The organism is Bacteroides sp. (genome assembly GCF_052357945.1).
Lineage (GTDB): Bacteria > Bacteroidota > Bacteroidia > Bacteroidales > Bacteroidaceae > Bacteroides.
On sequence record NZ_DAWCXD010000022.1, the window covers coordinates 1 to 49,273 of the forward strand.

Annotated in this window: 36 protein-coding genes, 1 tRNA gene and 1 pseudogene; 25 read left to right on the forward strand and 13 right to left on the reverse strand. The window is 41.5% G+C overall.

Translation table 11 applies throughout. The annotated features are described in order from the left end of the window. Positions 1-701: 701 nt before the first annotated feature. Positions 702-2,159 (reverse strand): aminoacyl-histidine dipeptidase, encoded by a 1,458-nt coding sequence (locus ACT8YW_RS06780; RefSeq protein ID WP_004315815.1) that lies wholly within the window; start codon positions 2,157-2,159, stop codon positions 702-704. 121 nt (positions 2,160-2,280) lie between these two features. After that, complete coding sequence (locus ACT8YW_RS06785; RefSeq protein WP_004315816.1) at positions 2,281-3,267, reverse strand: lysylphosphatidylglycerol synthase transmembrane domain-containing protein; 987 nt, start codon at positions 3,265-3,267, stop codon at positions 2,281-2,283. A 116-nt stretch (positions 3,268-3,383) separates the two neighbouring features. Here ACT8YW_RS06785 and rsmA point away from each other — a divergent pair, with 116 nt between their 5' ends. The 3 genes from rsmA to ACT8YW_RS06800 all read left to right on the forward strand — a co-directional run bounded on the left by rsmA (position 3,384) and on the right by ACT8YW_RS06800 (position 7,525). Continuing rightward, a complete protein-coding gene (gene rsmA / locus ACT8YW_RS06790) occupies positions 3,384-4,184 on the forward strand; it encodes a 16S rRNA (adenine(1518)-N(6)/adenine(1519)-N(6))-dimethyltransferase RsmA (RefSeq protein WP_004312093.1) in 801 nt (266 codons plus the stop codon). Positions 4,185-4,245: 61 nt separating this feature from the next. Continuing rightward, on the forward strand, positions 4,246-5,586 hold the full coding sequence (mgtE, locus tag ACT8YW_RS06795; protein WP_004312092.1) for a magnesium transporter: 1,341 nt from the start codon (positions 4,246-4,248) through the stop codon (positions 5,584-5,586). A gap of 85 nt (positions 5,587-5,671) precedes the next feature. Continuing rightward, positions 5,672-7,525: a DUF349 domain-containing protein gene (locus tag ACT8YW_RS06800; protein WP_444104446.1), complete on the forward strand. Its 1,854-nt coding sequence runs from the start codon at positions 5,672-5,674 to the stop codon at positions 7,523-7,525. A 339-nt stretch (positions 7,526-7,864) separates the two neighbouring features. Here the strand turns inward: ACT8YW_RS06800 and ACT8YW_RS06805 are convergent. Continuing rightward, positions 7,865-7,935: transfer RNA gene (locus ACT8YW_RS06805), tRNA-Gln, on the reverse strand. 264 nt (positions 7,936-8,199) lie between these two features. On the opposite strand from ACT8YW_RS06805, the gene rsfS reads away from it, so the two are divergent. The 3 genes from rsfS to ACT8YW_RS06820 are packed head-to-tail and all read left to right on the forward strand — an operon-like array spanning position 8,200 to position 11,587. Continuing rightward, positions 8,200-8,559, forward strand: coding sequence for a ribosome silencing factor (gene rsfS, locus ACT8YW_RS06810; RefSeq protein WP_004310984.1), 360 nt, complete (start codon positions 8,200-8,202; stop codon positions 8,557-8,559). Positions 8,560-8,568: 9 nt separating this feature from the next. Next, entirely contained in the window at positions 8,569-10,722 is a 2,154-nt protein-coding gene (gene ftsH / locus ACT8YW_RS06815; RefSeq protein WP_032848672.1) for an ATP-dependent zinc metalloprotease FtsH, read from the forward strand. A gap of 16 nt (positions 10,723-10,738) precedes the next feature. Then, the gene (locus tag ACT8YW_RS06820; RefSeq protein WP_444104447.1) at positions 10,739-11,587 is read left to right on the forward strand and encodes a phosphatidate cytidylyltransferase; all 849 of its coding nucleotides are present in this window, start codon (positions 10,739-10,741) and stop codon (positions 11,585-11,587) included. A 106-nt stretch (positions 11,588-11,693) separates the two neighbouring features. Here the strand turns inward: ACT8YW_RS06820 and ACT8YW_RS06825 are convergent, their stop codons facing one another. From ACT8YW_RS06825 to surE, 3 genes are all read right to left on the reverse strand, one after another. Continuing rightward, complete coding sequence (locus ACT8YW_RS06825) at positions 11,694-12,485, reverse strand: NigD1/NigD2 family lipoprotein (RefSeq protein WP_004310987.1); 792 nt, start codon at positions 12,483-12,485, stop codon at positions 11,694-11,696. Between the two features lie 94 nt (positions 12,486-12,579). Beyond that, complete coding sequence (lpxB, locus tag ACT8YW_RS06830; RefSeq protein ID WP_444104448.1) at positions 12,580-13,716, reverse strand: lipid-A-disaccharide synthase; 1,137 nt, start codon at positions 13,714-13,716, stop codon at positions 12,580-12,582. A gap of 92 nt (positions 13,717-13,808) precedes the next feature. After that, positions 13,809-14,576: a 5'/3'-nucleotidase SurE gene (gene surE / locus ACT8YW_RS06835; protein WP_444104449.1), complete on the reverse strand. Its 768-nt coding sequence runs from the start codon at positions 14,574-14,576 to the stop codon at positions 13,809-13,811. Positions 14,577-14,931: 355 nt separating this feature from the next. Between surE and ACT8YW_RS06840 the strand changes: the two genes are divergently transcribed. The 5 genes from ACT8YW_RS06840 to ACT8YW_RS06860 all read left to right on the forward strand — a co-directional run bounded on the left by ACT8YW_RS06840 (position 14,932) and on the right by ACT8YW_RS06860 (position 21,132). Beyond that, complete coding sequence (locus tag ACT8YW_RS06840; protein ID WP_004301394.1) at positions 14,932-15,696, forward strand: ParA family protein; 765 nt, start codon at positions 14,932-14,934, stop codon at positions 15,694-15,696. 15 nt (positions 15,697-15,711) lie between these two features. Continuing rightward, a complete protein-coding gene (locus ACT8YW_RS06845) occupies positions 15,712-16,602 on the forward strand; it encodes a ParB/RepB/Spo0J family partition protein (protein ID WP_004301392.1) in 891 nt (296 codons plus the stop codon). Beyond that, positions 16,603-17,490: a DUF5683 domain-containing protein gene (locus tag ACT8YW_RS06850; protein WP_369867904.1), complete on the forward strand. Its 888-nt coding sequence runs from the start codon at positions 16,603-16,605 to the stop codon at positions 17,488-17,490. 33 nt (positions 17,491-17,523) lie between these two features. After that, entirely contained in the window at positions 17,524-18,819 is a 1,296-nt protein-coding gene (locus ACT8YW_RS06855) for a transglycosylase SLT domain-containing protein (protein WP_444104450.1), read from the forward strand. Between the two features lie 72 nt (positions 18,820-18,891). Continuing rightward, entirely contained in the window at positions 18,892-21,132 is a 2,241-nt protein-coding gene (locus tag ACT8YW_RS06860; protein WP_009039031.1) for a RelA/SpoT family protein, read from the forward strand. Positions 21,133-21,168: 36 nt separating this feature from the next. On the opposite strand, the gene ACT8YW_RS06865 is transcribed toward ACT8YW_RS06860, so the two are convergent. Together ACT8YW_RS06865 and ACT8YW_RS06870 are read right to left on the reverse strand one after the other, a co-directional pair. After that, positions 21,169-21,513 carry a MerR family transcriptional regulator gene (locus tag ACT8YW_RS06865; RefSeq protein ID WP_004301384.1) on the reverse strand — a complete coding sequence of 115 codons (345 nt, stop codon included), beginning with the start codon at positions 21,511-21,513 and terminating at the stop codon, positions 21,169-21,171. Positions 21,514-21,533: 20 nt separating this feature from the next. Next, entirely contained in the window at positions 21,534-22,502 is a 969-nt protein-coding gene (locus ACT8YW_RS06870) for a M23 family metallopeptidase (protein WP_004305395.1), read from the reverse strand. Positions 22,503-22,673: 171 nt separating this feature from the next. On the opposite strand from ACT8YW_RS06870, the gene alaS reads away from it, so the two are divergent. The 6 genes from alaS (at position 22,674) to ACT8YW_RS06900 (ending at position 34,300) form a co-directional block, all read left to right on the forward strand. Further along, positions 22,674-25,292 carry an alanine--tRNA ligase gene (gene alaS, locus ACT8YW_RS06875; RefSeq protein WP_444104451.1) on the forward strand — a complete coding sequence of 873 codons (2,619 nt, stop codon included), beginning with the start codon at positions 22,674-22,676 and terminating at the stop codon, positions 25,290-25,292. A 520-nt stretch (positions 25,293-25,812) separates the two neighbouring features. Beyond that, positions 25,813-28,050 (forward strand): GH92 family glycosyl hydrolase, encoded by a 2,238-nt coding sequence (locus ACT8YW_RS06880; RefSeq protein WP_444104462.1) that lies wholly within the window; start codon positions 25,813-25,815, stop codon positions 28,048-28,050. 27 nt (positions 28,051-28,077) lie between these two features. Next, positions 28,078-28,635 (forward strand): RNA polymerase sigma-70 factor, encoded by a 558-nt coding sequence (locus ACT8YW_RS06885; protein WP_444104452.1) that lies wholly within the window; start codon positions 28,078-28,080, stop codon positions 28,633-28,635. 34 nt (positions 28,636-28,669) lie between these two features. After that, a complete protein-coding gene (locus ACT8YW_RS06890) occupies positions 28,670-29,677 on the forward strand; it encodes a FecR family protein (RefSeq protein ID WP_444104453.1) in 1,008 nt (335 codons plus the stop codon). Positions 29,678-29,721: 44 nt separating this feature from the next. After that, on the forward strand, positions 29,722-32,025 hold the full coding sequence (locus tag ACT8YW_RS06895) for a GH92 family glycosyl hydrolase (protein WP_444104454.1): 2,304 nt from the start codon (positions 29,722-29,724) through the stop codon (positions 32,023-32,025). 4 nt (positions 32,026-32,029) lie between these two features. After that, positions 32,030-34,300 carry a GH92 family glycosyl hydrolase gene (locus ACT8YW_RS06900; protein ID WP_444104455.1) on the forward strand — a complete coding sequence of 757 codons (2,271 nt, stop codon included), beginning with the start codon at positions 32,030-32,032 and terminating at the stop codon, positions 34,298-34,300. A gap of 786 nt (positions 34,301-35,086) precedes the next feature. On the opposite strand, the gene ACT8YW_RS06905 is transcribed toward ACT8YW_RS06900, so the two are convergent. Genes ACT8YW_RS06905 through ACT8YW_RS06915 form a run of 3 tightly spaced genes read right to left on the reverse strand, consistent with a single transcriptional unit; the run spans position 35,087 to position 35,869 of the window. Next, entirely contained in the window at positions 35,087-35,356 is a 270-nt protein-coding gene (locus ACT8YW_RS06905; protein WP_225451047.1) for a DUF1735 domain-containing protein, read from the reverse strand. 29 nt (positions 35,357-35,385) lie between these two features. Further along, entirely contained in the window at positions 35,386-35,592 is a 207-nt protein-coding gene (locus ACT8YW_RS06910; protein WP_225451046.1) for a hypothetical protein, read from the reverse strand. After that, positions 35,558-35,869, reverse strand: coding sequence for a glycoside hydrolase family 18 (locus ACT8YW_RS06915; protein WP_225451045.1), 312 nt, complete (start codon positions 35,867-35,869; stop codon positions 35,558-35,560). The genes ACT8YW_RS06910 and ACT8YW_RS06915 overlap by 35 nt, the downstream gene beginning before the upstream one ends. Positions 35,870-36,198: 329 nt before the next feature. On the opposite strand from ACT8YW_RS06915, the gene ACT8YW_RS06920 reads away from it, so the two are divergent. From ACT8YW_RS06920 to tnpC, 8 genes are all read left to right on the forward strand, one after another. Further along, positions 36,199-39,552, forward strand: a complete 3,354-nt coding sequence (locus ACT8YW_RS06920) for a SusC/RagA family TonB-linked outer membrane protein (RefSeq protein WP_444104456.1) — start codon at positions 36,199-36,201, stop codon at positions 39,550-39,552. An 11-nt stretch (positions 39,553-39,563) separates the two neighbouring features. Then, positions 39,564-41,138, forward strand: coding sequence for a RagB/SusD family nutrient uptake outer membrane protein (locus tag ACT8YW_RS06925; protein WP_444104457.1), 1,575 nt, complete (start codon positions 39,564-39,566; stop codon positions 41,136-41,138). A gap of 14 nt (positions 41,139-41,152) precedes the next feature. Then, positions 41,153-42,172, forward strand: a complete 1,020-nt coding sequence (locus tag ACT8YW_RS06930) for a glycoside hydrolase family 18 (RefSeq protein WP_444104458.1) — start codon at positions 41,153-41,155, stop codon at positions 42,170-42,172. A 10-nt stretch (positions 42,173-42,182) separates the two neighbouring features. Then, positions 42,183-43,352, forward strand: a complete 1,170-nt coding sequence (locus tag ACT8YW_RS06935; RefSeq protein WP_444104459.1) for a DUF1735 and LamG domain-containing protein — start codon at positions 42,183-42,185, stop codon at positions 43,350-43,352. A 29-nt stretch (positions 43,353-43,381) separates the two neighbouring features. Beyond that, positions 43,382-45,340, forward strand: coding sequence for a BT_3987 domain-containing protein (locus tag ACT8YW_RS06940; RefSeq protein ID WP_225451040.1), 1,959 nt, complete (start codon positions 43,382-43,384; stop codon positions 45,338-45,340). Positions 45,341-45,575: 235 nt separating this feature from the next. Continuing rightward, entirely contained in the window at positions 45,576-45,908 is a 333-nt protein-coding gene (gene tnpA, locus ACT8YW_RS06945) for an IS66 family insertion sequence element accessory protein TnpA (RefSeq protein WP_225451039.1), read from the forward strand. Next, positions 45,892-46,260 (forward strand): IS66 family insertion sequence element accessory protein TnpB, encoded by a 369-nt coding sequence (tnpB, locus tag ACT8YW_RS06950; protein ID WP_225451038.1) that lies wholly within the window; start codon positions 45,892-45,894, stop codon positions 46,258-46,260. Before tnpA ends, tnpB begins: the two co-directional genes overlap by 17 nt. A 73-nt stretch (positions 46,261-46,333) precedes the next feature. Then, the gene (gene tnpC, locus ACT8YW_RS06955; RefSeq protein ID WP_444104460.1) at positions 46,334-47,923 is read left to right on the forward strand and encodes an IS66 family transposase; all 1,590 of its coding nucleotides are present in this window, start codon (positions 46,334-46,336) and stop codon (positions 47,921-47,923) included. A 128-nt stretch (positions 47,924-48,051) separates the two neighbouring features. Here the strand turns inward: tnpC and ACT8YW_RS06960 are convergent. Continuing rightward, positions 48,052-48,444: pseudogene (locus tag ACT8YW_RS06960) on the reverse strand (AAA family ATPase); the annotation flags it as partial. Positions 48,445-48,521: 77 nt separating this feature from the next. Continuing rightward, positions 48,522-49,273, reverse strand: a 752-nt coding sequence (locus tag ACT8YW_RS06965) for an ATP-binding domain-containing protein (protein WP_444104461.1), incomplete at its 5' end; no start/stop codon positions are given.

The following is a 49,273-nucleotide window of genomic DNA, read 5'->3' on the forward strand; positions in this document are numbered from 1 at the left end:
TTATTTAATTGAATAGTTCATTTTTGCACTGTTTTCACCACAGAGGACACGGAGGACACAGAGGTGAAAAGAATCAAAACTGCACCGACATGAGTTAAATGCTCCTTCATTTTATTCCCCGCCTCACCCTATATCTCTTTTATATAGAAAAAGTGGGGATATCGTCTTTAATAACGTATCCCCACTCTAAACCTAGTTAATGTACTCTTTCTCATTTCTCAATTCTGTACCCCCATGAAAGCATTTCATTACGACCTACCTCACTAAGGATTTTTCTAACTAAAGAACTCATTTTCTTTGCCATAATCTTTAAAACTTTAAATTACTAATTCCTGAAAACTAAAAAATAAAACTTACTTGTTTGGTTTAGCATTAATTGTTGAATATCCCCAAACATGTACATCGGCTTCGCCGATCTTTCTAAACAATCTTTTTAAACTTTTCATTTTGTTATCCTCTTAATTACATGTTTTATAACACAAAAATACTGCCTTTGTTTAGACAACACATCTAAAAAAGAAAGAATTTTATGTTTTATAGCATATTTATTGATTTGCATCAATTAATTTATTTGTTATAAGGCAAAATAACAATACATACTGCAACAAATATGACAAAAAGGCACGGATGAAATCTCATCCGTGCCTTCGCTATAAATACCTATTATATAATAGGAGAATATTTACATAATAAAGAATACCTTATTTCAGTGGAGTTTGTTCTAAAGTAGCCACCAGGAAGTCGTAGAACTTCCGTACAGTAGGAATCAAGGCTCTTTCGTCCGGTGAGTGCGGTGAACGCAAAGTCGGGCCAAAAGAAATCATATCCAATCCCGGAATAATAGCACCGATAATACCACATTCCAAGCCTGCGTGGATTACTTTCACTGCAGGTTCAACCCCGAACTGCTGCTTATAAGAGGCCTTCATCGCATGCAAAATCGGAGAATTAACATCAGGCTGCCAACCGGAATATCCACCAGTCATTTCCACCTTCATACCTGCCATAGAGAAACAAGACTCCAAACTGGTAGTCAGATATTCCTTCATGCTATCACTCGAGCTGCGAGCCAGAATCTTAATGGCTGCTTTTCCTTCACCAATCGTTATAATAGCAAGATTGGAAGAAGTCTCTACCGTATCCGGAACAGTAGGAATCATACGGGTCACACCGTTCTGACAAGCAAAGATTGCATCAATCAGATTGTCCTGAATCTCTTCAGGCACTTGACCCGCAGGAAGTTCCACACGTTCAGCCGTAAAGCTGATCGGTGTTTCAATTGCCGAATATTCTTCATTGAACAAGTCTTCGCAGTATTTCACCAAGCCCAATAGTTCTTCTTCATTTTCAGCCGGAATGGTAATAACCGCATGTGCTTCACGTGGGATAGCATTACGCATATTACCACCTTCCCAGCTAGCCAAACGGGCTTCATAGCTGGCAACCGCTTCACGAACGAAACGAACCAGCAACTTATTAGCATTGGCACGTCCTTCATTGATTTCCAATCCCGAATGTCCGCCGCGTAATCCTTTCAATGTAACTTTCACTGCGATATCTCCTGCTTCGGGAGCTACTTCCTTATATTCCAGGGTAGCAGTTACATCCATACCTCCGGCACAACCTATATACAACTCGCCTTCATCTTCCGAGTCCAGATTCAAAAGAATCTCTCCGTTCAGTGTACCCGGTTTCAAGCCGAACGCACCGTACATGCCAGTTTCTTCGTCTTTCGTGATAAGAGCTTCCAAAGGACCGTGTTTCAGGTCTTTTGCTTCCAACACGGCCATAATAGCAGCTACACCCAGTCCGTTGTCTGCACCCAGAGTAGTGCCTTTTGCTTTTACCCAGTCACCGTCTATATAAGTTTCAATCGGATCTTTTTCAAAATCGTGTACAGTATCGTTGTTCTTCTGCGGAACCATATCCATGTGCGCCTGAAGAATCACACCTTTCCGGTTTTCCATACCCGGAGTGGCGGGTTTACGGATAATCACATTACCTGCTTCGTCTACAAAAGACTCCAGCCCCAGCTCTTTTCCGAAACCTAAAAGAAATGCTGTAATCTTTTCCATGTGCCCTGACGGACGGGGAATCTGTGTCAACGAATAAAAATGCTTCCACACGTTCTGTGGAGCTAAAGAAAGAATGGTACTCATAATAAATATTTTAAAACTATTTTAAATCTGATAATTAAACAGTGCCAAGTTATGGAAAAGTTTTCAGATGACAAAGGAGGTTGGCAAAAACATGTAAGAATATACACTTTTAGCTAAAAATTTACGCCCGATGTCTATTGGTGAACGGCAGAGCAGCCAAGCCATACACACCCAATAAAACAACCAAAAAGGTTTGAATACCGTGTACAATCAGGGCAAATATTCCGGCATCCGTCACGTTTACTCCATAAAGCATCATCATAGAAATGATGGCAAAATGCCAGGGTCCCGCTCCGTTAGGGGTAGGCACAATTACGGCAAACGTGCCGCCGACAAACATGACCAATGCCGCAAGGATACCCAAATGTGCCGTAAAGGCAAAGCAGTAGAATGTAAAATAGAAATGGAGAAAGTAACAAGCCCAAATAGCCAGTGTATAAAAAATAAAGAGGGGAATGTTGCGCACGCCTTTTAAAGACATAATTCCTTCCCATATATTCAGTACAAATCCTTTCACCCGTTCATAGAAGAACAACGTTTTTCTTAAATAATAAAGAAGTATCACCACACCAATAAAACAAAACAGAATGATATAAAACCATACCGAAGTCAGCAGGTGTACTAATGAAGGGATTTTCGTTCCGGTCTGCTGAAGAAAAGTGACGAATATCGGTAATTGGAGCAATACAGTGATGCCTGTGATGAGGAGAATAGTCAACGTATCGACCAACCGCTCCGTAACGACTGTTCCCAACGACTTGGCAAACGAGACATTATCATATTTCGCCAACACTCCGCAACGGCTCACCTCCCCGATCCGGGGAACCACCAGACTGGCAGCGTATGAAATGAAGATAGCATTCACGCAATCGCTCTTTTTCGGGAAAGCGTCCAACGGTTCCAATGTCTGTCTCCACCGCCAACCACGAAAGACTTGCGCAAACACTCCGAACAATAACGAGAAGAGCATCCACCACCAATTTGTACCATGTAACAACACATCGCCCGCTTTTGTAAAATCAAAGTCGCGATATACCCAGAATAAGATAAAGCCGCCTAAAACAACCGGTAATATCAGTTTCAGCGTCTTTTTTAATAGTTTCTTCATCCTTAATTCTTCATTAGCTTCGCTGACACATCATTTATTTTTTAATAAATAGTGGTACGTTCTTCATTTAAAAGAATTACCTTTGTCAGCTGCAAAAGTAATTATTTAGTTGGTAAATGAAATTAGTAAAGCCTAAAAAGTTTCTCGGACAACACTTTCTGAAAGATCTGAAAGTTGCGCAAGATATTGCCGATACAGTCGATACCTTCCCCGAACTACCTATTTTAGAGGTGGGGCCGGGTATGGGAGTATTGACCCAGTTTCTAGTAAAGAAAGACCGATTGGTAAAGGTCGTAGAAGTTGACTATGAGTCGGTTGCTTATCTTCGCGAAGCCTATCCGTCACTGGAAGACCACATCATCGAGGATGACTTCTTGAAAATGAATCTTCACCGGTTGTTCGACGGGAAGCCTTTCGTACTGACTGGTAATTACCCGTATAATATTTCCAGCCAAATCTTTTTCAAGATGCTGGACAACAAAGATATCGTCCCCTGTTGCACGGGAATGATTCAAAAAGAGGTAGCCGAACGTATTGCAGCCGGACCGGGCAGCAAGACATACGGTATCCTTAGCGTATTGATACAGGCATGGTATAAAGTGGAATATTTGTTCACTGTCAGCGAACACGTGTTCAATCCGCCTCCCAAAGTGAAAAGTGCCGTTATCCGTATGACACGCAACGAGACTAAAGAGTTGGGATGCGACGAAAAACTGTTCAAGCAAGTAGTGAAAACGACCTTCAACCAGCGACGGAAAACATTGCGTAACTCCATCAAACCTATTTTAGGCAAAGATTGTCCGCTCACGGAGGACATCTTATTTAATAAACGCCCGGAACAACTATCGGTAGCCGAATTTATCGATCTGACCAATAAAGTGGAAGAAGCACTAAAGACAGCCGGCAACGCCCAATAATTGGCGGGCAACAGTGAGCAGAGAACTGGATTTTGTAATTCGTAATTTGTAATTGACAACGATGAACGAGGAATACATTGACAACGTTAAACACCTTATTGAGCAAAAAGACGCCGACAAGGTAAAAGGTCTTCTCATCGACCTCCATCCGGCCGACATCGCCGAATTGTGCAATGACCTGAATGCGGAAGAGGCTAAGTTCGTCTATCGCCTGCTCGATAACGAAATTGCTGCCGACGTGCTTGTCGAAATGGACGAAGATGCTCGTAAAGAGCTGCTCGAAATGCTTCCTTCGGAGACAATCGCCAAACGTTTCGTTGACTACATGGACACGGATGATGCCGTAGACCTGATGCGTGAACTCGATGAAGACAAGCAGGAAGAGGTTCTTTCGCACATCGAGGACATCGAACAGGCAGGAGACATCGTCGACTTGTTGAAATACGACGAAAATACCGCCGGTGGTTTGATGGGTACGGAAATGGTACTCGTCAACGAAAACTGGAGTATGCCCGAATGTCTGAAAGAGATGCGGCAACAGGCGGAAGAGCTGGACGAAATCTATTACGTATATGTCATTGACGATGACGAACGTCTGCGAGGTATCTTCCCGCTCAAAAAGATGATTACTTCCCCTTCTGTATCCAAAGTGAAACACGTGATGCAGAAAGATCCGATTTCGGTACACGTAGATACTCCCATTGACGAGGTAGTACAGGCGATTGAGAAGTATGACTTGGTGGCTATCCCCGTTGTCGACAGTATCGGTCGGCTTGTGGGACAAATCACCGTCGACGACGTCATGGATGAAGTCCGTGAGCAGTCGGAACGTGACTATCAGTTGGCATCCGGTCTTTCACAGGACGTAGAAACAGACGATAATGTATTGAGACAGACCACCGCCCGCCTCCCCTGGTTATTAATCGGTATGATCGGCGGAATCGGCAACTCTATGATATTGGGTAATTTCGACTCCACCTTTGCTGCCCATCCCGAAATGGCACTGTACATCCCGCTAATCGGTGGTACAGGAGGAAATGTCGGAACACAATCTTCGGCAATCATCGTACAGGGTTTGGCAAACAGCTCGCTGGACGCTAAAAATACCTTCAAGCAGATTACCAAGGAATCGGTAGTAGCTTTAATTAATGCCACTATTATCTCCTTATTAGTATACACCTACAACTTTATCAGGTTCGGCGCAACGGCTACGGTCACCTATTCCGTATCCATCAGCCTGTTTGCCGTGGTAATGTTCGCTTCTATTTTCGGGACACTGGTACCGATGACGCTGGAGAAGTTCAAAATCGATCCAGCCATTGCAACAGGTCCGTTTATAGCCATTACAAATGACATCATCGGAATGATGTTGTACATGGGAATAACCGTTTTATTGTCATAAAAACACGATAAACAAAAAAAAATAAGCAAAATAGTATGAAGTAATCGTTTTATTTCATTAATTTGTGACCCAAAACTAATATACAATGATGGACGCTCATGACACTAATCAACCCTTGAACCAAGGGGAATTAGAAGAAGAAAAGAAAACAGTCGAGGTTTCTGAAGCTATTACAGAGACTCCGGCTGAAGATGTTACTGCCGAAGTTCAACCTGAAGCAGCTCCTAAACCTGCCACTAAGGAAGATGTACTAAACCAGCTAAAAGAGCTTGCGCAAGATGCTGAAAATGCGAACAAGCAGGATATTGACAATCTGAAACAATCATTCTACAAGTTACATAATGCCGAGTTGGAAGCTGCTAAGGTACAGTTTACAGACAACGGTGGAAACATTGAAGATTTTGTTGCCGAAGAGGACCCGACGGAAGAAGAATTCAAACGCCTGATGGGGGTTATCAAGGAAAAACGCAGCAAACAGGTTGCCGAGCTGGAACGCCAAAAGGAAGAAAACCTGCAAGTGAAACTTTCCATTATTGAAGAACTGAAAGAATTGGTGGAATCCGGAGATGACGCCAACAAATCTTATATGGAGTTCAAGAAGCTGCAACAGCAATGGAATGATACGAAACTGGTGCCGCAAGGTAAAGTGAATGAACTTTGGAAAAACTATCAATTATATGTAGAGAAGTTCTACGATTTATTGAAACTGAACAATGAATTCCGCGAATATGACTTCAAAAAGAACCTGGAAATCAAAACGCATCTCTGCGAAGCTGCCGAAAAGTTGGCTGACGAGGAAGATGTTGTTTCCGCTTTCCACCAACTTCAGAAGTTGCATCAGGAGTTCCGCGATACAGGTCCGGTAGCCAAAGAACTGCGTGATGAAATCTGGAACCGGTTTAAAGCAGCTTCTACCGCTGTCAACCGCCGCCATCAGCAGCACTTCGAATCGTTGAAAGAAGCCGAACAGCATAATTTGGATCAAAAAACCGTCATCTGCGAAATCGTTGAAGCGATTGAGTATGATGAACTGAAAACATTCTCTGCCTGGGAAAACAAGACCCAGGAAGTGATTGCCTTGCAAAACAAATGGAAAACTATCGGTTTTGCGCCCCAAAAGATGAATGTGAAGATCTTCGAGCGTTTCCGCCATGCCTGCGATGATTTCTTCAAGAAGAAAGGAGAATTCTTCAAGAGCCTGAAAGAAGGAATGAACGAGAATCTGGAAAAGAAGAAAGCGCTCTGCGAAAAAGCGGAAGCCTTGAAAGATAGTACAGACTGGAAAGTAACTGCCGATGCACTGACCAAACTTCAAAAAGAATGGAAGACCATCGGACCTGTTGCCAAGAAACACTCGGATGCTATCTGGAAACGGTTTATCACAGCTTGCGACTACTTCTTCGAACAAAAGAACAAAGCTACTTCTTCACAACGCTCCGTAGAAACAGAGAATATGGAAAAGAAGAAAGCGTTGATCGAGAAGTTATCCGCTATTGATGAAAGCATGGATACCGAAGAAGCAAGTACCTTGGTTCGGGATTTAATGAAAGAGTGGAACTCTATCGGTCATGTGCCGTTCAAAGAAAAAGATAAGTTATACAAGCAGTATCACGGAATCATCGATCAGCTATTCGACCGCTTTAACATCAATGCTTCCAACAAGAAGTTAAGTAACTTCCGTTCGAATATCAGCAATATCCAGGGAAGCGGTACTCAATCTCTGTACAGAGAACGTGAAAAGCTGGTACGTACTTATGAGAATATGAAGAATGAGCTTCAGACTTATGAGAACAATCTGGGCTTCCTGACTTCTACTTCTAAGAAAGGCAGCAGCCTGCTGACTGAATTGAACCGCAAGGTAGATAAGTTGAAAGCAGACTTGGAACTGGTATTACAAAAGATCAAAGTAATCGATGAATCAATAAAAGCAGAAGAATAAGAGTTCTGCCCGATTTAGAAAAATTAGAAACAGGTTTTATACTCACTTGAGCTATAAAACCTGTTTTTCTTTTCTACTAAACAAGACGACAGCCAGTTTAAGGATTTATTCTTTATCAATCAACTTCACGGCTTTTCATAAGATTAGCGTTTTTCGAACTATCAACGTGCATTCGTGTCACCGAATTTGCCACCGAGGAACTGTTTTTTTAAAACTTCCAGTGACCTATTATGTGACCTCTTGATGGTGAGAAGTTTAGAGACACATACTGTTAAACATGCAAAAAAGCCGTTATTACTAGGTAATAACGGCTTTTAGCTTATTTTGTCTTATAATTTGTTGGGCTACCTGGATTCGAACCAGGAATGACAGGACCAGAATCTGTAGTGTTACCATTACACCATAGCCCAATGATTTTCGTTTGCGGGTGCAAAGATACAAATATTTTGGGAATTCAAAACAAATCCGATATTTTTTTTGCAAAAATGTCCAAATAAGCTTTCCAAACAAAAGTATCTCCACTAAAAAACACAAAAATTGAGGGATAACTTTCTTGTATCCAATAAATCAGCGTATATTTGTCAAAAATATCACGTTTATTATCAGAAACAAAGGGTCACCTTTTTTTGTTATAAACAAATAGAGAACATGAATTATTAATCCCAATTACAGGAATGAACGATACTAAAGTATTAATTGAAAAAATAAAAGAAGGAATTCAAGAGAAAAAAGGTAAAAAGATAGTCGTTGCCGATTTAACCAGCATAGAAGATACCATCTGTAAATATTTCGTTATCTGTCAGGGAAATTCTCCCAGTCAAGTGAGTGCAATAGTAGATTCAATCAAGGAATTTACACGCAAAGGTGCGGACAGCAAGCCTTATGCAATCGACGGACTCCGAAATGCAGAATGGGTAGCTATGGACTATGCCGATGTATTGGTACACGTTTTTTTGCCGGAGACAAGAGCTTTTTATAATCTTGAGCACCTCTGGGCAGATGCTAAACTTACTCAAATCCCCGATCTAGACTAATTAATGATTATGGACAATAATAATAGCAATAATAACAATAGCAATAAACCTAACAATAAGGTTAATATGCCGAAGTTCAACCTGAACTGGATGTATATGATTATTGCCCTTATGCTTCTCGGCCTCTGGTGGGGCAGTGATTCAAAAGGAGCAGGAAGCAAAGCTGTAACTTACAGCGAGTTTCAGGACTATGTAAAAAAGGGTTATGTCAGCAAAGTATTGGGTTATGAAGATAAATCAATCGAAGCTTTCCTCAAACCGACTGCCGTAGGGGCTGTTTTTGGAGCCGACTCTACCAAGGTGGGACGCAACCCTGTCATTACAAGTAGAACCCCGTCTACCGATAAACTGGAAGAGTTTTTGCAGGCAGAAAAGGAAGCCGGTCATTTTGACGGTTCATCCGACTATCCGCCCAAATCGGATATTTTCCCCGCAATTCTGATTCAGGTACTCCCGCTTGTCTTGCTGGTTGCGTTATGGATATTCTTCATGCGCCGTATGAGCGGAGGCGGCAGTGGTGGCCCCGGCGGCGTATTTAATGTAGGAAAATCAAAAGCCCAGCTTTTTGAAAAAGGCGGAGCCATCAAGATTACATTTAAAGATGTAGCGGGGCTGGCCGAAGCAAAACAAGAAGTGGAGGAAATCGTAGAGTTCTTAAAGGAACCGCAGAAATATACGGATTTGGGAGGTAAGATACCCAAGGGAGCATTGCTCGTAGGCCCTCCGGGAACCGGTAAAACATTGCTTGCCAAAGCTGTGGCCGGCGAAGCGAATGTGCCTTTCTTCTCATTGGCAGGTTCCGACTTCGTGGAAATGTTTGTGGGTGTAGGTGCATCCCGTGTTCGCGACTTGTTTAAACAGGCTAAAGAAAAAGCTCCTTGTATCGTCTTTATTGATGAGATTGATGCCGTAGGACGTGCCCGTGGCAAGAACCCTGCAATGGGAGGAAATGACGAACGCGAAAACACATTGAACCAGTTGCTGACAGAAATGGACGGTTTCGGTTCCAATAGCGGTGTGATTATCCTTGCTGCTACCAACCGTGTAGACGTACTCGACAAGGCACTGCTCCGTGCAGGACGTTTTGACCGTCAGATACACGTGGATCTGCCCGACTTGAACGAACGTAAAGAAGTATTTGGCGTGCATTTGCGCCCGATTAAAATAGACGATAGTGTAGATGTGGACTTGCTGGCACGTCAGACACCGGGATTCTCGGGTGCAGATATTGCCAATGTCTGCAATGAGGCTGCACTGATCGCTGCCCGCCACGGGAAGAAATTCGTAAGCAAGCAGGACTTCCTGGATGCGGTAGACCGCATCATCGGTGGTCTGGAAAAGAAAACCAAGATTACAACGGAAGCAGAAAGACGCTCCATCGCTTTGCATGAAGCAGGACACGCCTCTATCTCCTGGTTGTTGGAATATGCCAACCCATTGATTAAGGTTACGATTGTTCCTCGCGGTCGTGCATTGGGAGCTGCCTGGTATCTGCCGGAAGAACGTCAGATCACTACCAAGGAGCAGATGCTGGACGAAATGTGTGCTACTTTGGGAGGACGCGCCGCTGAAGATTTATTCCTCGGCCGCATCTCAACTGGTGCCATGAACGACCTGGAAAGGGTGACTAAGCAGGCATACGGCATGATTGCTTATTTAGGTATGAGCGACAAGCTGCCAAACTTATGTTATTACAACAATGATGAATATTCTTTCAACCGTCCATACAGCGAAAAGACAGCCGAATTGATTGACGAAGAAGTCAAGAGAATGGTAAACGAGCAGTATGACCGTGCCAAGAGAATTCTGTCAGAGAATAAAGAAGGACACAACGAACTGACGCAATTACTGATTGACAAAGAAGTAATCTTCGCGGAAGACGTTGAACGTATCTTCGGTAAACGCCCTTGGGCTTCCCGCTCGGAAGAAATCATGGCTGCTAAAGAAAGTCAGGATGCCGCAAGAGCTGAAAGAGAACTTGCCCAAAAGCTGAAAGAAGAAGAAAAAGAAATCAAAGAAGAGGAAGCTGAAAATACCGCAAAGGAAAAACAAGCACCCATAGACACCAAAGTTGCCGCAGAAGGTAAAAAGGTTACTGTGGAGGGCAAAGTTACCGTAGAGGGTAAATCCAATGGGGAAGAACAAGCTAACGGGTCCAACTAATTAAAACGAATAGATTTTGATTAATAATTTCATAAAACGAGCTATTACGGGTGTACTCTTCGTTGCCATCTTGGTAGGGTGCATCCTTTATGACGCATTCAGCTTTGGTATTCTGTTCACCGCTATCAGCGCACTGACCATTTATGAGTTCGGACAGCTGGTAAATATGCGCGCAGAAGGAGTGAAGATAAACAAGACCATTAATATGCTCGGCGGGGCTTACCTATTCCTTGCAGTCATGGGATTCTGCATTGATGCGGCCGATTCGAAGATATTCATCCCGTATGTGCTTTTATTGCTTTACATGATGATTAGCGAGTTGTATCTGAAAAAGGAAAACCCGGTACTTAACTGGGCTTATTCTATGCTTAGCCAACTTTATATCGGACTGCCTTTTGCTTTGCTGAATGTATTGGCATTCCATAACGATCCGGGATCAGAATACAGTAGCGTAAGTTACAATCCTATCCTACCGCTATCCATCTTTATTTTCCTCTGGCTGAATGACACGGGAGCCTATTGCATCGGTTCATTGATCGGCAAACACCGGTTGTTTGAACGTATCTCTCCCAAGAAATCATGGGAAGGTTCTATCGGCGGCGGAGTGGTAGCAATCGGAGTATCTTTTATACTCGCTCACTACTTCCCATTTATGTCAATGACTGAATGGGCAGGACTGGCACTGGTGGTTGTTATATTCGGTACATGGGGCGACCTGACGGAGTCGTTATTGAAACGCCAGTTGCACGTTAAGGATTCGGGAACCATTCTTCCGGGACACGGTGGGATGCTCGACCGCTTTGACAGTTCCCTGATGGCTATACCGGCAGCAGTCGTTTATCTATATGCATTAACATGGTTCTAACGGGGGATTCTTTCTCAATCGATTAGAGCTGAAACAAAATACAAAAGGTCGGGAACTTCTACAGAAGTATCCCGACCTTTTTCACACACAGTAAATCATAGTTAGGTTATCGGATCGAAGAAGTGGAATGAACATCCTTTGCTGCTTCCGGTACACCGACCGGATGATCCAAATCAAGCACAATCACTCTTCCTTCTCCATGTTCTCTTGAGTTTATTGTCACCTTAAACCCTTTGGGTGCTACCCAGGAATCTTTCGGCGTAGGGAAGAACTTTTCCAGATTATAAGAAACTCGTCCCCATCCCCAATAGTCAGTCACATCCTCATACGTATTATAACGCAGTTCCAAATGTATGTAACCATCTTCATCCACATTCAATGTTCCCGGTTCTGACGGTTCGCCCGGCTCTCCCGGTTCCATCTTATTTTGCACAAGGCTGATACGATGTTTCTCCGAACGAGGTAACTCCTGACGGAAAATTACGTTCAGGAACTTTCCTCCCAACCACATATCACCCTGATAAATCAGAATAGGATCATTTCCGAATTCTTCCGCTTCTTCCTCTGTCGACATATCTTCCACTTCTTTTGTCAACAGTTCCTGTATGCCTTCCATCTTCACCTGAACTCCTTTTCCTCCTTCCATGTCATACAAAGGATTGAAAAAAGCCACAACACGTTCACCGTCCACTGGTTTAAACCAAGGAATAGAAGTAGCAACCGGATCAATCACCCCCCAATTATCACCTTCCAAATAATATCCTCCTCCACCGGTTGCACGAACAGTCGCCCAGTCCCAGCTGAAATCTCCAATAGAATAACCATCATCATCACATGATTGCAACATTGGCACTAATGCCAATAATAAGATTCCTAAAAGCCACTTAAATTTTTTCATATCTTTTTCCTTTCTTTATTTTAGTCTTCTGCTTTATAAATAAAAAAGCCGTGCATTTACTGCATCGGCTTTACGTTTATTCAGAAAAAGAAAGTTATTTTTTCAACAAACGCAGCATTTCACGAGCTGCGTGACGGGGAGCACCGGCAGGTCCTAACCGTTCGGCTACATATTCATACCCGGAAAGCATCTCACTTCTATATGCTTCATTTTCAATGATATTTTTCAATTCGCTCTGCATATTCTTCACGGTCATCGTATCTGCCACCAGTTCCTTTACCACTTCACGGTCAGCAATCAAATTAACCAACGAAATAAATCTCACAGTTAAGATATGACGCCGCAAAAAAGAAACCACTTTCCCGATTGGAGTGTAATAACAAACCACTTGAGGAACACGAAACAATGCCGTCTCAAGCGTAGCTGTACCCGAAGTAACTAAAGCTACATCTGCATGCTGCAACAGGCTATAAGTCTGATCGAAAATGATTTTCACTTTCGCCTCTCCTACATATTGTTTATAATACTCGGGAGCAATGGCAGGTGCACCGGCCAAGACAAGCTGATAATCAGGAAAAGCGGAAGCAGCCCTCAACATATCCGGCAGATTATCTTTGATTTCCTGTTTCCGGCTACCGGCAAGAAGAGCGATAATCGGCTTATCTTCCAATTGATTCTCCGCAATAAAGTGCTCCTTATTTTTCGGATGAGCAGCCTGATAGGCTGCCACCTCATCCACGGTAGGGTTTCCTACATAGTGAATGGGGTATTGATGCTTTCCTTCGAAGAATTCCACTTCAAAAGGAAGAATGGAGAAAAGCTCATCTACATCTCGTTTTATATTCTTGATACGGTATTCTTTCCACGCCCATATCTTCGGAGAAATATAATAGTAAACCGGTATCTGTGTCTTTGCATGGACAAACTTGGCAATATCAAGATTGAATCCCGGATAATCTACCAGAATAACAACGTCCGGTTCCCAGGAAACAATGTCTTCTTTGCAACGCTTCATATTTGCAAAGATAGTGCGCAGATGGAGTAATACAGGGATAAATCCCATGTATGCCAACTCCTTATAATGCTTCACCATCGTTCCTCCGACAGCCGCCATCAAGTCACCTCCGAAAAAACGGAAATCAGCCTGCGGGTCTTCTGCCTTTAAGGCAGCCATCAGATGAGAGGCGTGCAAGTCGCCGGAAGCTTCACCGACAATCAGATAATACTTCATTGAGTTGAGAGTTGAGAGTTGAGAGTTGAGAGTTGGTAGGGATAGATGACTAACAGGGCGTCATGCTTTCTTTTTCAACGTTCAAATTTCAACTAATTAAACCATTTATTAAGTTCGTCCATAAAGTGATAAGCCGTCACGTCAACCGTAGTCGGGGTGATAGCAACATAACCATTTGCCAAAGCCCAATGATCGTTCTTCTCGTTTTCAGGTTCATGATCGGTAAATTCACCGGTCAGCCAGAAATAGTTAGGATCATTCAGACGAGGGCAGGCAGCCCATTCATTCGTCCAACGTCCTTTCGCCTGTTCACAGATTTTCACTCCTTTTATATCGGCTGTATCGGGGAAGTTTACATTCAGACAAGTTAAAGGAGGAAGTCCTTTTTCCAAGATCATGGCAGCGATACTCCGGATATAAGGTCCGGCAGCTTCAAAATCAGCATCGGGTGCATGATTGCACAAGGAGAAGCCAATAGAAGGAATTCCATTCAAACAGCCCTCAAACACCACTCCCATCGTACCGGAATAATGCACGTTAGTGGCAGAGTTATCTCCATGATTGATACCGCCGACTATCAGATCCGGAATCCGGTCGAGCACTGTGTTTCGTGCCAATTTGATGCAATCAGTCGGTGTTCCCGAACATTTATAAACAGTCAAGCCCACTTCCTTCTTTACTAACTGGTAATGAACCGGCTGCGTCACCGTCAGCGCACACCCACTACCGGAACGCGGAGCATCAGGTGCCATTACTATAATCTCACCCAAAGGGCGAAGAAACTTCACCAATTCATTAATACCTTTAGCCATCACGCCATCGTCATTCGAAACAAGTATCAACGGCTTCTCTTTTTCCATATATTCAATCCTTTCCTTTTTTATATTCGCACAAAAGTAACAAAAAGAAGCCGTACCACCAAACACCTCCCCGCATCAGATCGAAAAGTCTCTTTCACCCCCACTCCTACCCGTTTACAAATCTTAATCTTCTGCAAGCGAGCAAAAAAAGAAATAAATATCCAATATAAATATGTATATTTGCAAGCTCATAAAGAGAAAGGTAGATGATGAACCTGTCGAAGTTTGGTAACCGTTTCGTCCGACAGTTATTAACAAAACAGGCGACTTATCAACAGAAATTGCAAAGTTTCTCTTTTTTCGTAGGCGCTCTAAGGATTTATCACTTATTTCGCTGCCAATAAATTTAGAGAATATGGGAAAAATTATTGCTTTGGCCAATCAAAAAGGCGGTGTAGGAAAGACAACGACTACGATTAATCTCGCAGCTTCACTTGCTACACTGGAAAAAAAGGTACTCGTAGTAGATGCCGACCCGCAAGCTAATGCCTCTTCCGGTCTGGGAGTAGACATCAAGCAGTCGGAATGCACTATCTATGAATGTATTATTGACAGAGCCAACGTACAGGACGCTATCCTTGATACGGAGATTGATTCTTTGAAAGTAATCTCTTCGCACATCAATCTCGTAGGAGCAGAGATTGAAATGCTAAACCTCCCAAACCGAGAAAAGATATTAAAAGAAGTACTCACGCCTTTGAAGAAAGAATATGACTATATCCTGATAGACTGTTCGCCTTCATTAGGACTGATCACGATCAATGCCCTGACGGCAGCCGACTCCGTGATTATCCCCGTTCAAGCTGAATATTTTGCTCTTGAAGGTATCAGCAAATTGTTGAATACCATCAAAATCATCAAATCGAAACTGAATCCGGCTTTAGAAATCGAAGGTTTCTTACTGACAATGTATGACTCTCGTCTGCGTCAGGCTAATCAGATTTACGACGAAGTGAAACGTCATTTCCAGGAACTGGTGTTCAACACCGTTATTCAACGAAATGTGAAATTGAGCGAGGCTCCCAGCTACGGTGTCCCGACCATCCTTTACGATGCGGAATCTACCGGCGCCAAAAACCACCTGGCTCTTGCTAAAGAGATTATCAACCGAAATAAATAAAAGAAAGAAGAAGATATGGCAACACAAAAAAGAAATGCATTAGGACGTGGTCTCGACGCCTTGCTCTCAATGGATGATGTGAAAACCGAAGGGTCTTCTTCCATTAATGAAATAGAGCTGGCAAAGATTACTGTCAATCCCAACCAGCCCCGCCGTGAGTTTGACGAAACAGCATTGCAGGAATTGGCTGATTCCATTGCGGAAATCGGTATCATCCAACCTATTACCTTACGCAAACTCTCGGACGATGAGTATCAGATCATCGCGGGAGAGCGTCGTTATCGTGCATCACAAAGAGCAGGACTGAAAACGATCCCTGCTTATATACGCACTGCCGACGACGAAAACATGATGGAAATGGCGCTGATTGAAAATATCCAGCGTGAAGACCTGAATGCCGTAGAAATCGCACTTGCCTACCAGCATCTGCTCGATCAGTACGAACTGACACAGGAACGTCTTAGCGAACGTATCGGAAAGAAACGAACGACGATCGCCAACTACCTGCGCTTACTGAAATTGCCGGCTCCGATACAGATGGCCCTGCAAAACAAGCAGTTGGACATGGGACATGCCCGTGCACTGATTTCATTAGGCGACCCTAAACTACAAGTTAAAATATTCGAAGAAATACAAGAACACGGATATTCAGTCCGCAAAGTAGAAGAAATTGTTAAATCATTAAGCGAAGGAGAAGCTGTGAAAAGCGGCACACGGAAAATAACACCCAAACGTGGCAAACTTCCTGAAGAATTCAACTTATTGAAGCAACAACTCTCCGGCTTTTTCAACACCAAGGTACAACTCACCTGCTCTGAAAAGGGAAAAGGCAAGATCAGTATTCCTTTCGGGAACGAGGAGGAACTGGAACGTATCATGGAAATCTTCGATACGCTAAAGAAGTAAATGACAAGAAAAAGTAAGAAATATCAGTTACTAATCAGCGCCCTGCTTCTCTGTTTTTTACAGGTGGCAGGGATTGATGTGTATGCACAATCCACTGTTACTCCGGCACGGAAAGATACAACAATCATACAGCGCGAAGCGCCGAAAGCCCGTGCACGAAGGCATCGTGATCCGATTATACAGGACTCGGTGAAGAAGGATTCTATCCAAATCATACCATCCAAAGAACTTCCGGCCATCGACAGTTTGTCAGCTGCTAAAATACAGATAGCGGACAGCTTGGATGCAGCCAACAAGAAAGAGCTGAAAAAGATAGAGCAACCTGCCTCCATTGTTGTAAAGACCGACACTGTGCCGCCACCTGCTCAAGATATTAACAAGAAAATATTTATACCGAATCCGACCAAAGCAACGTGGCTGGCAGTCGTATTCCCCGGTGGAGGACAGATTTACAACCGTAAATACTGGAAATTACCTATTATATATGGAGGATTTGCTGGTTGTGCTTACGCCTTAAGTTGGAACGGTAAGATGTACAAAGACTATTCGCAAGCCTATCTGGACATTATGGACAGCAATCCGAATACGAAAAGTTACGAAGATTTGTTGCCCCCGAACTCCACTTATAATGAGGAGCAGCTAAAAAACACACTAAAACGAAGAAAAGATATGTTCCGTCGTTATCGGGACCTTAGTATATTTGCCTTTATCGGAGTTTACCTGATCTCTATCATCGACGCTTATGTAGATGCAGAGTTGTCTAACTTCGATATAACCCCCGACTTGAGTATGAAAGTAGAACCGGCTGTAATCGACAATAACAACCAGTTCCGCTCCAGCAGTTTAAAAAGCAAGTCGGTTGGTCTGCAATGCGTATTACGATTTTAAAAACACAATTTAGATTGATCTTATTATTGAAGCATGAAGAAATTAGTTAACTATTGTTCGATTATTTTTCTTTTACTGGTGGCAACGTCGCAGGTAAAAGCGCAAAGTGTAGATGTAGTGATTCGTGAAAATGGAACTGAACGCAAAGAAAGCATCGACCTGCCTAAAAGTATGACATATCCACTTGACAGTCTGTTGAACGACTGGAAAGCCAAAAATTATATTGACTTAGGCAAAGATTGCAGTACAGCTGAAATCAACCCTTTATTCAGCGACTCTGTCTATATCGACCGCTTGTCACGCATTCCGGCTATCATGGAAATGCCTTATAATGATATTATCCGCAAATTCATCGATATGTATGCAGGACGCTTGCGTAATCAGGTTTCTTTCATGTTGAGTGCCTGCAACTTCTATATGCCGATTTTTGAAGAAGCATTGGATGCATACGGACTTCCACTGGAACTTAGATATCTCCCGATTATCGAATCTGCACTGAACCCCTCTGCCGTGTCACGCGCAGGCGCTTCCGGTCTGTGGCAATTTATGATCGGTACAGGTAAGATCTATGGCTTGGAATCAAACAGCCTGGTAGATGAACGACGCGACCCGATTAAAGCAACTTGGGCTGCCGCACGTTATCTCAAAGAAATGTACGATATCTATGGAGACTGGAATCTTGTGATTGCTGCTTATAACTGTGGTCCCGGTACTATCAACAAGGCAATCCGCCGTGCCAATGGCGAAACGGATTACTGGAAAATTTATAATTACCTGCCTAAAGAGACACGTGGTTACGTACCTGCCTTTATCGCCGCTAATTATGTGATGACTTACTATTGTGACCATAATATTTGTCCGATGGAAACAAATATCCCGGCAAGTACCGACACAGTACAAGTGAACAAGAACCTGCACTTCGAACAGATTGCTGATCTTTGCAATGTACCTTTGGATCAAATCAAGAGCTTGAATCCGCAATATAAGAAGCAAATGATTCCGGGTGACAGCAAGCCTTATACTTTAAGACTTCCTATCGATGCTATCAGTACCTTTATAGATAAGCAAGACACAATTTACACACATCGTGCCGACGAATTGTTCCGCAACCGGAAAACCGTTGCTGTTAAGGAAATCACCCCCTCAACCCGCAAAACGACAACAGCCGTTGCCGGTAAAGGCAAACTGACCTACTACACAATAAAAAGTGGAGACACTTTGTCAACCATCGCCGGTAAGTATGGCGTCACAATTAAGGATATACAAAGGTGGAATGGAATGTCCAACACCAAAATTGCAGCAGGAAAACGATTGAAAATATACAAATAAACAGCTTCCTGCTTGCATCGTTCGGAAATTTGCTTATTTTTGCAGAACTAAGCAAGTGAAAGGATAACAATTATGGATAATCTGCCCCCCAAAGAAATAAGTGATGAAGAGATGATCAATCAGGCGTTCCACGAACTACTGAATGATTATCTCAACACTAAACATCGCAAAAAGGTTGAAATCATTACGAAGGCTTTCAACTTCGCTAATCAGGCGCATAAAGGTATCAAACGTCGTTCGGGCGAACCTTATATTATGCACCCGATTGCCGTTGCAAGTATTGTATGTAATGAAATCGGACTTGGCTCTACTTCCATTTGTGCAGCCCTGCTGCATGATGTGGTAGAAGACACTGATTACACAGTAGAAGACATTGAGAATATCTTTGGCCCGAAGATTGCCCAAATTGTAGACGGACTGACCAAGATATCCGGTGGAATTTTCGGTGACCGTGCTTCAGCACAAGCAGAGAACTTCAAGAAGTTACTGCTCACTATGTCGAACGATATCCGGGTAATTCTTATCAAGATAGCCGACCGTTTGCACAACATGCGTACCCTCGGTTCCATGTTGCCCAACAAGCAATATAAGATTGCAGGCGAAACGCTTTACATCTATGCGCCACTCGCTAACCGCCTGGGGCTCTATAAAATAAAAACAGAGCTTGAGAATCTAAGCTTCAAATATGAACATCCCGAAGAATATGCGGAAATAGAAGAGAAGTTGAATGCCACAGCTGCCGAACGCGACAAGGTTTTCAACGACTTCACTGCCCCCATCCGTACACAACTGGATAAGATGGGATTGAAATACCGGATACTTGCCCGTGTAAAATCAATCTATTCCATCTGGAACAAGATGCAGACCAAGCATGTTCCTTTCGAAGAAATATTTGACTTGCTGGCTGTTCGAATCATCTTCGAACCACGCAATGAGGAAGAAGAACTCAACGACTGTTTCGACATTTACGTTTCCATCTCCAAGATATACAAGCCTCATCCGGACCGTCTGCGCGACTGGGTGAGCCATCCTAAAGCAAATGGTTATCAGGCATTGCATGTCACCCTGATGGGTAATAACGGACAATGGATTGAAGTCCAGATTCGCAGTGAACGAATGAATGACGTTGCCGAACAAGGTTTCGCCGCTCACTGGAAATACAAAGAAGGAGGAGGCAGCGAAGATGAAGGAGAGTTGGAAAAATGGTTGAAAACCATTAAGGAGATATTGGATGATCCGCAACCGGATGCCATTGATTTTCTGGATACCATCAAACTTAATTTATTTGCTTCTGAAATATTTGTGTTCACTCCCAAAGGTGAACTGAAGACTATGCCGCAGAATTCTACGGCTCTCGACTTCGCGTTTTCCCTGCATACGGATATTGGTAGCCATTGTATTGGTGCCAAAGTCAACCACAAATTAGTTCCGTTAAGCCATAAATTGCAAAGTGGTGACCAGGTTGAGATCCTGACTTCAAAATCGCAACGTGTACAACCGCAATGGGAAGTTTTTGCAACCACTGCCCGTGCCCGTGCCAAGATAGCAGCCATCCTCCGCAAGGAGCGTAAAGCAAACCAGAAGATAGGTGAAGAAATTCTTAACGAGTTTTTGAAAAAAGAGGAAATCCGCCCTGAAGAAGCCGTTATTGAGAAGCTGCGTAGACTGCATAATGCAAAGAATGAAGAAGAATTGTTGGCTGCCATTGGCAGTAAAGCAATCATTCTGGGAGAAGCGGACAAGAATGAACTGAAAGAAAAGCAAACCAGTAACTGGAAGAAATATCTGACTTTCTCTTTCGGCAACAATAAAGAGAAGCAAGAAGAAAAAGAGCCGCAAGAAAAAGAAAAAATCAATCCGAAGCAAGTGCTCAAACTGACGGAAGAAAGTTTGCAGAAGAAATACATCATGGCCGAATGTTGCCATCCTATTCCCGGTGATGACGTATTGGGATATGTGGATGAAAACGACCGGATCATTATCCACAAACGCCAATGTCCTGTTGCCGCCAAACTGAAGAGCAGTTATGGCAACCGTATATTAGCAACAGAATGGGATACACACAAAGAACTATCTTTCCTGGTATATATATATATAAAAGGTATAGACAGCATGGGACTTTTGAATGAAGTCACCCAGGTTATCTCCAGGCAGCTCAATGTAAATATCCGTAAGCTGACCATCGAAACCGAAGATGGTATCTTTGAAGGAAAAATTCAGTTATGGGTACATGACGTGGATGATGTGAAAACCATCTGTAACAATCTGAAGAAAATACAGAATATCAAACAGGTGAGCCGCGTAGAAGAATAACGTTGATCGACACATTCGTTATCGATCAACGTTATTCTACTCCCGTCCATCCAATTCGCGTTTAATAGCCAAAAGCTCTTCTTTTATCGCTTTCAGCTTATTTACAATCTCATAATTACGAACCGTAGCTTCTTTATTATCCTTCAAACGTTGCCGGGCACCGGGAAGTGTCATGCCTTTTTCTTTTACCAAATGATAGATAAGACCGATCGTTTCTACGTCTTCTTTGCGGTACTGACGTATTCCTCTTCCTGCTGTCTTAGGAGAGATTTGCGGAAATTCCTTTTCCCAAAAACGGAGCAATGACGGATTGACTCCGAACATGTCGGCAACCTCTCCTATTGAATAATATAGCTTCAATTCTTTATCTGTATTAAGCATAACACTCCTGTTTTAAGATTTTAATCGAATACTTTACCATGATTGGCTGCCAACTGAATCATTTTTTCATAATCTTCGGCACTCAAATCCATGAAATAATAATTGACCGGATTCACTACCTGCCCTTTCACGTGCACTTCATAATGCAGATGCGGACCGGTACTTTTTCCTGTACTACCCACTTTTCCGATAATCTCACCACGTACCACTTTCTTTCCGACTTTCGTATTAAATCCCTGCAAGTGAGCATACCGAGTGAGATACCCGAAACCATGATCTATCTCAATGGTATTACCGTATCCGGTTTCCCATCCCACTTTCACCACTGTTCCGTTTCCGGTAGCATATACATCCGTTCCCGGATGAGCAGAGAAGTCCATGCCTGCATGGAACTTTGTCGTACCATAAATAGGGTCAATACGTGTACCATAACCGGATGCTGTCTGACGAAGATCTTTATTCGAAATAGGCTGTATGGCCGGAATACATTTCAGCATCTCATCATGGTTCTTACACATATCAATCACATCATCGAAAGATTTCGACTGGATATAAAGCCTTTTGGAAAGCACATCCAACTTTTGAGTCGTGTTCACCACCAGCTTGGCATTCGCCAAATCCATCAGTTCTTCGTAACGGTTCGTCCCGCCATAACCTGCCTGACGAATAGCCGGAGAAACAGGATCTGCCTGTAAAATCACCCGATACAGATTATCGTCACGTTGCTGAATATCCTGAAGCACCCCCATAGCGTCATCCAAACGCCGGGAAAGCACATTGTACTGCGCCAAAAGACGGCTGTTTTCAATTCTTAATTCCTTCTCCGACGGAGAACCAAAAATCAAAAGCAATACAATAAAGCAACCTGCTCCCAACCCCATTCCATAGAAAAGCCGACGCAGGATACTAAGCGCACGCTGCCGTACGGTAGGGTAAATTCGATCATAAGTCTGGGTCTGTGGATTATAGATGTAGTATACTTTGCGCATCTTTTTGGAAATATTTCGCTTGTTAATACGGCAAAAGTAATAAAAACAAGCTATCTTTGCACAGTTTTTACGAATTTATGAGTTGTGATTTATGATTTATTGGGGATTCCTCCCCTCTCTCATATCCCACAGCCCATAATTCATAATTCATAAATCATAATTCTTCATTATATGTTGACTGCAAAAGAGATCAGAGATTCATTCAAGAATTTCTTTGAGTCGAAAGGACACCACATCGTTCCCTCGGCTCCGATGGTGATTAAAGATGACCCTACCCTGATGTTTACGAACGCGGGTATGAACCAGTTTAAAGATATTATTTTGGGTAACCATCCGGCGAAATACCAAAGAGTCGCGGACTCGCAAAAATGTTTGCGTGTAAGCGGAAAGCATAATGACCTGGAAGAAGTAGGACACGATACGTACCACCACACCATGTTTGAAATGCTTGGTAACTGGTCGTTCGGCGATTACTTCAAGAAAGAAGCGATCAACTGGGCGTGGGAATATCTGGTAGAAGTTTTGAAACTGAATCCGGAACATCTCTATGCAACCGTATTTGAAGGAAGTCCTGAAGAAGGATTGAGCCGTGACGACGAAGCTGCTTCCTATTGGGAACAGTTCTTGCCGAAAGATCACATCATCAACGGTAACAAACACGACAACTTCTGGGAAATGGGTGATACAGGACCTTGCGGACCTTGTTCCGAAATCCATATCGACCTCCGTCCTGCTGAAGAACGTGCCAAGATCTCCGGTCGCGACCTCGTGAACCACGATCACCCGCAGGTAATTGAAATCTGGAACCTCGTGTTCATGCAATACAACCGCAAAGCAGACGGCAATCTTGAGCCGCTTCCTGCCAAGGTTATTGATACCGGTATGGGATTCGAACGTCTTTGTATGGCTCTGCAAGGCAAAACATCCAACTACGACACAGACGTATTCCAGCCAATGCTGAAAGCTATTGCAACAATGTCGGGTACAGAATATGGAAAAGACAAGCAGCAAGATATTGCTATGCGTGTGATTGCCGACCATATCCGTACCATTGCATTCTCAATCACAGATGGCCAGTTGCCGTCTAATGCAAAGGCAGGTTACGTGATCCGCCGTATCCTTCGCCGTGCCGTTCGTTACGGATATACTTTCCTCGGACAGAAACAGGCATTTATGTATAAGTTGCTTCCTGTATTGATTGATAACATGGGAGAGGCTTATCCTGAACTGGTTGCACAAAAGACACTGATTGAAAAAGTAATCAAGGAAGAAGAAGAATCATTCCTCCGCACTTTAGAAACTGGTATCCGTTTATTGGATAAGACAATGGAAGATACCAAAGCCAATGGAAAAACTGAAATCAGCGGTAAAGATGCCTTTACTTTATATGATACATTTGGTTTCCCGCTCGACTTGACAGAGCTGATTCTCCGTGAAAACGGAATGACTGTCAACATTGAAGAGTTCAATGAAGAAATGCAGCAACAGAAACAGCGTGCACGTAATGCTGCCGCCATCGAAACTGGTGACTGGATTGTACTGAAAGAAGGAACAACTGAATTCGTTGGTTACGATTACACTGAATACGAGGCTTCTATCCTTCGTTACCGTCAGATCAAACAAAAGAACCAGACATTGTATCAGATTGTACTCGACTATACTCCGTTCTATGCAGAAAGTGGTGGTCAGGTAGGTGATACAGGTGTATTGGTGAGCGAGTTCGAGACGATTGAAGTGGTCGACACAAAGAAAGAGAATAATCTTCCGATACATATTACCAAAAAGCTACCCGAACATCCGGAAGCTCCGATGATGGCTTGTGTAGATACCGACAAACGTGCTGCCTGTGCAGCCAATCACTCGGCGACCCACTTGCTGGATGCTGCTTTACGTGAAGTATTGGGTGAACACATCGAACAGAAAGGTTCATTGGTTACACCGGATTCATTACGTTTCGACTTCTCTCACTTCCAGAAAGTGACCGATGAAGAAATCCGTAAAGTTGAACATATCGTCAATGCAAGAATCCGCGCTAATATCCCATTGAAAGAATATCGCAATATTCCTATCGAGGAAGCTAAGGAGTTGGGAGCTATCGCTCTCTTTGGTGAAAAGTATGGCGACAGAGTTCGTGTGATCCAATTCGGTACTTCTATCGAGTTCTGCGGTGGTACACACGTAGCTGCAACCGGAAATATCGGTATGGTAAAAATCATCTCCGAAAGTTCTGTTGCTGCCGGCGTTCGCCGTATTGAAGCTTATACCGGAGCACGCGTGGAAGAAATGCTGGATACGATACAAGATACACTTAGCGACTTGAAGGCTCTCTTCAACAATGCTCCTGACTTGAGCATTGCAATCCGCAAATATCTGGATGAAAATGCAGGATTGAAGAAGCAGGTAGAAGACTTCATGAAAGAGAAAGAAGCAGCTTTGAAGGAAAGACTACTGAAAAATGTACAAGAGATCCACGGTATCAAAGTAATCAAGTTCTGTGCCCCACTACCGGCAGAAGTAGTGAAGAATATCGCTTTCCAACTTCGGGGTGAAATCACAGAAAACTTGTTCTTCGTAGCCGGAAGTACAGACAATGGCAAACCGATGCTGACAGTAATGCTTAGCGATAATTTGGTTGCTGGTGGTCTGAAAGCTGGTAATCTGGTAAAAGAGGCTGCCAAACTGATTCAAGGTGGCGGCGGTGGCCAACCTCACTTCGCTACTGCAGGAGGTAAAAATGCTGATGGACTACCGGCAGCAGTTGAAAAAGTACTGGAGCTGGCAGGAATCTAAGAATAAATAAAAGAGGCTGCCTAACAAGCCAAAAAAAGAAATCACCCCTATCAGAGTTTGTTCTGATAGGGGTGAAATCGTTAAAAAGAAACTTATAGACAACCTCTTTTACGTAAAGACTTAAAATTAGACGCGTCTGAATAAATACATAAGAAACTCCCTATTAATGTAGAAAAAAAATAGTGACGGTATATGCACAGGATAGTGACGGTATCGCTGGCATATAGCGTCACTATTTGCATCGGATAGCGTCACTATTTTACAGAAGTGAATTCACCAACAACAATTTCGGCTTGAATCCCCTTTGAATCCTCTATAAAAGCATCGGGAAAGGATACTTCCTACCCTCCCCCAAAACCAAACAAACCCGGTAAGAAATAGAAGTCTATTTGTCTCTTTCTAAAAATATTAGCTTATAATTTAGGCTTGTCACAGTTTTTTTCTACCTTTGTGACCAGATTAATTATTTTTCTTATCCTTCAAATAAATAAAATAAGTAATCACTAATACCTAAAGAATGATGAGAACACCTGCTTATCTATGCCTGCTGTTAACCTGCATGCTCATTTCTTGTACCCCTACGCAAGAAAAACACGAAATAGATTACACATCTTATGTAAATCCATTTATCGGAACAGACTTCACTGGAAACACTTATCCTGGTGCCCAAGCTCCTTTCGGCATGGTGCAACTTAGCCCGGACAACGGACTCCCCGGATGGGACCGTATCTCCGGTTATTTCTATCCGGACAGTACGATTGCCGGTTTCAGCCACACACATCTTTCCGGCACTGGAGCGGGAGATTTGTATGATATTTCTTTCATGCCTGTCACCCTTCCCTACAAAGAAGCGGAAGCTCCACTTGGCATCCACTCTAAATTCTCCCACAAGGATGAAAGTGCTCATGCCGGTTATTATCAAGTACGCCTGACTGATTATAACATCAACGTCGAACTGACTGCCACCGAGCGTTGCGGTATCCAACGTTATACGTTTCCGGAAGCCCAATCTGCTATCTTCTTAAATCTGAAGAAAGCCATGAACTGGGATTTTACCAACGATTCTCATATCGAAGTCGTAGACTCCGTCACCATTCAAGGTTACCGTTTCTCCGACGGCTGGGCACGCGATCAACACATCTATTTCCGCACCCGATTCTCCAAGCCTTTTGAGAAAATGGAACTGGACACAACTGCCATCATCAAAGATAACAAACGTATCGGTACCGCTGTTATCGCCCGCTTTGATTTCAAGACCCAAAAGGATGAACAGATATTAGTAAACACTGCCATTTCCGGCGTCAGTATGGAAGGAGCAGCCAAAAACCTGCAAGCTGAAGTCCCCGAAAATAACTTCGACAAATACTTGGCGGAAACAAAAGCAAACTGGAACCGCCAGCTCGGAAAGATTGAAATAAAAGGTGATAATGAGAACGATAAAGTAAACTTCTACACCGCTCTCTATCACTCAATGATTGCTCCAACTATTTACAGTGATGTAGACGGAGCTTACTACGGTCCCGATAAGAAAGTACACCAAGCCAACGGCTGGGTTAATTATAGCACTTTCTCTCTATGGGATACATACCGTGCCGCCCACCCGCTCTTTACTTATACCGAACCCGAGCGTGTAAACGACATGGTGAAATCCTTCATCGCCTTCTACGAACAGAATGGCCGTCTGCCAGTGTGGAACTTCTACGGAAGTGAAACAGACATGATGATCGGTTATCATGCTGTTCCTGTTATTGTAGACGCCTATCTGAAAGGAATCGGCGACTTCGACGCAAAGAAAGCCTTGGATGCTTGCATAGCAACGGCTAATCTGGATAATTACCGCGGCATTGGACTCTATAAAGAATTAGGATACATACCTTACAACGTAACAGACCACTACAACGCAGAAAACTGGTCGTTATCCAAAACACTGGAATACGCTTTCGATGACTATTGCATTGCCGAAATGGCGAAGAAGATGGGCAAACAAGACATTGCGGACGAATTTTACAAACGTTCTCAAAACTACAAGAATGTATATAACCCCGCCACTTCTTTCATGCAGCCACGTGACGACAAAGGCACCTTTATCAAGGATTTCAAAGCCGATGACTATACGCCACACATTTGCGAAAGTAACGGATGGCAATACTTTTGGTCTGTACAGCATGACATTAACGGACTGATCGACCTTGTAGGAGGTAAAAACCGATTTGCCGAAAAACTGGACAGTATGTTCACCTATCATCCGGCAGCAGATGACGAACTACCTATCTTCAGCACGGGCATGATAGGACAATATGCGCATGGCAATGAACCGAGCCATCACGTTATTTATCTGTTCAATGCTATAGGACACGAAAATCGCACACAAGAATATGTAGCCAAAGTGATGAACGAGCTCTACAAGAACGAACCAGCCGGTCTTTGTGGCAACGAAGATTGCGGGCAGATGTCAGCATGGTATATATTCAGTGCGATGGGATTCTACCCCGTCAATCCCGTCAGTGGAAAATACGAGATAGGTACTCCCCTATTCCCGGAAATGCAATTACATCTGGCGAATGGAAAGACTTTCACCGTACTGGCCCCCAAAGTGAACAAAGAAAATATCTATATCCAATCCATCAAAATAGATGGAAAACCGTATGACAAAACATATCTTACTCACGAGCAAATCATGAGTGGAGCGACTGTCGAATTCGAAATGAGTAATACACCTAAAGCAACTGGAGTCATATCCGAAGAAAATAACCCATAAGCCAAACCAGAACAACCAACTGTGAGAATGAACGAAAACTTCGATATAACCTATAAAGCACTATTTCGCCGGTACTATCCCAGCCTGATTTTCTATGCTACCCGTCTGGTGGGAGAAGAAGATGCAGAAGATGTAGTGCAGGACGTATTTGTAGAATTATGGAAGCGGAAAGACCACATAGAAATAGGCGACCAAATCCAGGCCTTTCTCTATCGTGCCGTTTACACCCGTGCCCTTAACGTCTTGAAACACCGCAGTGTGGAAGACGGTTATTGTGTTGCCATGGAAGAAATCAACCAAAGACGTGCAGAGTTTTACCAACCGGACAACAACGAAGTGATTCGGAGGATCGAAGACAAGGAACTCCGCAAAGAAATTCATGATGCAATTAATGAGCTCCCTGACAAATGCAAAGAGGTTTTCAAACTTAGCTATCTGCATGATATGAAAAACAAGGAAATAGCCGATATTCTCGGAGTTTCACTCCGCACGGTGGAAGCCCATATGTATAAGGCTTTAAAATACTTGCGTGGCCGACTCGATCCTCTTTGGGCGATTCTTTTCTTATTTTTATGGCGATTATAATAAGTGTTTTTGCGTTTTGAATTGTATTACTAATATGAAGGAAAAGAAAATGAGTAATCTGAGTGAAGAAATAATAAACAGATATCTGACAGGACAGTGTTCTGAAGAAGAGCTTATCGAGGTCAATGCCTGGATGAAGGAATCGGAAGAAAATGCCCGCCAGCTCTTTCGTATGGAAGAAATTTATCATTTGGGTAAATTCGACCAGTACACTGATGAACAACGGATACTTCGTGCGGAAAAACAACTCTATAAAAAGCTGGACGAAGAGAAAGGTAAACAGAGCAAAATACTAAGCATGCATCGCTGGATGAAATATGCCGCAGTGATTGCTGTGATGTTGGTCATGGGTGGTGGAGTCGGATATTGGTTCTATCAAAACGGAAACAATCAACAAATGATGGTTGCAGTAGCCAGCGAAGGCATTGTTAAGGAGGTAGTCTTGCCGGATGACAGCAAGGTTTGGCTGAACAATGCAGCAACCTTGAAATATCCACGTGAGTTCTCCGAAAAGGAACGCAATGTCTACCTGGAAGGAGAAGCTTATTTTGAGATCACCAAAAACCGCCATAAGCCATTCACCGTTCAAAGTGACGCAATACGCGTACGCGTATTGGGAACTACGTTCAATTTAAAATCCGATAAGCGTTGCCGGATAGCGGAGGCGACACTTATTGAAGGTGAGATTGAAGTAAAAGGCAATAAGGAAGAGGGGCAGATTATCCTCACTCCGGGACAGCGTGCGGAACTGAACAAAAATAATGGACGACTGACCGTAAAACAAGTGGATGCCAAGCTGGATGCTGTTTGGCACGACAATCTGATTCCATTCCAAAAAGCAGATATCTTCACCATCACCAAAGCGCTGGAGCGTTTCTATGATGTGAAAATCATTCTATCTCCTGACATTCAGACGGGTAAAACTTACTCCGGTGTACTGAAAAGGAAATCGAATATCGAGTCAGTGTTGAAATCATTGCAAAACTCTATACCTATTGATTATAAAATTGTCGGAAACAATATCTTCATTTCTCCCAAATAAGAAGTAAAAGATGAACCGGATAAAACTTAAAAGCTATTAATACCATGAAATTAAAAACATTCCTAATAGTAGGATGTTTAGGAGGTTTATTCACACTTAGCTCCTGCACAGCCCCCACTAATGTAAAAGACTATAGTGCTTACGTCAACCCTTTCATCGGTACCGGTGGACATGGTCATACCTTCCCTGGAGCGGTAGTTCCCCACGGGATGATTCAGCCCAGTCCGGACACCCGGATCGATGGTTGGGATGCTTGTTCCGGTTATTATTATGCCGACTCTACCATCAATGGCTTCTCACACACACACGTCAGCGGTACAGGTTGTTGCGACTATGGAGATGTCTTGCTCATGCCAACTGTGGGTAAGCAACAATATCGTACAACCGATCCCCAAAGCCAGCGACTAGCATACGCTTCCTCTTTCTCACATAAGAATGAAATCGCAGAACCAGGATATTATTCTGTCTTTCTTGATACTTATCAGGTGAAAGCTGAAATTTCATCCACCAAACGAGGAGCAATCCATCGCTATACTTTTCCCGAAAACACCGAATCCGGATTTATCATCGACCTGGATTACAGCCTGCAACGACAGACTAACTCCGAGATGGAAATAGAAGTAATAAGCGATACGGAAATCTGTGGACATAAGAAAACAACTTATTGGGCTTTCGACCAATACATCAACTTCTACGCTAAATTTTCCAAACCATTCTCTTATACGCTCGTTACGGATTCTATCACCATGGACAATGGCAAACGGCTTCCTGTCTGCAAAGCATTATTGCATTTCAACACCAGTAAAGACGAACAGGTTCTTGTTAAAGTAGGTGTGTCCGCTGTTGATATTGCCGGTGCACGGAAGAACGTTGAATCAGAAATTCCCGGATGGGATTTCGAGAAAGTACGTAAAGACGCACGTACGGCATGGAATGAATATCTTTCCAAAATTGATATTACAACTTCCGATAAAGAAGATAAAGCCATCTTCTACACGGCCCTCTATCATACGGGAATCAGTCCAAATCTGTTCACTGATGCAGACGGACGTTATTTAGGAATGGATCTTGAAGTGCATCAAGGAGACACCCTTAATCCGACATACACTGTCTTTTCTTTATGGGATACTTTCCGTGCGCTACATCCGCTAATGACTATCATTGATCCTGATCTGAATAATCACTTTATCAATTCGTTAATTAAGAAACATCAGGAAGGTGGGATATACCCCATGTGGGACTTGGCTTCCAATTACACCGGCACTATGATTGGTTATCATGCTGTTCCGGTCATCGTGGATGCCTACATGAAAGGATATCGCAATTTTGATGCCAAAGAGGCTTATAAAGCCTGCCTGCGTGCTGCCGAATATGATACCACCGGCATCAAATGTCCGGATCTGGTTTTGCCTCATCTCATGCCTAAAGCAAAATATTATAAGAATGCCATCGGATATATCCCTTGTGACCGCGAAAATGAATCAGTGGCCAAAGCTCTGGAATATGCGTATGATGACTGGTGTATCTCTATCTTTGCAGAAGCAATGAGTGATTTTGAATCCAAAGCAAAGTATGAACGCTTCGCCAAGGCGTACGAATTTTATTTCGACAAATCAATCCGCTTCATGCGTGGACTGGACTCAAAAGGTGAATGGCGTACTCCATTCAATCCGCGTGCATCTACTCACCGCAGCGATGATTATTGTGAAGGAACAGCTTGGCAATGGACTTGGTTTGTGCCGCATGATGTAGAAGGATTAGTCAATCTGATGGGTGGAGAAGATGCTTTTGTCCAGAAACTCGATTCTTTATTCTCGGCCGATTCATCACTTGAAGGTGAGACAACCTCATCAGATATCAGCGGACTGATCGGGCAATATGCACATGGAAACGAACCAAGTCATCATGTGATCCATCTATATAACTACGTTAACCATCCTTGGAGAACTCAAGAGTTGGTAGATAGTGTTTACCGGAGCCAGTATGCCAACAGTATAGATGGTCTTTCGGGCAATGAGGACTGCGGTCAGATGTCTGCCTGGTATATACTCAACTCTATGGGATTCTATCAGGTATGTCCCGGCAAGCCGGTATATTCCATCGGACGTCCTGCCTTCGACAAAGCAGTTATCAATCTGCCTGAAGGAAAGACTTTCTGTATTGTGGTAAAGAATAATGGGAAAAAGAATAAATACATTGAAAGTGTATCGCTGAACGGTAAGGCTCTAAACATTCCATTCTTTAACCATCAGGATATTGCGAATGGAGGAATGATGGAAATCAAAATGAGTAGTCAACCTACAAAATGGGGGATCATCTCTCCGACTCTCATATCAAATAATAAATAAGACCATGAAAAAATATCTCCTATTAGTATGTGCATTAAGTTGTATCGTCTTTGCAAAAGCCAAAGACTGGACGCAGTATGTCAATCCGCTTATGGGTTCTCAATCTAGTTTCGAGTTATCAACAGGTAATACTTATCCGGCCATTGCCCGTCCGTGGGGGATGAATTTCTGGACTCCACAGACAGGAAAGATGGGAGATGGATGGCAATACACTTATACGGCTAATAAGATTCGTGGATTTAAACAAACACATCAACCCAGTCCGTGGATTAATGATTACGGACAATTCTCTATTATGCCTGTAGTAGGCAAACCGGAATTCAATGAAGAGAAGCGTGCCAGTTGGTTTGCCCACAAAGGAGAAACTGCCACTCCTTATTATTATAAAGTATATCTTGCAGAGCATGATGTAGTGACAGAAATGGCTCCAACCGAGCGTGCCGTTCTTTTCCGTTTCACTTTTCCGGAAAACGATCATTCATATGTTGTAGTGGATGCCTTTGATAAGGGATCGTATATTAAGGTTATTCCGGAAGAAAACAAGATTATCGGTTACACGACTCGCAACAGCGGTGGAGTTCCCGAAAACTTTAAAAATTACTTTATTATTGAATTCGACAAGCCTTTCACTTATAAAGCTACGGTAGCCAATGGTAATCTGCAGGAAAATGTTACCGAACAGACCACGGATCATGCCGGAGCCATTATCGGTTTCCAAACACATAAAGGTGAACAAGTACATGCAAGGATTGCTTCTTCTTTCATCAGTTTTGAACAGGCAGCTTTGAATATGAAAGAGTTGGGCAAAGATAACATCGAACAGCTAGCCAAAAAAGGAAAAGAAGCGTGGAACCAAGTGTTAAGCAAAATAGAAGTAGAAGGAGGCAATCTCGATCAATATCGCACATTCTATTCTTGTTTATATCGTTCATTACTCTTTCCACGCAAATTCTACGAACTGGATGCTACCGGCCAACCTGTTCATTACAGTCCTTATAATGGGCAAGTATTACCGGGATATATGTATACCGACACAGGCTTTTGGGATACTTTCCGTTGCCTATTCCCATTATTGAACCTAATGTACCCGTCAGTCAACAAGGAAATGCAGGAAGGTCTGATCAATACATATAAAGAGAGCGGTTTCTTCCCGGAATGGGCAAGTCCGGGGCACAGAGGCTGTATGGTTGGTAACAACTCTGCTTCTGTCTTAGTGGATGCTTACATGAAAGGAGTGAAAGTGGACGATATAAAAACATTGTATGAAGGGCTGATTCACGGAACGGAGAATGTACATCCACAAGTATCATCAACAGGACGTCTGGGATATGAATATTACAATAAACTGGGTTACGTGCCTTATGATGTAAAAATCAATGAGAACGCTGCCCGCACGTTGGAATATGCATACAATGACTGGTGTATCTACAAACTCGCCAAAGAACTAAAACGTCCGAAGAAAGAGATTAACCTCTTCGCCAAACGTGCCATGAACTATAAGAATCTTTTCGACAAAGAATCCAAACTGATGCGCGGACGTAACGAAGACGGTACATTCCAGTCTCCATTCTCTCCGTTGAAATGGGGAGACGCTTTCACTGAAGGCAATAGCTGGCACTACACTTGGTCTGTATTCCACGACCCTCAAGGACTTATCGACCTGATGGGCGGAAAAGACATATTTATCACAATGATGGACTCCGTTTTTGCCGTACCGCCTGTCTTTGACGACAGCTACTACGGACAAGTGATTCACGAAATACGTGAAATGACTGTCATGAACATGGGAAACTATGCACATGGTAACCAGCCTATCCAGCACATGATTTACTTGTATGACTATGCCGGTCAGCCCTGGAAAGCTCAATACTGGCTGCGTCAGGTTATGGACAGAATGTACACTCCGGGGCCGGACGGTTATTGCGGTGACGAAGACAACGGGCAGACTTCCGCTTGGTATGTATTCTCGGCATTAGGTTTCTATCCCGTTTGCCCGGGAACGGACGAGTATATCATAGGCGCTCCGTTATTCAAGAAAGCCACGCTTCATTTTGAAAACGGCAACAGTTTAGTGATTGACGCTCCGAACAACAGCAAAAAGAATTTCTATGTCAACTCACTGAATGTCAATGGCACCGACTACACCAAGAATTATCTCCGTCACGAAGACTTATTCAAAGGTGGCACTATCAAAGTAGATATGGGTAATCAACCGAATAAGAACAGAGGAACGAAAGAAGAGGATATGCCTTATTCTTTCTCCAAAGAGCAATAATCCTTACTAAACAAAGTTGCCGCCATCCCGGTTTCAGCCTCCAGTTTCCGGCTGAAAGCAATAGCCTGAAAGCTGTTTTTTGGCTTTCTGGCTATTGCTTTGATTATCTTTCACTGCTTTTACTTTAAAAGCTAGAAGAACCTACTATGGTTAGTTTCAATACGGTATGGAAATGAACAAAATCGTGCGAGAATGAGCTGAAATATAATCTCACACCACTCTAGAGAATTAAAAAGTAAGAATCTGCTGTCATCTGTCATCTATTTGTATTTAAATACCTAATTATAAACATATTATAATGTGACAGCAGTATGTGACAACACAGTGATAGCACTTTTGCTGTCACCATTTCTTTCATCCTTCTCTCTTTCTTAAGAATCACAACCTACATCGTTCATATTTCTTAGCCGTAAGGAAGTATTTGCTTTCCCGCCTTAGAAACTCCAGTTTCAAACCTTGAAACTCTAGTTTCACTTACTAGAAACCCTAGTTTCACACGTTTGAAACTAAAGTTTCAAGCTGGAGAAAGTATCTTTCAATGGAGATTAAGAAATACAGGCAAGCGGAGAAGAGAAGGAGAATGAGATTTGTCTTTTAAGCAAAGATACTCGGAAAATATTTTGCTCTAAAAGATACGAGCTCAATATCCCCCAATTAAATTGTTTGAGAGTATATCGAGCTCATATATACAAGACATCAATATCCTGCAATCTAAAAAACTGCTTTCTTGTATTTCAGCACAGAAATATCCATAAAACATTCCATTATTTTGCACGGTATATACAGCTAATTCTCTTCAGGCAATATGATTGCATTATCATAACAAGCCAGATTATAAGTACTCACTAATGCCGGTTCCGCTTTACATGTAATCACGAAATCCGTTTCAGCCGGTTTTGACACTGACGTTTGAATTATTCTTTCCAAACTTTCTACCTCCTTTTTCAGTAATATAGTCCCAACTTTAGAATCATTGTCAATGTATACTTTGTTATCAAAAGTTTCCACATCATCCTGGCAACCTGATATAGAACAAATGGTAGCCAATAATATCATAATAGAAAATAGCTTATACTTCTTTATGACTACCTGTTTTTAATTGACGGATTTAGTGTGTTTATTGTATTTCTAGTATCTCTAAATGTCATTGAAGGGTTATAATAATCATTAGATATATCATAAATGCCAAGTCCGGCAATATCTATATTGTCAACGCCAAGAGCCCATTCTGCCACTCCTGCAAATATTTTCGTTCCATCAGCAAAATCCCCCCACTTCTTTGTTACTTTCATCAAGAGATGCTCTCGAGACAATAACAGCCAACTTATCTACCGGAACATTTTCTACAGCCACCTGTTGTAAATTAAATGTTAGTTTTTCTACACTATTTACATCAAAACACGATACAAATATCACAGAACAATTTGTTATCAGTTCCTTATTTATCAGATTCTGTGGATTGCCTTCAAAGACAATCACATGTTCTTGATGTCTTTGAAACCAGTCGTTCATTATTCCAACAAATGCTTTTTCATTCTGTTTATATTCATTCTTTTCTGTTTCTGTCATATGCAATATGCTTTTCCTTCGTATCCGACAGAAATTCCGTCATAGTCATATTTGTCTGCTATTGAAAGAGCATATTGCAATGCATCTACCATATAAGAGAGATTGTGTTCCGTATCGGCTTTATATTGACGTAAGTTTTCTAAGTACTTGGTAGTTCCTAATTGCAAGGTATTCAGGAGGGTATTATATTATTTTCATTTTTCTCAGAAAAAAAGAGAATTTAGACTAAGTGTTTATTATATTAGTGTTGTTTTATTAGCAAAAGGGAAAAGAAAGTCGACACTCCCCTTTTTAGAATTTAATAAAAGTATAACCGTTAAATTAAAAGTATGGAAAGCAAACATTCGCTTCGAAAGTCGAATCTATTTCGAGCTTTACTGATTCTTTTGTTCATGGTAGTTCCCTTGCAGTGGGCTACAGCCCAGTTGACCCTATCAACTCACCGTACAACTTTAGGGAATGTAATTAAACAAATTCAGTCCCAATCAAAGTATCAATTCTTTTATAACGACAAACTATCGACGATCACAGTTGATCCTTTAAATGTAAAAGATGCTCCATTGGAGCAAGTACTGAATACGCTTTTAAAGAACAAAGATATTTCTTATAAGATAGAAGATAATATCATTTATCTATCAGAAAAAGAAGTATCAAGTGGTAACCAACAGCAGGTTGGTAAAGAACAGACTATAACAGGACAGGTTATAGATTCCAAAGGTGAACCTTTAATCGGAGTCAGTATCCTAGTAAAAGGAACAACTGACGGAGCTATAACTGATTTAGATGGTAACTATAAAATAGTAACCAAAAGTGCTAATCCTGTTATTGTATATTCATATATTGGGTATAAAACACAGGAAGTTCCCCTGAAAGGTCAGTCTTCTGTAAATATAACATTAATGGACGATACACAAGTTATTGATGAAGTAGTTGTCACTGCCTTGGGTATCAAAAGAGCGACAAAAGCTCTAAGTTATAACGTTCAGGAAGTAAAAAGTGATGACCTTTTAACGAACAAGGACGCTAACTTCATCAACGCACTTTCCGGTAAAGTTGCCGGAGTTACGATCAATTCCAGTTCATCTGGTGTAGGTGGTGCCAGCAAAGTGGTGATGCGTGGTGCAAAAAGTATAGAGCAATCCAGTAACGCACTTTATGTAATAGATGGTATTCCAATGTACAATTTGAGCGGAGAAGGCGGACAAGTATTCGACTCAAAAGGTTCCACAGAAGCTATTGCTGATATAAATCCAGAAGATATTGAGTTCATGTCCGTATTGACGGGTGCAGCAGCGGCAGCTTTATATGGTAGTCAGGCAGCTAATGGTGCTATTGTTATTACCACAAAGAAAGGCAAAGAAGGACGTGTCAGTTTGACTGTTACACAAAATACGGAATTTATCCGTCCGTTCAGAATGCCGGAATTTCAAAACCGCTATGGCACAGGTAATCTGTCAACAGGTGCAACAACTGGTGACCTTAGCTGGGGACATCTATTAAACAACAGCAATTACATGGGATATGATCCGGCAAGTGACTTCCTTAGAACAGGTGTTGTTACCACTGAAAGCGTTGCATTATCAGCTGGTACAGATAAAAATCAGACTTATTTTTCTTCCAGTGTTGTGAATTCAAAGGGTATGGTGCCCAATAATGACTATAACCGCTATAATTTCACATTCCGCAATACTACTTCTTTCTTGAAAGATAAAATGATATTGGATGTGAGTGCTAGTTATATCAAGCAAAATGATAAGAATATGGTTAACCAAGGTACTTATTCAAACCCATTGGTTACTGCCTATCTGTTCCCACGTGGAAATGACTGGGAAGAATATAAGATGTACGAACGTTATGACACAAATCGCAAAATCTATACTCAATATTGGCCCAATGAAATGCTTTCCAGCTATACTGGGCAAAACCCGTATTGGATTGCATATCGAAATCTGCGTGAGAACGATAAAGAACGTTATATGTTAAGTGCTAATCTGAGTTATCAGATTCTTGACTGGCTTAGTGTCTCCGGTCGTGTACGTGTAGATAATGCAAATACAGATTATACAAAAAAGTTATATGCAACCAGCCATAATGTACTGACAGAAGGTTCGAAAAATGGATTCTTTGGTTTAGCCAGAACTCTTGATAAACAGACATACGCAGACGTAATGGTAAACATCAACAAGACATTTAAAGAAATTATTTCTTTGCAAGCCAACATTGGTGCGTCTTACTCTGATATAAAACAAGATGTTATGTCTAATGAAGGCCCGATCCGCAGTGATGGAATTGCCAATATGTTCAATATCATTCAACTGGATGATGTCAAGACAAAGCGTAACCAAAGTGGCTACAGAGAACAAACCAAATCTCTTTTTGCAAGTGTTGAACTGGGTTATAAAAGCACATATTATTTAACTTTAACCGGACGTAGTGATTGGCCTTCTCAATTAGCTGGACCTAATTCTGCAAAAAGTGCATTCTTTTATCCCTCAATAGGTGGTTCTGTCATTCTATCTGAATTATTACCGATGCCGAAGCAGATCCAGTATTTAAAATTAAGAGGTTCATTTGCATCAGTAGGTTTACCTTTCCCACGTTTCCTGGCAAGTCCCACTTACGAATGGGATAATGCAACCAAACAATGGATCACTAAGACTCATTATCCATTGTATGAATTGAAACCGGAAAAAACGAACTCTTGGGAAATTGGTATTACAGCAAGATTCTTGGATCATTTTAATTTTGACTTAGGATTATATACAACAAAGACTTATAATCAAACATTCAATCCTCAGGTTTCTGTATCTTCAAAATACTCAACGATGTATGTACAAACGGGTAGTGTGCGAAATAAAGGTATAGAACTATCACTCGGATATCAAAATGAATGGAACAAGAAATTCAGTTGGTCGTCTAACTTTACTTTTAGTGCCAACAAAAATGAAATACTTAATTTATTAGAAAACTATATTCATCCGGAAACAGGTGAGTTAATCACCAAAGAACGTTTAGATGTCGGTGGACTTGCACAAGCTAGATTCGTACTGAAGAAAGGTGGAACATTAGGAGATATGTATTCTACCGCTGATTTACTACGCGACAACCAAGGTAATATTTATGTTGACGCAGAAGGAAATGTAAAAGCCAATTTTAAATCTGAAGATATTAAATTAGGCAGTGTTTTCCCAAAATGCAATATGGCGTGGAGAAATGATTTCCGTTGGAAGAATCTAAATTTCGGATTCATGCTATCCGCACGTATTGGTGGTATTGTCTATTCTGCTACACAAGCTGCTCTTGATCTTTATGGAGTATCAGAAGCCAGTGCAGCAGCACGTGACCGTGGTGGCGTACTTGTTAATGGCGGTGATATAGTTGATGCACAAAAATGGTATTCTGTGATAGGTTCGGAAAGTGGTATCCCCCAATATTATACTTATAGTGCAACCAACTTGCGTTTGCAGGAAGCTAGCATCGGTTATACAATACCTAAAAATAAGTTATGGGGTGTAGCGGATATTACAATTTCATTGGTAGGACGTAACTTATGGATGATCTACTGCAAGGCTCCATTCGACCCGGAAGCGGTGGCTACAACCGGTAACTATTATCAAGGTATTGATAATTTCATGATGCCAAGTTCACGTAACTTAGGATTCAATGTTAGACTTAAATTTTAATAGTAGTAGCTATGATAAAAAAATCAACCATAAAATTAATTCTTGTCGGCGGTGCAATAGGTGTTTCCGCATGTACAAATAATTATATAGATTATAATACTAACCCATACGAAGCAACCAAAGACCAAATGAATGCAGATGGCTATATTTGGCGATCGGCTTTAGTAAATATGCAAGGTTATGTTGTTCCGGCCGAACCTAACACTCTTCAATATACTGACTGTTTATTAGGCGGTACATACGGTGGCTATTTGGGAGAATCGAAAGCAAACGACTGGAATAATCGTTTTTCTACATACAATCCTTCACAAGCATGGATTGGAGTGCTTTACAATGATATAATTCCCAAAGTATTACCTAGCTTAAGCCAAATAGAAGTCAATACAACAGATGAAGTTCCTTTGGCGGTAGCACAAATTGTAAAAGTCGCAGCTTTGCATAGGATCACTGATACATATGGTCCTATTCCTTATTCTCAATTAGGTGCTGATGGAAAATTAGCTGCTCCGTTTGATTCGCAGCAAGATGTTTACACCAATATGATTAAAGATTTGGATAATGCTATTAATATTCTTACAGCCAAACAAACAAATACTTTTAATCCTGATGCGGATAAAGTATATGGCGGTAATGTGGTAAAATGGATAAAGTTTGCTAATTCTCTGAAATTACGTTTGGCAATGCGTATGGTATATACTAATTATAACGTGGATGGAAAAACACCGCAAACAATAGCTGAAGAAGCCGTAAAACATGAAATAGGGGTTATGACTTCAAACGATGACAATGCAATGTTTACACCTAACGAGAATCCTTTTTATAAAACAAATTATGAATACAGTGATTATCGGGTTGCTGCCGATATAATGTCTTATATGAAAGGCTATCAAGATCCTCGTATGGAGAAATATTTCACTAAATCCACTTTTGCTGATAAAGATTATCATGGTATTCGTATTGGTACAGGTGTCTTGACTGATTCAGAAATGAGCCACTCGTATTCTAATATGCAAACAACCCTGAACTCTAAACTAATGTGGATGAATGCTGCTGAAGTTGCATTTCTAGAAGCAGAAGGAGCTTTGAGAGGTTGGGACATGAAAGGCGGAGATGCTAAATCATACTATCAAAAGGGCATTACATTGTCTTTTGAACAATGGGGAGCTAGTATTACGGATAGCTATCTCACTTCGCAAAATAAACCACAGATATACAAAGATCCTGCCGGAACGTTCAGTTATACTGGTTCTGTTTCAGATATTACAGTAAAATGGAAAGAAATAAGTGGATTTGATGAAGAAAATCTAGAACGTATTATTACTCAAAAATGGATTGCTAATTTCCCGTTAGGCATGGAATCGTGGGCGGAGTTTCGTCGTACAGGCTATCCAAAGTTAATGGAAGTAGACAAGAATCTAGGAACTGATATAACCCAAGGGAAGTTTGCACGTCGTCTGTCTTATCCACAGGATGAGTATAGAAACAATGGAGATAACATGCCGAAAGCATTGGAATATCTAAATGGAGCAGACAAAATGTCTACTCATGTATGGTGGGATTGTAATCCAAGATTAACTGAAGAATAAAAATCTAGTGAATTATGAATAATAAAACAAATATAATAGTAACATTGCTTTTTGCAGCGAGTTGTGCTTTTGTTTCATGTGATGACTGGACAGATGTAGAAAGTATCAGCATCAAACAGCCCGGTATTGAGGAACAAAACCCCGAACTATATACCAAGTACTTAGAAAACTTACGTCAATATAAAGCCGATACGGAACACAAAAAAGTGTATGCATGGTTTGATAATAGCGAAAAGAATCCGGCTAGTCGTGCACAGCATATTACAAGCCTGCCTGACAGCATTGATATTGTTGGGTTAATGTGTCCTTCAGAGTTAGCAACTTTTGAAAAAGAAGAAATAGTAACTTTACAACAGAAAGGAACAAAAGTAGTTTATGCCATCAGTTATGATGAGATAAAAGCTCAATATGAAAACCTTATTTCTACCCAACTAGAATTAGAGAATGAAAGCACATTCGATACCTTTCTAAAAAAAGAAATAGAAAAGCAATTGGCATATTCTGAACCTTTTGATGGAATTATATTAAAACTTATCGGGCAGAATCCTAAGTATATGACAGCTGAAGATAAAGCTACTTACACAGCTAGTCAAAATATCTTTTTTAATGCCGCATTAGATTGGATTAATAAAAATGAAGGAAAATTCCTTTCTTTCCAAGGAAAGCCCCAAAATGTAGTAGATAAAATTATCCTATCTAAATTCCTTCATCTCATCATAGAGATGTATCAAGTAACGGATAAGAATAAATTTCCTCTCGCTATTCAAGACTGTTTAGAAACAGGAGTGCCAACAGATCGTTTTATCATGGCTGTCTCAACTCCGTCCTTGAATGCGTCTGACACAAGTACAGGTTTTATAGGGAAAGAAAGGGCTATTATTGAAACTGCCTATTGGATAACAACAGATGCCCAAGAATATGACAAATGTGGTATAGCTATTGATAATATTCAAAATGATTACTATCAAACAAATGGAAATTACCACAATGTAAAAGAGACTATTAACATTATGAATCCAGCCCCTTCCAAATAATTGAATGATTATGAAACTACAAAAATTATATGGTATTACGTTAGGATTACTAACTTTCATCTCTACAGGATGCAATGATGATATGGAAAACTTCTCCAATAAAATCTTCATGAGTTCTGTCAGCCCCGAAAATATCCTAGTCAAATCTAACATAGAGTCTGATGAACGTACCTTCCAACTAGAAATTGCAAAGCCGGAAGAAAGTGATATTAATTTTACAATCAAAGTAGATCCTGCATTGATATCCACTTATAAGGATATCTACTATACAAATGATGTGGAAATGCTACCCGAAAAGTATTACGCTTTCTCAACTACGGAAGGGAAAATAGCTTCAGGAAGTATTATTTCCACTCCAATCACTGTCTACTTTAAAGCAATTAACCAATTGGATATTGACAAGGTATATGTACTTCCTGTTAGTATAGATAATGCCAACATTGCTATTTTAGCTTCAGCACAAACTTTCTATTATGTATTTAAAGGAGCATCACTTATCAATAAAGTGGCGAATATCAAAGAAAATAATATTTATGTAGAGTGGAAAAAGCCTGAAGTAGTTAACAACTTAACAACTTTAACAGCAGAAGCTTTAGTCCGGCCACACAGTTTTGACCATAATATCAGTACACTGATGGGAATTGAAGGTAAATTCCTATTCCGGTTTGGTGATGATGGCGTACCTGCGAATCACTTACAAATAGCAGGTACTTCAAGCGCAACAAATATACATATTAATCGGGATGTTCCATTAGAAAAGTGGATTCATATCGCTATCACCTACAATGCTGCTGAAAAAAATCTAAAAGCTTATTATAATGGAGAACTTGTCACAGACCACAGTATGGATATTGGTCCTATAAACTGGGGAGTTCCACACTCCGATGAAGAAGACGGAAAACCACGTTGTTTCTGGATAGGTCGTTCTTACAATAATGAACGTTGGTTAGATGCTGATATTGCTGAAGTACGTATTTGGAATCGTGTATTAAGCGAAGAAGAAATCAATGAAAAAGATCATGCATACGAAGTAGACCCTGCATCAGACGGTCTCGTAGCCTACTGGAAACTGAATGATGGTATCAATGAGCTGAAAGATCATACCATAAATGGCAACAACGCAACTCCTACTTCCAGTTTGACATGGGTAGATGTGGCACTTCCTGCCAAAGAGAAATAACAGCATACTACAAATTAATTAAATGAACTATGAAATATATAAACTTTTTTAGACCAACCCTGGCAATTGCAGTGTTTGTTTGCCTATGCAATATATTTGCAGGTTGCGAAGACGATATCACAATATTGCCTGGAAATAGAAATTCTTTCGAAAACATAGAAGGTATTTTTGGAAGTGTCAGATCAGCAGCCGGTGCAAAAGAACTAACTCCTATAACAATAACTGGAGATAAGCACGGAACAGGACACGTATACTTTGAACTAAGTAAAGCAGCCAACAAAGATATTACCGTCACATTCAAGATTGATGAATCTGCACTAACTGCATATAATCAAGCCAACGGAACATCTTATGCAATGTATCCGACTGATAAACTTTCTCTAGAAAACAATGGAATAGTAATCATACCGTCAGGAAAAAGGAAATCGTCTTCTATCGAGCTAGAGATCCAACCTGGAGGAATAATAGGTACAACTTATGCAGTAGCTATATCCGCTACAGCTTCAGATGGTATCGAAAATACCGCAAACAATCAATCATACATTTATTTAATTACCCCACAAAAGGCTCTACCCAATACAGAAAAAGGCTCTGTCAAAACAATCTGTTATATCGAAGTCAATAATGAGAACATTTTGAATGCGGGTGAATATACTATGGAAAATAGTGGAAAACCATTCTTCGACATTGTCAACATATTTGCAGCCAATATTCGTATAAATGAAGAAGGAAAACCATATGTACACTGTAATCCGCAAGTAACTTTTGTTTTAGAGAATGTAGACAAACTTATTCGTCCATTACAACAAAAAGGAATAAAAGTAAACTTGACCATTTTAGGTGACCATACAGCTGCCGGAATGCGAAGTTTAGGCAATGAAGCTGCTAAAGATTTTGCAAAGGAACTAAAGTCTTATGTAGATATCTATGGGCTTGACGGAATAGACTTTGATGACGAATGGGCAAATTATGACGAAGTTTCAAACTATCCCGGATTAGTACAGCCTTCACAAGAACAGTATAGCCGTTTAATCTATGAATGCCGTCAAATGATGCCTGACAAATCATTAAGTGTGTATTGGTGCAACCAAGAAAATGGGCAACCTTCGATCAACTATCCCCTTGGAGATATTGAAGGAGAAACGGTTAACAGCTTAATCAATTTCACCGTCTTCGGAAATTACAATATATGGAATGAATTATCCCATATCGACAAAATTAAGCAATGTCCATACGCAATCAATGTTACAGAAGATTATTTTTCAATTAATCCTGTCTATCTTTCTAAAGTCAAAAACGAGTGGGGATACTTTGCTATTTATAATTTAAAAGCATCAAAAGTTTATAGTTCAAAGTTTAATGAAATAGGTCAAACTCTATATAATGACAACGTTATATGGACTGAACAAGTATATGGAAGAACTGATTTTACCCCTTCACGTTCATCAGCTATTAAAGATTATAACTATTATCTAGGAAATTGGAAAGTCTCAACAGCTCAACAATATAATTGGACAGGAAGTAGTTGGAAGAATAATTTTAGCCCAATGAAGTTCAATATCAGAATAGAAGAAAATATAAAAAATGAATCCTATTATGTATATGGATGGGCACCATATGGTGAATTGCTAGAACAATATCCATTAACCATGCTATATACTAACTCTGACGCTAATCCACTCAGCATTCCAATGCCACAAGTTCTCCATGAGCCAGACGCTACAGATCCATTAATGTGGAAAATGTGTTGGGCCACTCCCGGACGGACAGCCAATTCATGGACAGTAGGAGGAAAAGAAGGAGAATTTAGAGCAATGATAAACAACAACGGTTCAATTACCTTAAAACCGTTCCCATTCCAAGACAATATGAAATGTACAGCTGTCCCATATTGTTCTAATGATGGTGGAAATACATGGTTATACACTCATACTATTTTCCAAGAATCACATCCGACCGGACTTAATTACGACTTGACAAAACAATAAAACTATCCGACACTAATTAAATCAACCTACATAAAGGCTATGCTGGAAAGTCATTTTTCAGCATAGCCTTTATAGTACTCTTTTCTCACCTCATATCACATTGAAAAGTAAAAAACATTCCAACTATTTATATACATACTTCGTAAGCATCCGATAAAGTACCCGTTTTCTTTGTTATATTTTCATTGCACCTTTGCCTTTGCAATATTGCATGAACTTCTAACATATTTTCATTATGACACAAGAACAATTTACCTCTTTACAGGAACTGCATCGTTTAAGCGGTTTGAGTCTTCTGAAATTTCTGCAACGTGAACATGTCAGTTACTCCACGTACAATTATTGGAAACGTAAATCTTCCAGTGTTCCCGTTCACGAAACATCTGCTCCCCAATCAGTCTTAGCTCCCATCAGCCTGAAGTCCCCCTGTATTGCTTCCTCCTCTTCTGTTTCCGAAATGACCCTGTTGTTTCCTAATGGCGTCCGTGCCCATTTGGGTGCCGGTATGGAAGAGGCCGCTTCCCGTTTGATTAACCAATACGCCTGTTGCCATGTTCTGCCTGAATGATACGATGCGGTATTTTCTCTGCCCCGGCAGGACTGATATGCGCAAGGGTATCAGTTCTCTCTGCGGTGTGGTACACGAACGTATGGGCTGCAGTGTCAGGAACGGTGATGTATTCATCTTCATTGGCAGCAGCCGTAAATTGATGAAGCTTCTCCATGCCGAGGATGACGGTCTGGTGATGTATGTCAAGCGCCTTGAAGCCGGTCATTTCAAAGTTCCCGAATATGATGAGAAATCGCGTAGCTATCCGATGGAATGGCGCGATCTTGTCATTATGGTGGAAGGAATCCGGGAATCTCCCGGGCAGCGTTTGAGACGTCTGAGGGCGGAACGAAATGTATATACTGTATAAAAATAGATGTCGTATTCCTTGTCTGTCCGGGATATATTTTGTACATTTATAGTGTAATTAAAAGAAACGGATTATGACCCAGGAAGAGATGCTTTCACAGATGAACTCAATGCTGCAGTCCCTGCAGCAGGTGAACGCATCCCAGGCTGAGACCATTATCAGGCTTACCCGGCAGAATGAATCCTTACAGAATCGTCTCAATGAGCTGACGGCTCAAGTCGCATGGCTGAACCGCCAGCTTTTCGGTCACAAGTCAGAGAAACTCCCGTCTCTTGATTCCAACCAGCCTGACCTGTTCGGTGACTTTCTTCCTGATAATGCGGCTGAACTGGAAAAAGCGCGTGAAGTAGCGGTGCAGACAATCACAAAAGAAACGGTGGAGAGCAAGAAACGGGAACGGAATAACCGCAGGATAATGGAAGGTCTTCCCGTACTTGAAAGGGTAATCATCGAGCCGGAAGACATTGACCTGGAACTGTACAGGAAGATTGGCGAGGAAGTGACCCGTGTGGTGGAACATAAGCCCGGAAAACTGTATATAAAGGAGATTGTACGGCCCAAGTATGCCCTTAAAGACAACACTTCACTTCCACCGGTCGGCAGAAAAGGAGTGGAGATAGCCGCCATGCCGCTGTTGCCTATATACAAAGGAATAGCGGGACCTACACTTTTGGCGGAGATACTCCTGCAGAAATATGAGTATCATCTTCCCTTCTACCGCCAGGTGAAACAGTTGCATCACCTGGGCTTCAAGGCTAGTGAAAGTACCATAGACGGATGGTTCAAGCCTGCGGTTGAACTTCTCAAGCCACTTTACGAGGTACTCAGGCGGGAAATCATGAAATCAGACTACATACAGGGGGATGAAACGACCGTACCTGTACTGGACAAGGCAGGACATCAGACCAACAAGGAATACTTGTGGATGGTCAGGGCTGTAGTCGAACGACTGGTGCTTTTCCATTATGACAAAGGCTCACGGTCAGGTACGGTGATAGGGCAACTGGCTAAAGACTTCAAGGGTTATTTCCAATGTGACGGCTTTGAGGGTTACGAATCGGCTTTCAAGGTCAACCCGAATGTGCGCCTTGTTAACTGCATGGCTCATATACGCAGGTATTTTGAGCAGGCACTTGCTGAAAACAGGCAGATGGCGGAACATGCCTTAAAAGAAATACAGCTTCTATATCGCATAGAACATGACTGTGACCAGAAGCAGCTTACAGAAAATGAACGGATGGGAAAACGTCAGGAACTTGCCGGACCTATTATGGATGCCTTGAAGCTATGGATGGAAACAGAAGGGATAAAATACAGCCCAAACAGCTTGACCGGAAAGGCGATAACCTATGCCTATACCCGCTGGGAGAATATGATGAGGTATCTGCAGGATGGACGTATCCATATTGATAACAATCTGGCGGAAAATGCCATCCGACCAATCACATTGGGTAGAAAGAACTACCTGTTCTGTGGAGACCATCAGGCGGCCGTCAGCATGAGTGTAGTCTGTTCGTTACTGGCTACGTGCAAAGCGCATAAAGTAAATCCGCGCACTTATCTGAATGACGTTATAGCAAGAATGCCATATATGCAGAAGGCTAATTATGAGGAACTGCTACAAATGTTGCCACACAAATGGAAGGAAAAGAATAAAGAATGATGGAGATACAACAATAGATGGCTGCTTACCTGGAAAGGAGATACAGCCATTTTTTATAGTGTACTTTATCGGATGCTTACATTCCATCAGCTATCGCAAGCAGGAAATAAAATTGTTTGGGAGTCAATGATACCAAACGAAAGTTCATAAGTTTGAGTAGTATCGGATTATAGAGACTACCAGTGCTAGCCCACATAAATATTTCTTTACACAACCGACAAATTCTTCCCAAACAGTACTGGTAGATTTTAATAAAAAATTTGCAAATACAATATAAAACTCTTCTTCTGTACGACAATTAAAAATATCAACCTGACAAATAATGGCATTCTTTTCTTCATCAGATATTGATTTAGCTACTTTATGTACCAAAGAGGTTTTTCCCCAACGACGGGGAGATATAATAACCGTATTTATAAGCCCTTCAAAGCTCTTTTTAAAGAACTCTGTTTCATTTCTACGATTCGTAAAATTCTCGTTTTCAGCTACCCGTCCATATAAAAAAGAGTTTCCATATCCATCTGTTTGGGGACAAATATAGAAAACATGAAATCAACAAATTTGAAATCAACTGATTTCATTCTTATATTCAAACCACCTATTCCACCTGCTCTTTCGGATAATTCACTAAATACAAAGTCTTCGTTGCTCGAGTAAAAGCTGTATACAGCCACCGGAAATAATCCGGAGTCAAATACTCATCCGTCATATACCCCTGATCTAAAAATACATTCTGCCATTGTCCGCCTTGTGCTTTATGACAGGTTATTGCATAGGCATATTTCACCTGTAAAGCATTGTAATACGGATCGGCTTTCATCTTTTTCATCCGGTCTCTTTTGTTTGGAATATCTATATAATCCTCAAGTACCGTATAGAACAATCGGTCATTGTCTTCTTTCGGCAATGCAGGTGAGTCCGAATGTAAAGTGTCTAATAATAGATTCGCATCCAATTCAAAATCATTCTGGTCAGGAAAGCGGAGAGTAACTTCGGCAAAACGAAAACCGTATATTTCACGAGTTCGACGAACACGTCGGACAACTGCAATTTCTCCATTAGCGATAAAATCCATCTCCTTATATTTCTCTGTCCAATAGTAATTATTTTTGGCTATCATCAACATATCTCCTGTGTTCAATTCATCTTCACGCCAAAGAATTTGTGCACGTATTCCATTATTATATAAGTTCGCACGTTTATTAGATCGACAGACAACAATCGTTTCATCCATACCATCATGATCGTAACAATTAGTCAGCTCTTCTATCAGTTCAGTTCCGGGTGTCAGCTTAATATCAGGAAAACCTGTTATTTTTATTTTAGGTAAAGAATAACAATCATCCTCCG

What these genes read in the sequence shown, in the direction of transcription:
- ACT8YW_RS06850 (WP_369867904.1), top strand. Translation starts at nt 16,603, where the DNA reads ATGACAAGAAAAAGTAAGAAATATCAGTTACTAATCAGCGCCCTGCTT.
- lpxB (WP_444104448.1), bottom strand. Translation starts at nt 13,716, where the DNA reads ATGAAGTATTATCTGATTGTCGGTGAAGCTTCCGGCGACTTGCACGCC.
- tnpA (WP_225451039.1), top strand. Translation starts at nt 45,576, where the DNA reads ATGACACAAGAACAATTTACCTCTTTACAGGAACTGCATCGTTTAAGC.
- ACT8YW_RS06940 (WP_225451040.1), top strand. Translation starts at nt 43,382, where the DNA reads ATGAAATATATAAACTTTTTTAGACCAACCCTGGCAATTGCAGTGTTT.
- ftsH (WP_032848672.1), top strand. Translation starts at nt 8,569, where the DNA reads ATGGACAATAATAATAGCAATAATAACAATAGCAATAAACCTAACAAT.
- surE (WP_444104449.1), bottom strand. Translation starts at nt 14,576, where the DNA reads ATGGAAAAAGAGAAGCCGTTGATACTTGTTTCGAATGACGATGGCGTG.
- ACT8YW_RS06865 (WP_004301384.1), bottom strand. Translation starts at nt 21,513, where the DNA reads ATGCTTAATACAGATAAAGAATTGAAGCTATATTATTCAATAGGAGAG.
- ACT8YW_RS06915 (WP_225451045.1), bottom strand. Translation starts at nt 35,869, where the DNA reads ATGACAGAAACAGAAAAGAATGAATATAAACAGAATGAAAAAGCATTT.
- rsmA (WP_004312093.1), top strand. Translation starts at nt 3,384, where the DNA reads ATGAAATTAGTAAAGCCTAAAAAGTTTCTCGGACAACACTTTCTGAAA.
- ACT8YW_RS06935 (WP_444104459.1), top strand. Translation starts at nt 42,183, where the DNA reads ATGAAACTACAAAAATTATATGGTATTACGTTAGGATTACTAACTTTC.
- ACT8YW_RS06800 (WP_444104446.1), top strand. Translation starts at nt 5,672, where the DNA reads ATGATGGACGCTCATGACACTAATCAACCCTTGAACCAAGGGGAATTA.
- ACT8YW_RS06890 (WP_444104453.1), top strand. Translation starts at nt 28,670, where the DNA reads ATGAAGGAAAAGAAAATGAGTAATCTGAGTGAAGAAATAATAAACAGA.
- ACT8YW_RS06860 (WP_009039031.1), top strand. Translation starts at nt 18,892, where the DNA reads ATGGATAATCTGCCCCCCAAAGAAATAAGTGATGAAGAGATGATCAAT.
- ACT8YW_RS06845 (WP_004301392.1), top strand. Translation starts at nt 15,712, where the DNA reads ATGGCAACACAAAAAAGAAATGCATTAGGACGTGGTCTCGACGCCTTG.
- tnpB (WP_225451038.1), top strand. Translation starts at nt 45,892, where the DNA reads ATGTTCTGCCTGAATGATACGATGCGGTATTTTCTCTGCCCCGGCAGG.
- ACT8YW_RS06780 (WP_004315815.1), bottom strand. Translation starts at nt 2,159, where the DNA reads ATGAGTACCATTCTTTCTTTAGCTCCACAGAACGTGTGGAAGCATTTT.
- ACT8YW_RS06855 (WP_444104450.1), top strand. Translation starts at nt 17,524, where the DNA reads ATGAAGAAATTAGTTAACTATTGTTCGATTATTTTTCTTTTACTGGTG.
- ACT8YW_RS06840 (WP_004301394.1), top strand. Translation starts at nt 14,932, where the DNA reads ATGGGAAAAATTATTGCTTTGGCCAATCAAAAAGGCGGTGTAGGAAAG.
- ACT8YW_RS06880 (WP_444104462.1), top strand. Translation starts at nt 25,813, where the DNA reads ATGAGAACACCTGCTTATCTATGCCTGCTGTTAACCTGCATGCTCATT.
- ACT8YW_RS06825 (WP_004310987.1), bottom strand. Translation starts at nt 12,485, where the DNA reads ATGAAAAAATTTAAGTGGCTTTTAGGAATCTTATTATTGGCATTAGTG.
- ACT8YW_RS06920 (WP_444104456.1), top strand. Translation starts at nt 36,199, where the DNA reads ATGGAAAGCAAACATTCGCTTCGAAAGTCGAATCTATTTCGAGCTTTA.
- tnpC (WP_444104460.1), top strand. Translation starts at nt 46,334, where the DNA reads ATGACCCAGGAAGAGATGCTTTCACAGATGAACTCAATGCTGCAGTCC.
- alaS (WP_444104451.1), top strand. Translation starts at nt 22,674, where the DNA reads ATGTTGACTGCAAAAGAGATCAGAGATTCATTCAAGAATTTCTTTGAG.
- ACT8YW_RS06885 (WP_444104452.1), top strand. Translation starts at nt 28,078, where the DNA reads ATGAACGAAAACTTCGATATAACCTATAAAGCACTATTTCGCCGGTAC.
- ACT8YW_RS06785 (WP_004315816.1), bottom strand. Translation starts at nt 3,267, where the DNA reads ATGAAGAAACTATTAAAAAAGACGCTGAAACTGATATTACCGGTTGTT.
- ACT8YW_RS06905 (WP_225451047.1), bottom strand. Translation starts at nt 35,356, where the DNA reads ATGATATTATTGGCTACCATTTGTTCTATATCAGGTTGCCAGGATGAT.
- ACT8YW_RS06900 (WP_444104455.1), top strand. Translation starts at nt 32,030, where the DNA reads ATGAAAAAATATCTCCTATTAGTATGTGCATTAAGTTGTATCGTCTTT.
- ACT8YW_RS06895 (WP_444104454.1), top strand. Translation starts at nt 29,722, where the DNA reads ATGAAATTAAAAACATTCCTAATAGTAGGATGTTTAGGAGGTTTATTC.
- ACT8YW_RS06930 (WP_444104458.1), top strand. Translation starts at nt 41,153, where the DNA reads ATGAATAATAAAACAAATATAATAGTAACATTGCTTTTTGCAGCGAGT.
- rsfS (WP_004310984.1), top strand. Translation starts at nt 8,200, where the DNA reads ATGAACGATACTAAAGTATTAATTGAAAAAATAAAAGAAGGAATTCAA.
- mgtE (WP_004312092.1), top strand. Translation starts at nt 4,246, where the DNA reads ATGAACGAGGAATACATTGACAACGTTAAACACCTTATTGAGCAAAAA.
- ACT8YW_RS06925 (WP_444104457.1), top strand. Translation starts at nt 39,564, where the DNA reads ATGATAAAAAAATCAACCATAAAATTAATTCTTGTCGGCGGTGCAATA.
- ACT8YW_RS06870 (WP_004305395.1), bottom strand. Translation starts at nt 22,502, where the DNA reads ATGCGCAAAGTATACTACATCTATAATCCACAGACCCAGACTTATGAT.
- ACT8YW_RS06910 (WP_225451046.1), bottom strand. Translation starts at nt 35,592, where the DNA reads ATGAAAGTAACAAAGAAGTGGGGGGATTTTGCTGATGGAACGAAAATA.